General features: G+C 65.4%; 51 protein-coding genes (2 of these 51 running past the window's edge). 20 read left to right on the forward strand and 31 right to left on the reverse strand.

Translation table 11 applies throughout. The features are described 5' to 3' along the window. From SPO_RS04005 to SPO_RS04025, 5 genes are all read right to left on the reverse strand, one after another. A protein-coding gene (locus tag SPO_RS04005) for a heavy metal translocating P-type ATPase (RefSeq protein WP_011046543.1) crosses the window boundary here: on the reverse strand, nt 1-1122 show its start. The gene continues 1365 nt to the left of window position 1, outside the view; 1122 of the gene's 2487 nt are visible here — the first part of the coding sequence; it begins with the start codon at nt 1120-1122; its stop codon lies beyond the left edge, outside the window. An 81-nt stretch (nt 1123-1203) separates the two neighbouring features. Further along, a complete protein-coding gene (locus SPO_RS04010) occupies nt 1204-1959 on the reverse strand; it encodes an SDR family NAD(P)-dependent oxidoreductase (protein WP_011046544.1) in 756 nt (251 codons plus the stop codon). After that, the gene (locus tag SPO_RS04015) at nt 1956-2879 is read right to left on the reverse strand and encodes an SDR family oxidoreductase (protein ID WP_011046545.1); all 924 of its coding nucleotides are present in this window, start codon (nt 2877-2879) and stop codon (nt 1956-1958) included. Before SPO_RS04015 ends, SPO_RS04010 begins: the two co-directional genes overlap by 4 nt. After that, nucleotides 2876-3778, reverse strand: a complete 903-nt coding sequence (locus SPO_RS04020; RefSeq protein ID WP_011046546.1) for a bile acid:sodium symporter family protein — start codon at nt 3776-3778, stop codon at nt 2876-2878. Before SPO_RS04020 ends, SPO_RS04015 begins: the two co-directional genes overlap by 4 nt. Then, nucleotides 3775-5091 (reverse strand): flavin-containing monooxygenase, encoded by a 1317-nt coding sequence (locus tag SPO_RS04025; protein WP_011046547.1) that lies wholly within the window; start codon nt 5089-5091, stop codon nt 3775-3777. Before SPO_RS04025 ends, SPO_RS04020 begins: the two co-directional genes overlap by 4 nt. A 67-nt stretch (nt 5092-5158) precedes the next feature. On the opposite strand from SPO_RS04025, the gene SPO_RS04030 reads away from it, so the two are divergent. Then, entirely contained in the window at nt 5159-5821 is a 663-nt protein-coding gene (locus tag SPO_RS04030) for a TetR/AcrR family transcriptional regulator (RefSeq protein ID WP_011046548.1), read from the forward strand. A gap of 68 nt (nt 5822-5889) precedes the next feature. Here SPO_RS04030 and SPO_RS04035 read toward each other — a convergent pair whose 3' ends face one another. Together SPO_RS04035 and SPO_RS04040 are read right to left on the reverse strand one after the other, a co-directional pair. Beyond that, complete coding sequence (locus SPO_RS04035) at nt 5890-7338, reverse strand: sulfatase-like hydrolase/transferase (RefSeq protein ID WP_011046549.1); 1449 nt, start codon at nt 7336-7338, stop codon at nt 5890-5892. A 17-nt stretch (nt 7339-7355) separates the two neighbouring features. Further along, on the reverse strand, nt 7356-8918 hold the full coding sequence (locus SPO_RS04040) for an AMP-binding protein (RefSeq protein WP_044027910.1): 1563 nt from the start codon (nt 8916-8918) through the stop codon (nt 7356-7358). A 326-nt stretch (nt 8919-9244) separates the two neighbouring features. Between SPO_RS04040 and rpsA the strand changes: the two genes are divergently transcribed. Continuing rightward, nucleotides 9245-10921 carry a 30S ribosomal protein S1 gene (rpsA, locus tag SPO_RS04045; protein ID WP_011046551.1) on the forward strand — a complete coding sequence of 559 codons (1677 nt, stop codon included), beginning with the start codon at nt 9245-9247 and terminating at the stop codon, nt 10919-10921. A gap of 337 nt (nt 10922-11258) precedes the next feature. Here the strand turns inward: rpsA and SPO_RS04050 are convergent, their stop codons facing one another. Next, on the reverse strand, nt 11259-11726 hold the full coding sequence (locus tag SPO_RS04050) for an NUDIX hydrolase (protein ID WP_011046552.1): 468 nt from the start codon (nt 11724-11726) through the stop codon (nt 11259-11261). Between the two features lie 397 nt (nt 11727-12123). Here SPO_RS04050 and ihfB point away from each other — a divergent pair, with 397 nt between their 5' ends. The 4 genes from ihfB (at nt 12124) to trpB (ending at nt 15078) form a co-directional block, all read left to right on the forward strand. Then, a complete protein-coding gene (gene ihfB / locus SPO_RS04055; protein WP_011046553.1) occupies nt 12124-12408 on the forward strand; it encodes an integration host factor subunit beta in 285 nt (94 codons plus the stop codon). A gap of 6 nt (nt 12409-12414) precedes the next feature. Continuing rightward, nucleotides 12415-12768 (forward strand): lipopolysaccharide assembly protein LapA domain-containing protein, encoded by a 354-nt coding sequence (locus SPO_RS04060; protein WP_044029007.1) that lies wholly within the window; start codon nt 12415-12417, stop codon nt 12766-12768. A gap of 8 nt (nt 12769-12776) precedes the next feature. Then, on the forward strand, nt 12777-13427 hold the full coding sequence (locus SPO_RS04065) for a phosphoribosylanthranilate isomerase (RefSeq protein ID WP_011046555.1): 651 nt from the start codon (nt 12777-12779) through the stop codon (nt 13425-13427). A gap of 400 nt (nt 13428-13827) precedes the next feature. After that, nucleotides 13828-15078 carry a tryptophan synthase subunit beta gene (gene trpB / locus SPO_RS04075; protein ID WP_011046557.1) on the forward strand — a complete coding sequence of 417 codons (1251 nt, stop codon included), beginning with the start codon at nt 13828-13830 and terminating at the stop codon, nt 15076-15078. A gap of 12 nt (nt 15079-15090) precedes the next feature. Here trpB and SPO_RS04080 read toward each other — a convergent pair whose 3' ends face one another. From SPO_RS04080 to SPO_RS04100, 5 genes are all read right to left on the reverse strand, one after another. Next, complete coding sequence (locus tag SPO_RS04080) at nt 15091-15468, reverse strand: DUF2237 family protein (protein ID WP_011046558.1); 378 nt, start codon at nt 15466-15468, stop codon at nt 15091-15093. 9 nt (nt 15469-15477) lie between these two features. Then, entirely contained in the window at nt 15478-16641 is a 1164-nt protein-coding gene (locus SPO_RS04085; protein WP_011046559.1) for a serine hydrolase domain-containing protein, read from the reverse strand. 78 nt (nt 16642-16719) lie between these two features. Further along, the gene (pth, locus tag SPO_RS04090) at nt 16720-17439 is read right to left on the reverse strand and encodes an aminoacyl-tRNA hydrolase (RefSeq protein WP_011046560.1); all 720 of its coding nucleotides are present in this window, start codon (nt 17437-17439) and stop codon (nt 16720-16722) included. Nucleotides 17440-17580: 141 nt separating this feature from the next. After that, entirely contained in the window at nt 17581-18204 is a 624-nt protein-coding gene (locus tag SPO_RS04095; protein WP_011046561.1) for a 50S ribosomal protein L25/general stress protein Ctc, read from the reverse strand. A 125-nt stretch (nt 18205-18329) separates the two neighbouring features. Further along, entirely contained in the window at nt 18330-19493 is a 1164-nt protein-coding gene (locus tag SPO_RS04100; protein ID WP_011046562.1) for an alpha-hydroxy acid oxidase, read from the reverse strand. Between the two features lie 108 nt (nt 19494-19601). Between SPO_RS04100 and SPO_RS04105 the strand changes: the two genes are divergently transcribed. Next, a complete protein-coding gene (locus tag SPO_RS04105; protein WP_011046563.1) occupies nt 19602-20045 on the forward strand; it encodes a MaoC family dehydratase in 444 nt (147 codons plus the stop codon). Nucleotides 20046-20048: 3 nt separating this feature from the next. Here the strand turns inward: SPO_RS04105 and trpA are convergent, their stop codons facing one another. Together trpA and SPO_RS04115 are read right to left on the reverse strand one after the other, a co-directional pair. Further along, complete coding sequence (trpA, locus tag SPO_RS04110) at nt 20049-20840, reverse strand: tryptophan synthase subunit alpha (protein WP_011046564.1); 792 nt, start codon at nt 20838-20840, stop codon at nt 20049-20051. A gap of 78 nt (nt 20841-20918) precedes the next feature. Continuing rightward, nucleotides 20919-21407 carry an acyloxyacyl hydrolase gene (locus tag SPO_RS04115; RefSeq protein ID WP_011046565.1) on the reverse strand — a complete coding sequence of 163 codons (489 nt, stop codon included), beginning with the start codon at nt 21405-21407 and terminating at the stop codon, nt 20919-20921. A 183-nt stretch (nt 21408-21590) separates the two neighbouring features. Here SPO_RS04115 and ychF point away from each other — a divergent pair, with 183 nt between their 5' ends. Beyond that, the gene (gene ychF / locus SPO_RS04120) at nt 21591-22688 is read left to right on the forward strand and encodes a redox-regulated ATPase YchF (RefSeq protein ID WP_011046566.1); all 1098 of its coding nucleotides are present in this window, start codon (nt 21591-21593) and stop codon (nt 22686-22688) included. Here the strand turns inward: ychF and SPO_RS04125 are convergent. Then, nucleotides 22685-23251 (reverse strand): MAPEG family protein, encoded by a 567-nt coding sequence (locus SPO_RS04125; RefSeq protein ID WP_158454156.1) that lies wholly within the window; start codon nt 23249-23251, stop codon nt 22685-22687. The genes ychF and SPO_RS04125 overlap by 4 nt on opposite strands. 213 nt (nt 23252-23464) lie before the next feature. Between SPO_RS04125 and SPO_RS04130 the strand changes: the two genes are divergently transcribed. Together SPO_RS04130 and SPO_RS04135 are read left to right on the forward strand one after the other, a co-directional pair. Then, nucleotides 23465-24580: an amidohydrolase family protein gene (locus SPO_RS04130; RefSeq protein WP_051420418.1), complete on the forward strand. Its 1116-nt coding sequence runs from the start codon at nt 23465-23467 to the stop codon at nt 24578-24580. A 44-nt stretch (nt 24581-24624) separates the two neighbouring features. Next, complete coding sequence (locus SPO_RS04135; RefSeq protein WP_011046569.1) at nt 24625-25737, forward strand: CaiB/BaiF CoA transferase family protein; 1113 nt, start codon at nt 24625-24627, stop codon at nt 25735-25737. On the opposite strand, the gene SPO_RS04140 is transcribed toward SPO_RS04135, so the two are convergent. From SPO_RS04140 to SPO_RS04190, 11 genes are all read right to left on the reverse strand, one after another. Beyond that, on the reverse strand, nt 25732-26169 hold the full coding sequence (locus tag SPO_RS04140; protein ID WP_011046570.1) for a MarR family winged helix-turn-helix transcriptional regulator: 438 nt from the start codon (nt 26167-26169) through the stop codon (nt 25732-25734). The genes SPO_RS04135 and SPO_RS04140 overlap by 6 nt on opposite strands. A gap of 62 nt (nt 26170-26231) precedes the next feature. Further along, the gene (locus SPO_RS04145; protein WP_044027912.1) at nt 26232-26933 is read right to left on the reverse strand and encodes an ABC transporter ATP-binding protein; all 702 of its coding nucleotides are present in this window, start codon (nt 26931-26933) and stop codon (nt 26232-26234) included. Continuing rightward, complete coding sequence (locus SPO_RS04150) at nt 26926-27699, reverse strand: ABC transporter ATP-binding protein (RefSeq protein ID WP_011046572.1); 774 nt, start codon at nt 27697-27699, stop codon at nt 26926-26928. The genes SPO_RS04145 and SPO_RS04150 overlap by 8 nt, the downstream gene beginning before the upstream one ends. Continuing rightward, entirely contained in the window at nt 27696-29540 is a 1845-nt protein-coding gene (locus tag SPO_RS04155) for an ABC transporter permease (protein ID WP_011046573.1), read from the reverse strand. The genes SPO_RS04150 and SPO_RS04155 overlap by 4 nt, the downstream gene beginning before the upstream one ends. Nucleotides 29541-29607: 67 nt before the next feature. Then, nucleotides 29608-30822: an ABC transporter substrate-binding protein gene (locus tag SPO_RS04160; RefSeq protein WP_044027914.1), complete on the reverse strand. Its 1215-nt coding sequence runs from the start codon at nt 30820-30822 to the stop codon at nt 29608-29610. Nucleotides 30823-30914: 92 nt separating this feature from the next. Next, on the reverse strand, nt 30915-31496 hold the full coding sequence (locus tag SPO_RS04165) for an amino acid synthesis family protein (RefSeq protein WP_011046575.1): 582 nt from the start codon (nt 31494-31496) through the stop codon (nt 30915-30917). Then, nucleotides 31493-32074 (reverse strand): amino acid synthesis family protein, encoded by a 582-nt coding sequence (locus SPO_RS04170; RefSeq protein WP_044027915.1) that lies wholly within the window; start codon nt 32072-32074, stop codon nt 31493-31495. The genes SPO_RS04165 and SPO_RS04170 overlap by 4 nt, the downstream gene beginning before the upstream one ends. After that, nucleotides 32067-32936 carry a UPF0280 family protein gene (locus tag SPO_RS04175; protein WP_011046577.1) on the reverse strand — a complete coding sequence of 290 codons (870 nt, stop codon included), beginning with the start codon at nt 32934-32936 and terminating at the stop codon, nt 32067-32069. Before SPO_RS04175 ends, SPO_RS04170 begins: the two co-directional genes overlap by 8 nt. Then, nucleotides 32933-34426, reverse strand: a complete 1494-nt coding sequence (locus tag SPO_RS04180; RefSeq protein ID WP_011046578.1) for a hypothetical protein — start codon at nt 34424-34426, stop codon at nt 32933-32935. The genes SPO_RS04175 and SPO_RS04180 overlap by 4 nt, the downstream gene beginning before the upstream one ends. Then, nucleotides 34419-37163, reverse strand: coding sequence for a molybdopterin-dependent oxidoreductase (locus SPO_RS04185; protein WP_044027917.1), 2745 nt, complete (start codon nt 37161-37163; stop codon nt 34419-34421). Before SPO_RS04185 ends, SPO_RS04180 begins: the two co-directional genes overlap by 8 nt. Then, the gene (locus tag SPO_RS04190; RefSeq protein WP_011046580.1) at nt 37163-37990 is read right to left on the reverse strand and encodes an FAD binding domain-containing protein; all 828 of its coding nucleotides are present in this window, start codon (nt 37988-37990) and stop codon (nt 37163-37165) included. Before SPO_RS04190 ends, SPO_RS04185 begins: the two co-directional genes overlap by 1 nt. 149 nt (nt 37991-38139) lie before the next feature. On the opposite strand from SPO_RS04190, the gene SPO_RS04195 reads away from it, so the two are divergent. From SPO_RS04195 to SPO_RS04235, 9 genes are all read left to right on the forward strand, one after another. Then, entirely contained in the window at nt 38140-39021 is an 882-nt protein-coding gene (locus SPO_RS04195; RefSeq protein WP_044027919.1) for a LysR family transcriptional regulator, read from the forward strand. 84 nt (nt 39022-39105) lie between these two features. Beyond that, nucleotides 39106-40809 (forward strand): NAD(P)H-dependent oxidoreductase subunit E, encoded by a 1704-nt coding sequence (locus SPO_RS04200; RefSeq protein WP_011046582.1) that lies wholly within the window; start codon nt 39106-39108, stop codon nt 40807-40809. Between the two features lies 1 nt (nt 40810). Then, the gene (gene fdhF, locus SPO_RS04205; RefSeq protein WP_011046583.1) at nt 40811-43588 is read left to right on the forward strand and encodes a formate dehydrogenase subunit alpha; all 2778 of its coding nucleotides are present in this window, start codon (nt 40811-40813) and stop codon (nt 43586-43588) included. Between the two features lie 198 nt (nt 43589-43786). Beyond that, entirely contained in the window at nt 43787-44563 is a 777-nt protein-coding gene (locus SPO_RS04210) for a cyclase family protein (RefSeq protein ID WP_044027921.1), read from the forward strand. Between the two features lie 21 nt (nt 44564-44584). After that, nucleotides 44585-45100: a thioesterase family protein gene (locus SPO_RS04215; protein WP_011046585.1), complete on the forward strand. Its 516-nt coding sequence runs from the start codon at nt 44585-44587 to the stop codon at nt 45098-45100. Between the two features lie 207 nt (nt 45101-45307). After that, nucleotides 45308-46342 (forward strand): hypothetical protein, encoded by a 1035-nt coding sequence (locus SPO_RS04220; protein WP_044027923.1) that lies wholly within the window; start codon nt 45308-45310, stop codon nt 46340-46342. 554 nt (nt 46343-46896) lie between these two features. Further along, the gene (locus SPO_RS04225; protein ID WP_011046587.1) at nt 46897-47661 is read left to right on the forward strand and encodes a sugar transferase; all 765 of its coding nucleotides are present in this window, start codon (nt 46897-46899) and stop codon (nt 47659-47661) included. An 86-nt stretch (nt 47662-47747) separates the two neighbouring features. Beyond that, a complete protein-coding gene (locus SPO_RS04230; RefSeq protein ID WP_144083954.1) occupies nt 47748-48632 on the forward strand; it encodes a CpsD/CapB family tyrosine-protein kinase in 885 nt (294 codons plus the stop codon). Nucleotides 48633-48733: 101 nt separating this feature from the next. Beyond that, on the forward strand, nt 48734-50008 hold the full coding sequence (locus SPO_RS04235; RefSeq protein ID WP_044027924.1) for a Wzz/FepE/Etk N-terminal domain-containing protein: 1275 nt from the start codon (nt 48734-48736) through the stop codon (nt 50006-50008). Between the two features lie 10 nt (nt 50009-50018). On the opposite strand, the gene SPO_RS04240 is transcribed toward SPO_RS04235, so the two are convergent. Next, a complete protein-coding gene (locus tag SPO_RS04240) occupies nt 50019-51377 on the reverse strand; it encodes an oligosaccharide flippase family protein (RefSeq protein WP_011046590.1) in 1359 nt (452 codons plus the stop codon). Between the two features lie 216 nt (nt 51378-51593). Between SPO_RS04240 and SPO_RS04245 the strand changes: the two genes are divergently transcribed. Further along, nucleotides 51594-52799 carry a glycosyltransferase gene (locus tag SPO_RS04245; protein ID WP_011046591.1) on the forward strand — a complete coding sequence of 402 codons (1206 nt, stop codon included), beginning with the start codon at nt 51594-51596 and terminating at the stop codon, nt 52797-52799. A gap of 39 nt (nt 52800-52838) precedes the next feature. Here SPO_RS04245 and SPO_RS04250 read toward each other — a convergent pair whose 3' ends face one another. The 3 genes in view from SPO_RS04250 to SPO_RS04260 are tightly spaced (each overlapping or abutting the next) and all read right to left on the reverse strand, a layout consistent with a single transcriptional unit that may run on beyond the window. Continuing rightward, on the reverse strand, nt 52839-53684 hold the full coding sequence (locus SPO_RS04250) for a glycosyltransferase (RefSeq protein WP_011046592.1): 846 nt from the start codon (nt 53682-53684) through the stop codon (nt 52839-52841). Further along, on the reverse strand, nt 53681-56218 hold the full coding sequence (locus tag SPO_RS04255) for a hypothetical protein (protein WP_011046593.1): 2538 nt from the start codon (nt 56216-56218) through the stop codon (nt 53681-53683). Before SPO_RS04255 ends, SPO_RS04250 begins: the two co-directional genes overlap by 4 nt. Continuing rightward, nucleotides 56215-57108: the 3' portion of a hypothetical protein gene (locus tag SPO_RS04260; protein WP_011046594.1), read on the reverse strand. Its footprint extends 54 nt past the window's final position; 894 of the gene's 948 nt are visible here — the last part of the coding sequence; the start codon falls outside the window, past its right edge; it ends in the stop codon at nt 56215-56217. Before SPO_RS04260 ends, SPO_RS04255 begins: the two co-directional genes overlap by 4 nt.

Genomic DNA, 57108 nt, shown 5'->3' on the forward strand with positions numbered 1-57108 from the left:
GGCGCCGGCGCCGTTCACGGTGCCACCCACCAGCGTGTCGCCGGCGGATTTGGTCACCGGCACCGGCTCGCCGGTGATCATGCTCTCGTCAACGTGGCTCTGGCCGTCCAGCACCCGCGCATCTGCTGGGATACGGTCGCCGGGCCGGATCAGCAGGGTGTCGCCGGGCTGGATATCGGCGATCTCCACCTCGACCGGCTGGCCGTTGCGCTCGATCCGGGCATGGCGGGGTTGCAGGCCGACCAGCGCCTCGATGGCGGCACCGGTGCGCCCGCGTGCCCGCGCCTCGAGCCAGCGGCCCAGCAGGATCAGCGCGACGATGACGGCGGCGGCCTCGTAGTAGACATTGGCGGTGCCGGCGGGCAGCAGCCCGGGGGCGAAGGTCGCCACCAGAGAGAAGCCATAGGCGGCCCCGGTCCCCAGTGCGACCAGCGCGTTCATGTCGGGGGCGCCGCGCAGCAGGGCCGGAAAGCCCTTGGCATAGAACACCCGGCCGGGGCCAAACAGCAACACCGTGGTCAGGGCGAACTGGATCAGATAGCTGGTCTGCTGGCCGATGGTCGCCATGATCCAGTGATGCAGGGCCGGGATCATATGCCCGCCCATCTCGATCAGGAAGACAGGCAGCGCCAGCAGGATGGCCAGCAGGGTCTGCCGCTTGAGTATCGCAGCCTCGTCCGAGGGCTCCTCGCCCCCGTCCTCGGCGCCCCCCTCGGGGCGGGCAGCATAGCCCGCGGCGGTCGAGACCGCCGCCAGCGCCGCCGGATCTGTGCTGCCGGTGACATAGCTGACCCGCGCGGTGCGGGTGGCCAGGTTGACCTGTGCCTCGACGACGCCCGGTGCGGCGTTCAGCGCCCGTTCGACCCGGCCCACGCAAGAGGCGCAGCTGAGCCCTTCGACCGTCAGTGTGGTCTCGGACACCTCCGCCGGATAGCCCGCGCCCGCCGCCGCCTGGGTCAGCGCGGCGACCGGGCTGTCATGATGGACCTGTGCTGTCTTGGTGGCAAAGTTGACCGAGGCCTCGGCAACCCCCGGAACCGCCAACAAGGCGCGTTCCACCCGGCCCACGCAGCCGGCGCAGCTCATGCCCGTGATCTTCAGCGATGTGGTTTGTGCTGACATGCGACTCGTCCTTGTCCTCTGATCACCCCTCAGATGGGGGTTCCAGTCACGGGAAGGTCAAGGGCGCACGGTGAATTTCTCTCAGCCGCGTCCGATTTTACTTTCCATCAGCCGTTGATAGAGGCCCGGCGACAGCCGGTTGATCCACCAGGCCAGCCGCGCGACACGACCCACCGGGATCATGTCGCGGCCCCGGTCAAGGCCGCGCAGGATGGTCGCCGCCGCTGCCTCGGGCGTCATATAGTCCATCCCGTCCGTGGCCGAGCCGGGCCGGGCGATGCCGTCGGGCTGCGCCTGCGCATTGCCCAGATTGGTGGCCACAAACGAGGGCGCGGCGATCTGCACCGCGACCCCATGTGCCCGCTCCTCGGACCGAAGCGACTTGAAAAACCCTTCGAGCGCGTGTTTTGACGCGGCATAGGATGTGCGGCTGTAAAGCGGCGCAAACCCCGCCACCGAGGAAATCGCCAGATGGGTGCCGCGCGCCTGCCGCACCGGGCCGAGCATTGCGCGGGCCATGTTCACAGCGGCGAAATAGTTGATCTCGAACACCCGGCGGTGACTGGCCTCGTCACTGTCGGCAAACAGGCCGATCTGGGTGATGCCCGCATTATAGACGGCAAGGTCCACCCCTTGCGGCCCGATGGCAAGGGCGCAGGCCGCGGCCAGCTGGCCGGGATCGGTGAGGTCGCATTGAATGACGCGCTGGGTCTCGCTGGGTTCGATGGCCGAGATATCGCGGTCGAGCAGGGTCACATGCCAGCCGCGCGTCTGCAACGCATCCGACAGTGCCCGGCCCAGGCCCCCCGCGCCGCCCGAGATCACTGCGCGCTTCACAAACCCGCCTCGCGCCGCCAGAGGTCAAAGACCTCGGCGCTGGCCAGCTCGGGCACATAGCCGAACACCTGTTTCAATGCGTCATTGGCCAGCACCGGGCGGTATTGCAGAAACCGCACCTGTTCGGGTCCATAGCGCGACAGGCCCAATGGACGCGCCAGCGCCAGCGCCGCCTTCAATGTCAGCGCCGGCAGGCGCAGCACCGGCTTGCCCAATGCGCGGGCAAGGTCCGATACCCCCATCGCGCCATCGCCGGCCACGTTATAGATACCCGCAGGACCCTCGCCCGCCGCCCGCGCCAGGATGCGCGCCAGGTCGCGGGTCCAGATAAAGACAAACGGGCTTTCCGATCCGCGCACCGCCAGCAGGCGGGGCTTGCGGAACAGGGCGGTGATCTGGTTCTCGGTTCCTGCGCCCAGCACCGTGCCCACCCGCAGCACCACCTGTTCCAGCTGCGGCGCGCTCTGGCGCGCCTCGGCCAAGATCTCTTCGACCTGACGTTTGTGATCGGCATAGGCAAACTCGGGATTGCCGCGCAGCGGATCGCTTTCGCGCAGGGGCATCGGGTTGTCGGCGTGATAGCCATAGGCGGCGCCCGACGACGTCACCACCAGCCGCCGCACCCCATGGGCAAGGCACGCATCCAGCACCGCCCGTGTGCCGCCCACATCGACGCGATGCGCAACCGCGCGCGCCACGCCCGGTGTCACGATCGAGGCAAGGTGAATGACCACCTGTGGCCTGACCTCTCCGACAATGCGGTCAGGGTCATCGGTGGTGACATCCATCGGAAGCCAGGTCACAGCGCCTGTCGCTTTAGGTGGGACAAGATCGGTGGCAAACACGTCATGCTCGTCCAATTCCTCCAGCAGCGCCCGGCCCACCATGCCTGCCGCGCCGGTGATCAGGATCCGGCTCATCGTCTGGCCTCGGTCCGCGACATGATCATGGCCAGCCCAAGGCCCGAGATCGCATGCCAGATGCCCCAGAAGGCTGCCGCCACCGCCATGCCGCCCAGCCCGTTGAAAAAGGCAAAGATCAGCACCAGCCCAAGGCCCGAGTTCTGGATACCGGTTTCAATCGTCACCGCGCGCCGGTCGTAAGGGGACAGCCGGGTCAGAGTGGCCACAACCCAGCCGCCCCCCAGAGCCAGGGCATTGTGAAGGATCACAAGCCCGGCGACAGCTCCGGCAAAACTCAGGAAGTACCCCCAGTTCGCAGCCAGAGCGAGTATGATGAACGCGATGAAAATGCCCATCGACAAGAGTTGCAGCGGCCGCCGCAACCGGGCGGTCAGGGCAGGGCGGCGCATGTTCAGCGTCACGCCCAGGATCAGTGGCAGGATCAGCATCAGCCCGACCGTGATGGCGATCTGTACCGGGTCGATATGGGTCTCTTGCAGGATGGCGCGGGTGGGGGGATACAGGCTCCCCCAAAGCGCGATATTGGCGGGTGTCATCACGATGGCGCCCACGGTGGCAAAGGCTGTCATCGACACCGAGAGCGCCGCATTGCCGCCCGCCCGATGGGTGATGAAGTTCGAGATATTGCCGCCCGGGCAGGCCGCCACCAGAATGAGGCCCAGCGCAATCGACGGGTGTGGTGCGGTCAGCCAGACCAGTGCGAATGTCAGCACCGGCAGCACCACGAATTGCGAGAAGAGCCCCACCAGAACCGGTTTCGGCCCGCGCGACAGGCGGCGGAAATCGTCCAGCGTCAGGTCGATGGCGATAGAGAACATCACCACCGCCAGGATCGCGTTCAGCAGCATCAGCGAGGCGGGCGAGAAATTCAGCAGGATGTCGTCGATACCTGTCATGATTGCGCCCTCTTGAGACGGTCTATCCAGCCGGTCACCGCGCCGCGATAGGTGGCCTTGTCCACGTAATAGGCCATGCGCGCCAGCTTGAGGTAGTTCATGCCGCCGGTTGCCCGTTCAAAGCCTGCCGATTTCGCGGCCTTCAGCTCTGCTGCCGCCGCACCGCCCCTGCGCAGGCCGGTGATATAGCGCGCCACCATCTCGGCCTGTTCATGGCGACCCTGCCAGCCCAGTCCGCTGGCCTCGATCATGCCCAGAACGAACAGGTCGTCGCGCTCGGGATGCAGCGCGTTCAGGTAGAGATGCGGCGCGTCGCCCTGCCAGTTCAGCAGGTCGCGGTCGATGAACGGGTAGAACAGCTTGTAACCCGTGGCGGCGAGGATCATGTCATACTCCTCGCTCGAACCATCGGCAAAGATCACCCGGCGTCCGTCAAAACGGTCGATATCGGGGCGGATGCGCAGATCGCCATGGCCCGCGTGATAGAGGACCAGAGAATTGACCACCGGGTGGCTTTCATACAGCTGGTAGTCGGGCTTGGGGAAACCGTATTTCTGCGGATCGCCCACGAACCATTTCAGGATCATGCCATCGACCCGCCGTTTCAGCCACATGGGCAGCTTGATCATGCCACCCAGCGTGTCCGCCGGTTTGCCAAAGACGTATTTCGGCACAAAGTAGTATCCGCGCCGCATCGACAGGTCGCAGAGCGCTCCGTGATGGATCGCATCCACCGCGATGTCGCAGCCGGAATTGCCCGCTCCCACGATCAGCACCCGCTTGCCGTCGAATTGCGAAGGGTGCCGATAGGCCGAGGAATGGATCAACTCGCCGTCGAAACGGCCCTGAAAGGTGGGCATGTTGGGTTCGGACAGGGTGCCATTGGCGATCATCACCCCGGCATAGGTTTCCGTGTGCTCCCCCTCTGCGTCGCGCCATATGACACGCCATCCCGCACCCGGCTCACCTAGTGGTTCACACCGCAGCACCTCGGCCCCGAACCGGTAATGATCGCGCAGTCCATAGCGGGCGGCGAAGGCGTGGAAATAGCGTTTCAACTCGCGATGCGAGGGGTATTCGGCCACCGCCTCCTCCATCGGGAAATCGGTGAACTCGGTCATCCGTTTGGAGGAGATCAGATGCGCGCTTTCATACATGGTCGAGCGGGGGCCATCGATATCCCACAGCCCGCCCACATCCGAATGCAGCTCGAACCCGTCAAAGGCGATGCCCTGTTCCAGCATCACCTTGGCCATGGCCAGCCCCATCGGACCTGCCCCGATCAGGGCAAATCTGTCGCACGTTTCCGTCATCGCTGTCCTCCCGTTGCTTTTAGATTGAACGACTGTTCAATCTAAGGCAAGATAATTTGCAAAAGGGATGTTTGTTTTGGAAAAACAACGGCAACGGGCGCCCTCGGCGCGGTCCTTGCAGACCCGGGCGCGCATTCTGGATGCGGCGGAGCAGCTCTTTGCCGCGCGCGGATTCGAGGGCGCCTCGATTCGCGACATCGCCAGGGCGGCGGGAGTGCAGGGCGGGCTGGTGGCCCATCATGGCGGCAGCAAGGAAGAGCTGTTTCACCTTGTCGTCTCGCGCCGCGCGGGAGAGCTGTCGCGCATCCGGATCGAAGCGCTGGAGACGGCGCGCGGGCGCGGCCCGCTCGATCTGGCGTGCATCCTCGATTGCTTCATCCGGCCCTATGTGACGCTGGCACAGGAGGGCGGGCCGCAATGGGTGGCCTATGGGCGGCTGCTGGCGCATGTCTCGGCCGATCCGCGCTGGAGCGCGCTGGCGGCAGAGTGTTTCGACCCCACCGCGCAGCGCTTCATCGCGGAGATCGCCGCCCTCTACCCGGATGCGGCGCCGGGGCAGGCGGCGATGGGGCAGATCTATGCGGTCTCGGCGATGCTGGCCCATGTCTACTCCGCCTGGCGTCTGGACACGCTCAGCCCCGGCGCGGAGGAGGCGGGCGCGGATCAGCTGATCGCCTTTGCCACGGCTGGAATTCACGCGGTCATGTCCGGGCGCGCGCCGGAAAAATGACATTTTTCCGGGCCGTTTTCCGGCGCGGAAAACGGCCGCCTGCCGTCAGCGCGCGCGTCGTTGCGATGTCAGAGCGCGCCGCCCTCTTGCGGGACCGGTGTGTGGTTGAAACTATAGCCGGTGCGGCAGGCCTCTTCCCCGCCCAGCTCTGCGATCCGCCTTTGCTGATCGGCAAAGGCGCGGGCATTCACCGTCTCGGGATTGCAGATGGCACGCAGGCGGTGCTCGCCTTCGGCCAGCAGGGCGCGCATGTCGGGGTCTTCGGCAGCGCGCGGGGCTAGATCGGTCAGTTCCTGCGGGTCGCGCTCCAGATCGAAGAGTTGCGGTGCCTCCCCGACGTAGTGGACATATTTCCAGCGGCCCCAGCGCAGCATGAACGTGCCGGTGCGCGAACCGCCGTCATGATATTCGCTGAACCCGGCCCGGTCGGGATCATCGGGCGCAGTGGCGATACTGCGCAGTGACAGGCCGGGCAGGTCCTCGCGCGCCGCCAAGCCACAGAGCTCGCGCGCGGTGGCGGCAATGTCGGTGAGGCTGGTGCAGGTCGACACGCGATGCCCGGCGGGGATGCCCGGCCCGGCGGCAATCATAGGCACGCCGGCGCTGGCCTCGTACATCACCTGCTTGGTCCAGAAACCCTGATCGCCCATCATGTCTCCATGGTCGGAAACATAGAGGACCACGGTGTTGTCGGCCTTTCCGCCGGCCTCAAGCGCGGCCAGTACCCGGCCCACGCAATCATCCATGAAGGAGGTCAGCCCGTAGTAGGCGGCCTTGGCCTCGCGCATCTTCTGCGCGTCGAAATAGGCGTCATAGTTGAAGAAACCGCCGATATTGCGCAATTCGGCATGATCCGGCAGGCCCTGGCCATAGCCCACCGGCAGGTCCATCTGGTCTGGATCATAGAGCGCAAACCATTCCTCGGGGCAGGTCAGCGGGTAATGCGGGCTGACCAGTGATACGAAGGCGGCCCAGGGACGCTCTTGGCGGGCCGGGTCGGCCAGCCAGGCCTCGGCCGCTGCGGTGATGGCGCGGTCATAATCGGTATAGCTGCTGGCACCCACCCCGACATCCGCGGCCAGTTCGGCGGCGGCCTCATAGGCGGGCGGGTTCTTGCGCAACAGGCCCACGGTCCAACCGATGCCACCCACCACATGCATCGGCAGGATCTCCTGCGAGAACCCGTTGTCATCCTCGGTTGCGCGGAAATGCAGCTTGCCGATGGAGACGACCTCGCGCCCGGCATCGCGCAGATCATGCATCCAGCTGCGCGGCTGACCGGCATAGGGGGTGGCGCTGTCCCAATGGCCGGTCCTGTGGATCCAGTCGCCGGTGGCAAGCGCTGCCCGGGTCGGCACGCACATGGGCGAGGGGGTATAGGCGGCCTCGAACATCGTGCCGCGCGCGGCCAGCGCATCGAGGTTGGGTGTCTTGACGATGGGATGCCCGGCGCATCCCATCGCGTCCTTGCGATGTTCGTCCGAGACGATCACCAGCAGATTGGGGTGGTTTGTCATGCCCGGCCTTGCTGTTTCTATGCCTGTGCGCCCTGCGCGTCGCGCAGGAGGCGCCGCAAGATCTTGCCCGAGGCCGATTTCGGAATCTGTTCGATCACCTGCATCTGGCGCACCTGCTTGTAATGCGCCAGCCGGGTGTCGAGATAGGCCTGCACCTCGGCCAGGCTTGGTGCCGCCTGTCCAGCCGCTGCGACGACAAAGGCCAGCGGCACCTCGCCCGCCGCCTCGTCGGGGGCGCCGATCACCGCCGCATCCGCGATGGCGGGATGGGTCAGCAGCGCCGCCTCGACCTCGGCCGGGGCGACCTGGAACCCCTTGTACTTGATCAGTTCCTTGAGCCGGTCGGTGATATAGAGGAATCCATCCTCGTCGAAATGGGCGATATCCCCGGTGCGCAGCCAGCCACCCTCGACGATGGTGGCACGGGTGGCGGCCTCGTTGTTGAGATAGCCCTTCATCACCTGTGGTCCGCGCACCCACAGTTCACCATCCTCGCCCAGGGGCAGGTCGGTGCCGGTCTCGGGGTCGATAATGCGGCATTCGGTGTTCGATATCGCCACGCCCGAGGCGCCGGGCTTGCCCTCTCCATGCGGCGAGACATGGCTGACCGGGCTCAGCTCGGTCATGCCATAGCCCTGGTTGACCCGGGCGTTGATGCGCTCTCCCAGTCCCTCGGCCACGTCGCGGCCCAGCGGGGCGGCGGCGCAGAACACCTGTTCGACGCAGGACAGGTCGTAATTGGCCACCACCGGATGCTTGGCCAGCGCGAGGGCGACCGGGGGCACGATCCACAGCCGGGGCGTGCGGTAACGGATCACGCAATCCAGATATTGCTCCAGGTCGAAACGCGGCAGCGTCACCAGGCCACCCCCTGCTGTCAGGTAGATATTCATCAATACCTGCAAGCCGTAGATATGGAAGAACGGCAGAAAGGCGGTGGTCATCTCGCCCGGGTTCAGATCGGCCGGCAGCAGCGTCTGGTCGATATTCACCACGAGGTTGCGATGGGTCAGCATCACCCCCTTGGGCATACCGGTGGTGCCCGAGGAATAGGGCAGCACCACCACATGCTCGGCGACATCGACCGGGGCCTGATGCTCCAGCGGCGGTCCCATGAGGTCGCTGAGCGCAAGCGTCCCCTCGGGCGCGTCCCCGACCACCACGATCCGATCAACGCCGGTGCCCTCGATTGCGGCGCGGGCAGTGTCCAGAAAGGCCGGAATGGTCACCAGAACCTGCGCCCCGGCATCGTTGAGCTGATGATGCACCTCGGGTGCGGTATAGGTGGGGTTGATCGTGGTGATGGTGCCACCGGCCCAGGCGATGCCGTGAAAGGCGATGCAATACTCCGGCAGGTTCGGCATCATCAGCCCCACGCAGGTGCCCGCACCCATGTCATGCGCGCTGAGACCGCCCGCCAGCGACTTGACCGCACGGATGAACTGCGCCCCGCTGTAACTGCGCCCGCTGGGCCCGTCGATCAGGATGGTCATGTCGGGGTCGATCCCTTCGAAGACCCGCTGGGTCACGGATTTGTCGCTGAGCGCGACATCTTCGAATCTGCTTTTGAGAATGCTCATCTGAATTCTTCCCCCTGGGTTCCCGGCGCGGGCCGGCCGGTTCATGCTAGCGGCAGGGCCGATTTTTCCAAAGGAATAAGCGCGATCCCCCGGCAAACGACCTTGCGCTTTGGCGCTGAACCTCCTATAGAGCGCACGTCGATAAGGCGATTTGGGCCATAAAAGAATGAGACGAGCAGGGTCGGGAGCATCCGGCCCTCTTTGTTTTGTGGTGACAAGACCGGATCGCCTGACCAATCCGTGCCGCCCCGGCGGACATCAAACAAGACCGGCGGAGACAACCGCTCGGCCAGCAAAAACCGAACTGAAAAGGAAATCAACGCCGCATGGCTAACGCATCCATGGAGGAATTCGAAGCCCTCCTTAACGAAAGCTTCGAAATGGACACCCCCGAAGAGGGATCGGTTGTCAAAGGCAAGGTCATCGCGATCGAAGCGGGCCAGGCCATCATCGATGTCGGCTACAAGATGGAAGGCCGCGTCGAGCTGAAAGAATTCGCAAATCCCGGCGAAGCGCCTGAGATCTCGATCGGCGACGAGGTAGAAGTCTACCTGCGTGCCGCCGAGAACGCCCGTGGCGAAGCTGTCATCTCGCGCGAGATGGCCCGCCGTGAAGAGGCCTGGGACCGTCTGGAAAAAGCCTATGCCGACGACCAGCGCGTCGAAGGCGCGATCTTTGGCCGCGTCAAGGGTGGCTTTACCGTCGATCTGGGCGGTGCCGTGGCCTTCCTGCCCGGCTCGCAAGTCGACGTGCGCCCCGTGCGCGATGCCGGCCCGCTGATGGGTCTGAAGCAGCCCTTCCAGATCCTGAAAATGGACCGTCGCCGTGGCAACATCGTCGTGTCGCGCCGCGCCATCCTGGAAGAAAGCCGCGCCGAACAGCGCGCCGAAGTCATCGGCAACCTGACCGAAGGTCAGACCGTCGACGGCGTGGTCAAGAACATCACCGAATACGGTGCGTTCGTTGACCTGGGCGGTGTGGACGGCCTGCTGCACGTCACCGACATGGCATGGCGTCGCGTCAACCACCCCAACGAGATCCTGAACATCGGCGAGACCGTCAAGGTCCAGGTGATCAAGATCAACAAGGACACCCACCGTATCAGCCTGGGCATGAAGCAGCTCCAGGAAGATCCGTGGGATCTGGTCGGCGCCAAGTATCCGCTGGAATCGGTGCATACCGGCCGCGTGACCAACATCACCGACTACGGCGCATTCGTCGAGCTGGAGCCGGGCGTCGAAGGCCTGGTGCACGTCTCGGAAATGTCCTGGACCAAGAAGAACGTCCACCCCGGCAAGATCGTTTCGACCAGCCAGGAAGTGGAAGTCATGGTTCTGGAAATCGACGGCGCCAAGCGTCGCGTTTCGCTGGGCCTGAAGCAGACCATGCGCAACCCGTGGGAAGTCTTTGCCGAGACCCATCCCGAGGGCACCGTGGTCGAGGGCGAGGTCAAGAACATCACCGAATTCGGTCTGTTCATCGGCCTGCCGGGCGACATCGACGGCATGGTTCACCTGTCGGACCTGTCCTGGGACGAGCGCGGCGAAGACGCGATCCAGAACTATCGCAAGGGTGACATGGTCAAGGCCGTCGTCTCCGAAGTCGATATCGACAAGGAACGCATCTCGCTGTCGATCAAATCGGTGGGTGGCGACAAGTTCGCCGAGGCCGTTGGCGGCGTGAAGCGCGGCTCGATCATCACCGTGAACGTCACCGCGATCGAGGATGGCGGCATCGAGGTGGAATACGAAGGCATGAAATCCTTCATCCGCCGCTCCGACCTGTCGCGTGACCGTGCCGATCAGCGCCCCGAGCGTTTCTCGGTCGGTGACAAGGTCGATGTGCGCGTCACCAACGTGGACAGCAAGACCCGCCGTCTGGGCCTGTCGATCAAGGCACGCGAGATCGCCGAAGAGAAAGAGGCCGTGGAACAGTACGGCTCGTCCGACTCGGGTGCATCGCTGGGCGATATCCTGGGCGCGGCTCTGAAGGGCGACAACTAAGTCCTGACCGACGTCTGAGTAAAAAGAAGGCCCCGCAGGAGCGATCCTGCGGGGCCTTTGTGTGCTGCCGGGGCGGTTTGGCGCCAGCTATCCGGAGATCGACCAGCAAAGCGCCCGCGCCAGGTGCTCGATCGCCAATGTCCCCTGCGCCGAGGGTCCAGACCCGGCGACCCGGCTGCGCTTGAGGCGCGGCCCCTGTTGGTTGCGCTTTGCATCGGGGCCTCGATATCCGAAAGGAGGTCGGCAATCTCCATGTTGACGGTCACTTCCGGGCTGAATTCGCAACCCGCCCTTAGTTGCAAGCATACAGAGTGGCGATGCGAATTCGGTCACGGCGTTACCCGGCCGGGTCGATCCGAAGCTGTTCGGCAGGCGCGCGCTTCACGAATTCTTCTTCAACCCAGCGCAAGACCCGACGCTGACCGCCAAAGGTGACCATCTCGGCGGCCTCCTCGAAACTGACCCAGCGATGGGCGCTGTGTTCGTGATTGAGGCGCACGGTCTGATCCGGATCGACAAAGGCCACGAATACGGGGGCGATTGTGATCGCATCCCGATGGGCCTCGTAGAACTGCTCGCAGATATCAGCGGAGTATAACTGCATGGGCGTCAGCCCGGTTTCCTCCTCAAGCTCGCGCAGCGCCGCCCGCCAGGCGGTCTCTCCCTCTTCGATCTTGCCCGCGATTTGACACCATGTGCCGGCAAGCGTTTGGGTCCGCTTCAGCAGCAGAACCTGCCACCCCGTCGGGGTGGACCGGATCGCCACAAGAGAGGCGAGAAAGGCACGGATCGCAAGATCTGGCACTGGTCATCCATCCAAGTTCAGGGTCCCGCCCCTCCGGTTGGATGGCAGCGATCCAGCGGAGTGTCCCGCGTGCTTGCTGTGCGGTCAAGCATGCCTTGCCCGTTTGGCCTGACGGTTGGGGAGGCGGAGCTCGCCAGGCTCTGCCACGGATTTTGAGCGGCCCGAATCAAGCCCAGCGCGGATGCAGCAATTGAGCGTTGAGGCGCGGTGGCGCAGCCCGCGGCCCGGGATTTGGGGGCAGGTGCTGCCTCAGTTTATCCCTTTGTTACCGGATTATGCCGCCCAAATGGCGAAATATGGCTGCCAAGCAATCGGTAACCTGTTTCCGCAGAAGGGTTTTCTGCCTATAGTTCTGGACATAAGAAAGACGACCTTTGGCGTTGGGAGGGCCAGGCGCATGATCCGTTCGGAACTGATCCAGAAGATTGCCGACGAAAACCCGCATCTCTACCAGCGGGATGTCGAGCGGATCGTGAACACCGTTTTTGAGGAAGTCACCGACGCCATGGCGCGCGGCGACCGGGTCGAGCTGCGCGGTTTCGGCGCGTTCTCGGTCAAGAAGCGGGACGCGCGCATTGGTCGCAATCCCAGGACCGGCGATACGGTCCATGTAGAGGAAAAGCACGTGCCGTTCTTCAAGACCGGCAAGCTGCTGAGGGATCGCCTGAACGGAAAAGCCTGACCCATGATGCGCTATATTCGCTACGCCTTTCTTGCAACGCTCGGGATTTTGTTGGTCTCGGTGTCGCTGGCCAATCGCCAGATGGTGACGCTGAGCCTGCTGCCCGAGGATCTGGCCCATCTGCTGGGGGTCAACTTCTCGTTGACGCTGCCGCTGTTCCTGGTGGTGCTGGGCGGGATCGCGGCGGGCGTGGTGATCGGTTTCGTCTGGGAATGGCTGCGCGAGCACAAGCATCGCCGCACCGCCGACGTCAAGCACCGCGAGGTGCGCAAGCTTGAGCGCGAGGTCAAATCGCTCAAGAAAAAGCAGAACGAGGGCAAGGACGAGGTTCTGGCGATCCTCGACGATGCCGCCGCCTGATCTCGAACATGGCTGACGACATTCGCGTCAAGATCTGCGGGCTGAGCGATCCCGAACACCTGCGCGTGGCCGCCGAGGCGGGCGCCCGTTATATGGGTTTCGTGTTCTTTGCCAAATCGCCCAGGCATCTGACGGTCGAGCGTGCTGCTGAACTGGCGGTCTCGGTCCCGGTCGGTGTGGCCAAGGTGGCGCTGGTGGTGAACGCAAATGATGCGGAGCTGGAGGCGATCACCACCGCCGTGCCGCTCGACATGCTGCAGCTTCACGGCAAGGAAAGCCCTGAGCGGGTGGCCGAGATCAAGGCGCGCTTTGGTCTGCCGGTGATGAAGGCGGTTGGTGTGGCCGAAGCGGCGGATCTGGCACAGATCGATCTCTATTCCGAGGTGGCCGACCAGTTGCTGATCGACGCCAAGCCACCGCAGGGGGCAGAGCTGCCCGGGGGCAACGGGCTGGCTTTTGACTGGCGGCTGCTGGCGGGCCGGAAATACTGGCGCAAACCCTGGATGCTGGCGGGCGGGCTGACGCCGGAAAATGTGGGCGAGGCGATCCGCCTGACCGGAGCGCGGCAGGTCGATGTCTCCTCGGGCGTCGAAACGACGCCGGGGGTGAAGGATGCCGGGCTGATCCGCGAGTTTCTGGCTGCTGCACGGGCGGATTAACCGCTTCTTTACCGAGTTTCCGGCAGGATCGGCGCATGAGCTTGCCCTGCCACCTCAGACACCGGACCAGTGGTTCGATCATCTGTTCACCGCCAAATCCGCCCGTGCGGGGGGTGTGGTGCGCCGCAAAGTGCGGGATATGGAGCGGATGGTCGGGCGCGAGGCGTTTCTGGCCGAAATCCGACGCCGCGGGTTCACGGCTGTGGAAAATGCCGGTCAGGTGATAGTCTTCTGCAACGCCGAACCGGTCCGCCTGGTCACGGCGCGGCCCCAAACTTTCAAAGAAAGTTTGTAGTCAAATCCTGTTCAGGATTTGAAGTCAGACTTTCGCGAAAGTCTGACCGCTTTACCTTTCAGCGTTGTGCCGCTAGTGCTGAACCGCGATACAAGGGAGCACGCCATGGCCAACGACCTTTTCAATTCCTTCATGTCCGGGCCTGACGAACAGGGCCGGTTCGGGATTTTCGGAGGACGCTTCGTCAGTGAAACGCTGATGCCGCTGATCCTGTCGTTGGAAGAGGAATATGAGAAGGCCAAGACCGACCCGAGTTTCTGGGCGGAGATGGACGATCTTTGGACCAATTATGTGGGCCGACCCTCGCCGCTCTATTTCGCCGAGCGGCTGACCGAGCATCTGGGCGGCGCCAAGGTCTATATGAAGCGCGACGAATTGAACCATACCGGCGCACACAAGATCAACAACGTGCTGGGCCAGATCATCCTGGCGCGCCGCATGGGCAAGACCCGGATCATCGCCGAAACCGGTGCTGGACAGCATGGTGTGGCGACCGCGACGGTCTGCGCCAAGTTCGGCCTGAAATGCGTGGTCTATATGGGGGCCCATGACGTGCGCCGCCAGGCGCCCAACGTGTTCCGCATGCGTTTGTTGGGGGCCGAAGTGATCCCGGTCACCTCGGGCCGGGGCACGCTCAAGGACGCGATGAACGACGCGCTGCGCGACTGGGTGACCAATGTGCGCGACACGTTCTACTGCATCGGCACGGTTGCTGGCCCGCACCCCTATCCGGCGATGGTGCGCGATTTCCAGTCGATCATCGGCAAGGAAGCCAAGGAACAGATGATGAAGGCCGAAGGCCGTCTGCCCGACACCATCATCGCCGCCATCGGCGGTGGCTCTAACGCGATGGGCCTGTTCTACCCCTTCCTCGACGATACAAGCGTCAACATCATCGGGGTCGAGGCCGGCGGCAAGGGCGTCAACGAGAAGATGGAACATTGCGCCTCGCTGACCGGCGGGCGTCCGGGCGTTCTGCATGGTAACCGGACCTATCTGCTGCAGGACGACGATGGCCAGATCCTCGAAGGCTATTCGATCTCGGCGGGCCTCGACTATCCGGGCATCGGGCCGGAACATTCCTGGCTGCATGAGGTCGGGCGCGCCAAATACGTGTCGATCACCGATATGGAGGCGCTGGAAGCGTTCAAGCTCTGCTGTGCCACCGAGGGGATCATCCCAGCGCTCGAACCCAGCCACGCGCTGGCCCATGTGATGAAACTCGCACCAGAGCTGCCCAAGGATCACATCATCATCATGAACATGTGCGGCCGGGGCGACAAGGACATCTTTACGGTGGCCAAGTTCCTGGGATTTGACATGTCCGATACCGAGGGGCGCGACGCCGAGGATTGATCCGGGCGCGGATCAGTCGCGCCCGATGGCGTGGCGTTGCAAAACCTCCAGCGGGACCACCTCGAGCGCGCGCCGGTGGGTCGCCTCCAGATGCACCTGCGGGCCGCAGCCTTCGTCGGCGGCCTGCATGAAGCGCGCGGCGCACAGGCACCAGCGGTCGCCGGGCTTCAGCCCGGCAAAGCCGAACTCGCGCCGGGGCGTGCTGAGGTCATTGCCGACATATTTGGAATAGGCCAGAAACTCGGCCGTCATCACCGCGCAGACGGTATGGCTGCCCTGATCCTGCACACAGGTGTTGCAATGCCCGTCCCGGAAGAATCCGGTGACGGGATCGGTCGAACAGGGCGCCAGCGCCCCGCCAAGGACATTGAGACTCGGGTCGGGGGTCATGGTCCGATCCTACAGGCTTTGCGCGATCTTGCGGAACATTTCTATGTTGGCCTCGTTCACGCCCTCGCCGCGAAAACCCCGATCGGCGCCGGTGGTGACGATCATCACCCCGCGCGGCTGATCGAAATAGATGTACTGGCCATAGACGCCGCGCGCCAGAAACTCGCCCGGACCGGCACCAACCGGGATCCACCATTGATAGCCATAGCCGATCTTGCCCGCCGCCGTCGGGGCGCTGGCGGCGGTCGAGGCGGCAATCCAGCCCGCCGGCACCACCTGCTTGCCACCATAGCTGCCGTCTTGCAGGATCATCTGGCCGAACCGGGCATAATCGCGGGTGGTGAAATTGAGCCCGCCCAGCACAAAGGCGACCCCGGCGCCATCGGTGATGTAATAGCCGTCACGCTCCAGCCCCAGCGGCGCGAGGATCTTTTCCGTCAGCAGGTCGGTGACACTGCGCCCGGTGGCGCCCCGGATCACCATGCCGATCACATGGGTGTCGATCGAGACATATTGCCAGGTCTCGCCGGGGGCGGCGAAACTGTCGGTAAAGCTGGCGGCGAAATCGTCCAGCGTGCCGCCCAGCGCCACCACCCGGCCCATCCGGTTGATGTCGGAATTCTTGTCGAAATAGTCCTCGTCAAAGGTGACGCCGCTGGCCATGTTCAGCACGTTGCGGATGCTGGCGGGCTCATAGGCGCTGCCCTTGAGCTGAGGCACATACTTCACGACCGGATCGTCGATCGAGGCGATGGCGCCTTCCTCCAGCAAGACACCGAGCAGGGCGGAGAGATAGCTTTTGGCCACCGACCACGAGATGCGGCGATCGTCGGGGGAGGTGCCGAGGTAATATTCCTCGAACCGTATCTGGCCGTCCTTCATGACAAGAAGAGAGGTGACCGCCCGCTCTTCGATCCAGTCGGTGCCGCCGGTGGGCAGCTCATAGGCGGCGCCATGGGGCAGGTCCGAAGTGGGGCCGTTGCCCCGGGCAACCGGGGCGGTCAGAAAGGCCGCATCCATATGCGAGAAGTTGGCGACGATCTTTTCGGCGTTGAACAGAGAGTTCACCGCGAGCAGCCGGTTGATCTCTTCCCATTTCCAGACGCCGATAACGCCGGCGGCCAGGATCAGGGCCAGCAGGGCCCGGCCCAGCCATTTTCCGAATACGCGCATGTCACTTCTCCGATGGGATCATGCCCGCAGGGTGGCAAGGCGGCGGGCGCGGCGCAACCGCAACGTGACGGCAGCGGGTTACTTGAAGCGGTCGACCAGTTTCTGCAGCGGGCTGCGGGCGTCGGGCAGGGGGGCGGTTGCCGGGGCGGGCGATGCTGCCGGGGCAGGCGGCTCCTCCGCCCTGGCGGGCGTCTTCGCCGGGGGCCGCCCGGTCCCGGTCGAGGGGCGCGGTGGTGCGGTGCGCAGGGCGACCGAGTTCATGAACCTTGCCCCGTCGCCGGCGGCCAGATGTGGCGCGCCTTCCGAGACGCCGCGCAGCACATCCTCCAGCCAGTCCTCGTCGGCGCGGGCGAAATCGTGCAGCACATAGCCCGCCACCGCTTCCTTGCGGCCGGGATGGCCGATGCCCAGCCGCACCCGGTCATAGGCGGCACCGATATGGTCGTGGATCGAGCGCAGCCCGTTATGGCCCGCATGGCCGCCGCCCGCCTTGACCTTGACCTTGCCGGGGGCAAGGTCAAGCTCGTCATGCAGCACAGTGATATCGGTGCTGTCGAGCTTGTAGAACCGCATCGCCTCGCCTACCGACTGACCCGAGCGGTTCATGAAGGTCTCGGGCTTGAGCAGCAGTACCTTTTCGCGGCCCAGCCGGCCTTCGGCGATCTGGCCCTGGAACTTGACCCGCCAGGGACCAAAGCCGTGATCTTCGGCGATCCGGTCCAGCGCCATGAAGCCGATGTTGTGCCGGTTGCGGGCGTATTTCGCGCCCGGATTTCCCAGTCCGACGAACAGTCGCATGTCGGGCCTCTTGCTTTTGCCTGTGCCACCCCTTCTTGCCGCCTGTGGCGGCAAAAGGCCAGACGGCGCCCGGGGTGCGGCGAACAAAAAAGGCGGGGCCAAGCGTGGCCCCGCCTTCAGATGTGTCGACGGTTTCGAAGATTACTCTTCGGATTCGCCTTCTTCATCCTCTTCCTCGGCAGCGGAGGCGGCCAGACCCGACGGAGCCGAGATGTTGGCGATCACGAAGTCGCGCTCGACGGTCGGCTTGGCGCCTGCGGGCAGGGTGACGCTGGAAATGGTCACAACGTCGCCGATGTTCAGGCCCGTCAGATCAACGGTGATGCTTTCGGGGATGTCGCCTGCGGTGACTTCCAGTTCCACCTCGGGGCGCACAACGGTCAGCACACCGCCTTTTTTCAGGCCCGGTGCCGCCGCGTGGTTCACGAAGTCCACGTGGATGAACAGCTTGATCCGGCTGGTACGACGCAGGCGCATCAGGTCCAGGTGGGTCGGCAGGTCCTTGACCACGTCACGCTGCACGTCGCGGCAGATCACGCGGACATCCTCGTGGCCTTCGACCTTGAGGTTGAAGAGCGTCGATTTGAACCGGCCCGCCTTCAGCATCTTGAGCAGACGGTTGAACGGGATCTGGATCGGCAGAGGCTCGTTGTCGCCACCAAACACAATGCCAGGAACCATGCCGTCGCGGCGTGCCTGACGAGCGGCGCCCTTGCCTGTCCCCGTCCGTTCCAGAGCTACGAGATCAGGAATCTCTCCAGCCATGATAATATCTCCAAGGTTAGGGCGGGGCTCCTCCAAGGCTGTAGCCCCGCGTGAAGCCGCGCTCTTACAGGGAATCGGCTGGAAAGAAAAGGGGGGATGGGCAATCAGGCCCATCCCTCAAATCATCAGGCCCAGCGGCCGCCGAAATCCTCGGGCACCAGCAGGTTGTGGCGACCCAGGTCGGCCACGTTCCGTTCGCCGCACAGCGCCATGGTGGTATCCAGTTCCTTGCGGATCACCTCAAGCGCGGTGGTCACACCCTTTTGCCCCATGGCGCCCAGCCCATAGACAAAGGCGCGCCCGATCATGGTGCCCTTGGCCCCCAGCGCCAGCGCCTTGAGCACGTCCTGTCCCGAGCGGATGCCGCTGTCCAGATGCACCTCGATATCGCCGCCCACCGCATCCATGATCTCGGGCAGAACCCGGATCGAGCTGAGCGCGCCATCCAGCTGGCGGCCGCCATGGTTGGACACGACAATGGCATCGGCGCCCAGCTTGGCCGCCATTTTCGCGTCTTCGGCATCCAGGATCCCTTTCAGGATCACCTTGCCGTCCCACTGCTCCATCAGTTTGGCGACCTTGCCCCAGTCAAGCGTCGGGTCGAATTGCTCAGCGGTCCAGGCGCCCAGGTTGGCGGTGTCGGATACACCGTGCACATGGCCCACGATATTGCCGAAATTGCGCCGTTTGGCGCCCAGCATCTCGATCCCCCAGGCCCATTTGGTCATCAGGTTGGCGATGGTCCTGGGCGTCAGTTTCGGCGGGGCGGACAACCCGTTCTTCAGGTCCTTGTGGCGCTGACCCAGGATTTGCAGGTCAAGCGTGATCACCAGTGCCGAGCAGTTGGCGGCCTTGGCCCGCTGGATCAGGCGGCTGGTATAGTCGGTGTCGCGCATGGTGTAGAGCTGAAACCAGAACGGGCGGCCCGTGGCCTCGGCCACCTCCTCTATCGAGTTGATCGACATGGTCGACAGCGTAAAGGGCACGCCGAATTCATTGGCGGCGCGGGCGGCCTTGATCTCGCCATCGGCATGCTGCATGCCGGTCAGCCCCACCGGCGCCAGCGCCACCGGCATCGCCACGTCCTGCCCCACCATCTGGCTGGCGGTCGAGCGGCCCGACATGTCCACCGCCACCCGCTGGCGCAAGCGGATCAGGTCGAAGTCAGAGGAGTTCTCGCGAAAGGTCTGCTCGGTCCAGCTGCCGCTCTCGGCATAATCGTAGAACATGCGCGGCACGCGGCGTTCATAAATGCGCTTGAGATCTTCGATATTGGTGATGACGGCCATATCCTGTCCCTCGAAATTGGTTAGTTTTCCTTACCAATACTTTCTTCGCTTGGCAACTCGCTCTGTCCGCGACACTGTGCACCCGGCACTGCAGCAAGGGCAAATGGCATGACGATGTATTGGGAGGATTTTCCCGCCGGGTTCCGTTATGAATCCGATCCCTGGGAAATGACTGGCGAAGAAATCATGGATTTCGCGCGCAAATGGGACCCGCAACCGTTCCACATCGACCCCGAGGCCGCCAAGGATGGCCCGTTCGGGGGGATCATTGCCAGTGGCTGGCACACGCTCGTCACCGCGTTCGAGCGTTGGTATGCCTCGGGCCTGTGGGCCGAGGCCTCGATGGGCTCGCCGGGGATGACGGATGTGAAATGGATGGTTCCGGTGCGCCCGGGCGACCGTTTGCGGGTGGTGGCGACTGTGATCGACAGCACCGCGTCGCGTTCGCGGCCCGATCGGGGCCGGATCACGGTGCTGAGCGAGATCTACAATCAGGACGGCCAGAAGGTCGCCGAATACTCGGGCATCAACATCCTTCGGCGTCGGCCCTGAGGGTCAGGCGCTGTGGGCGCCGTCCGACAGCGTTTTGACAAAGGCCAGAACCTCGGCCACCGGCTTGCCCGCGCCGATCTGGCCGACGATGGCCGAGCCGACAACCGCGCCGTCGGCTACGCTGGCAATGGCGCGCGATTTCTCGGGCGTGTTGATGCCGAAGCCCACGATCACCGGCAGGTCGGTCGCGGCCTTGATCCGGGCCACTTCCGGGCCGACATCCGTTGCCTCGGCCTCGGCCGACCCGGTGATCCCGGTGATTGACACGTAATAGACAAAGCCCGAAGTGTTCTGCAGCACGCGCGGCAGGCGCTTGTCGTCGGTTGTCGGTGTCGCCAGCCGGATGAAGTTCAGCCCGGCCGCCTGCGCGGGCAGGCAAAGCTCGCTGTCTTCCTCGGGCGGCAGATCGACCACGATCAGCCCGTCGATCCCGGCCGCCTTGGCATCGGCCAGGAACCGGTCGACGCCGCGGCTGTAGATCGGGTTGTAATAGCCCATCATCACGATGGGGGTGGTGTTGTCCGTCTTGCGGAACTCGGTCGCCAGATCCAGCGTCCGCTGCAAGGTCATGCCGCCATCCAGCGCGCGCTGTCCGGCCAGCTGGATGGTGGGCCCGTCCGCCATCGGGTCGGTAAAGGGAAGACCCAGTTCGATGATATCCACCCCAGCGCCGGGCAGGCCCTTGACCAGCTCCAGCGAGGTATCGAAATCCGGGTCCCCCGCCATCACATAAGAGACAAAGGCTTTCTTGCCTTGGGCTTTCAACTCGGCGAATTTGGCGTCGATACGGGTCATCGGGCGTCCTTGCGTTCTGCTATCGGCCCGATGTGCAGAAAACCGCGCGGAAAATCAATCCCACACCCGACGCGCGGCTCAGAAAGAGCGGTGAAACCGCAGCAGGACCGAGTTGACGCCAGGGTTGAAGTCGGAAATCGAGGCATTCGATTTGTGCGTGATCGCCAGCGACAGCGCGTTGCCATTGTCAAAGCGATAGCCGACACCAAAAAGGCTGCGCACCTCGAACCGGCTGCCGAGCGTGTTGCTGTCTTCGCCTTCGATGTACAGACCGGGCAGGACGCTGGCCTCGATGAACCAGTTGCGGTCCAACGCGTATTCGCCCGCCACACCTGCGCCCAGGTGGAAATCGCCATTGTTATGAACCGTGGCTGCCCCGGCCAGCCGCGCGCTGAGCCGGCCCCGCTCCCAGAAGGGGGTATGCTGGTATTCCAATGACAACACCCCCTGATCGCGCGAGCCGTTGTGCTGAAAATCGGCGTATCCCACCCCCAGGATCAGGGATTGCGCCTGCGCTGTTCCGGTCAGCCCCAGGGCCAGGATCGCGGTGAGGAGGAACTGTTTCATGTCGGTGCCACTTCTTGTCTTGCCGTTCGGTCGACCATGTGTGTACCGATCGGTACGCCTTCAAGCGGACTCACTGGGGCATTTCGGTTTTGTGAAGCTTTGAAACAAAGGCGCGCGCCCGTGGCTTGCGCATTTGCCCGGACCCGCCTAGAAGGCCCCGTCGGATGGCATCAGGAGACGGTCATGGGTTTCAAAATGGGTATCGTGGGTCTGCCGAACGTGGGCAAATCGACCCTGTTCAACGCATTGACCCGCACCGCGGCGGCGCAGGCGGCAAACTTCCCCTTCTGCACCATCGAGCCCAATGTGGGTGAGGTGGGCGTGCCCGATGCCCGGCTGGACAAGCTGGCCGCGATTGCCAAGTCGAAACAGATCATCCCGACCCGCATGACCTTTGTGGACATCGCCGGTCTGGTCAAAGGCGCCTCCAAGGGCGAGGGGCTGGGCAACCAGTTCCTGGCCAATATCCGCGAGGTTGACGCCATCGCCCATGTGCTGCGCTGTTTCGAGGATGGCGACGTGACCCATGTCGAAGGCCGTGTCGATCCGGTGGCCGATGCCGAGACCATCGAAACCGAGCTGATGCTGGCCGATCTGGAAAGCATCGAGAAGCGCCGCGCCAATCTGGTGCGCAAGCTCAAGGGCAATGACAAGGACGCCCAGCAGCAGGACCGTCTGCTCGCCGTGGCGCAGGCCGCGCTCGAGGATGGCAAGCCAGCCCGCGTGGTCGAGGTCAGTGACGAAGACGCCAAGGCGTGGAAGATGCTGCAACTGTTGACCACCAAGCCGGTGCTATACGTTTGCAACGTGGGCGAGGCCGAGGCGGCCGAAGGCAATGCCCATTCCGCCCGCGTCGCCGAAATGGCCGCTGCGCAGGGCAACAGCCACGTGATCATCTCGGCCCAGATCGAGGAAGAGATCAGCCAGCTTGAAGATGACGAGGCCGCCATGTTCCTCGAAGAGATGGGGCTGGAAGAGGCCGGGCTCGACCGTCTGATCAAGGCGGGCTACGCGCTGTTGCATCTGGAAACCTATTTCACCGTCGGCCCGAAAGAGGCACGCGCCTGGACCATCCGACAGGGTACCGCCGCGCCGCAGGCGGCGGGCGTGATCCATGGCGACTTCGAAAAGGGCTTCATCCGCGCCGAAACCATCGCCTATGACGACTATATCGCCTGCAATGGCGAGCAGGGCGCCAAGGAAGCGGGCAAGATGCGGGCCGAGGGCAAAAGCTACGTCGTCAAGGACGGCGACGTGCTGCATTTCCTGTTCAACACCTAAACAAGCAAGCCCAGCAGCGGCAGGCTGACCAGCCCGTAAAGCGCGATCAGGCCAAGGCTCATGCTCAGGCCGCGCAGCCCGTCATGGCCGGTCAGATAGCCCAGTCCATGGCCCAGCCGCGCCAGCGCAAAGGCCAGGATCCACAGCTGCGCCGCACCGATATCGGGGCTGGCAAAGCTGACCGCCAGGGCGGCAAAGGTAAAGACAGCCAGATTCTCGGTGGTGTTGCGATGGGCGTTCTGGCGCCGCTCCAGCTCTTGCCAGCCAATCTCGGCCACCGCGCTTTTGGCATGCGCGCTGGCCTGCCATTCCTCGGGCGTGGTGCGGATGCCATGGGCCAGCCGGGTCAGTTCGGTCGAGGTCATCAGCCAGCTGTGATTGATCACCAGCAGCACCGCCGCCCCGATCAGCGCCCACAGGATCCCGGACGCGGGCAGGGCGGCAACCGGCGGGGATGGGTCGAACAGCACCAGATTGACCAGCACCGCCACCGCTGTCAGCGCCACCGGATAGGCCAGGATGATGCGGGCAAAGACACGCCTGCGCGCGGGGTCGGGGGACATGGCGGTCTCGCTCTGGGAACCTGTCGGACCCATGGTCTAGCGCAAAGCGCGGAGCCTGTCGAAGACTTCGCGCACGGCGCCTGCGGGCGCCCGTGCATCTGTTTGTGCGAATCCAGAACCATGTTAGCGTGCGAATGAGTTTTGGAGCGAGGAGAGTGAGCGGTGTCGGGCAAACTGGTGATCACGAATATCGGTCTGTTGCTGTCGGGCAAGATGGAAGAGCCGATCTATGACGGCGACTGCGTCATCGCCATCGACGGGCGGATCTCGGATTGGGGATACGAGGGTGATCTGGACACCGAAGGCGCCGACACGCTGATCGACGCCAATGGGGTAACGCTGGCGCCCGGTTTGATCGACAGCCATGTGCATCCGGTGGTGGGTGATTACACCCCGCGCCAGCAGCAGCTGCATTGGATCGACAGCACCCTGCATGGCGGCGTGACCACGCTGATCTCGGCGGGCGAGGTGCATATGCCGGGCCGTCCCAAGGATATCGTCGGCCTCAAGGCGATGGCGATCGCAGCGCAGCGCTGGTACGAGAATTTCCGCCCCTCGGGTGTCAAGGTGATGGCTGGCGCCCCGGTGATCGAACACGGCATGGTCGAACAGGATTTCAAGGAACTGGCCGATGCCGGGGTCAAGCTGCTGGGCGAGGTCGGTCTGGGCACCGTCAAGGACGGCAAGACCGCCCGCCAGATGGTCGATTGGGCGCGCAAATACGGCATCCAGTCCACCATCCATACCGGCGGCCCCTCGATCCCCGGTTCGGGCCTGATTGACGCCGACATGGTGCTGGAGACCGGGACCGATGTGATCGGCCATATCAACGGCGGTCATTCGGCGCTGCCCGATGACCAGATCATGTGCCTGTGCGAAAGCTGCACTGCCGGGCTTGAGATCGTGCATAACGGCAACGAGCGCGCGGCGCTCTTGACGCTGAACACCGCGCGCGAACTCAAGCAGATGGACCGGATCATCCTGGGCACCGATGGGCCTGCGGGTTCGGGTGTGCAGCCGCTGGGCATCCTGCGCATGGTGGCGATGCTGTCGGCGCTGGGCAATGTCCCGGCCGAGATCGCGTTCTGCTTTGCCAATGGCAACACCGCCCGCCAGCGCGAGCTGGATACCGGCCTGCTGGAGCGCGGCTATGCCGCCGATTTCGTGCTGATGGATCAGGCGCAGCACGCGCCGGGCAAGACCATTCTGGAATCGGTGCAGCTGGGCAATCTGCCCGGCGTCGGCATGACCGTGATCGACGGGGTGGTGTGCAGCGAGCGCAGCCGCAACACCCCGCCCGCAACCCGCTTGCCCCGGATCGTCAGCTAGGGCAGAACCTGCCCTGACGTCACCGGCAGGGAAAGGGCAGGCAGATGAGCGCACCGTTGCAAGGGCTGAAAGTGGTCGAACTGGCCCGCATTCTGGCAGGGCCCTGGATCGGCCAGACCCTGGCCGATCTGGGCGCCGAGGTGCTCAAGGTCGAAAGCCCCGAGGGCGACGACACCCGCAAATGGGGCCCGCCCTTTATCGAGCGCGAGGGCGACCGCTCGGCTGCCTATTTCCACGGCGCCAACCGGGGCAAGACCTCGATCGCGCTGGATTTCGGCGATGCGGGCGACCGGGCCAAACTGCTGGACCTGATCCGCGAGGCGGATGTGCTGATCGAGAATTTCAAGGTCGGCGGGCTGAAGAAATTCGGCCTCGATTATGACAGCGTCAAAGAGGTCAACCCGCGCCTTGTCTATTGCTCGGTCACCGGCTTTGGACAGGACGGCCCCTATGCCCATCGCGCCGGATACGATTTCCTGATCCAGGGGATGAGCGGCATCATGGACCTGACCGGCGATCCGGCGGGCGAGCCGCAAAAGATCGGCGTGGCCTTTGCCGATATCTTTACCGGGCTTTACGGCGTCATCGGCATTCAGGCGGCGCTGGCGGAACGCGCGCGGTCGGGTATGGGCCAGCATGTGGATCTCAGCCTGCTCGATTGCATGACCGGGGTGCTGGCCAACCAGGCGATGAACTTCCTTGCCTCGGGGCAATGCCCGACACGTCTGGGCAATGCCCATCCCAATATCGTGCCCTATCAGGTGTTTCCGGTGGCCGATGGCCATATCATCATCGCCTGCGGCAATGACCGGCAATATGGCACGCTCTGCACCATTCTTGGTGTGGCCGAGCTGATCAATGACCCACGCTTTGCCACCAATCCCGACCGGGTCGCGCACCGGGCCGAGATGACCGAGTTACTGACGACGGCCTGCCTGAAATGGACCAAGGCGGATCTGCTGGCCGCGCTGGAGCAGGGCGGCGTGCCGGGCGGGCCGATCAACTCGGTGGCCGAGGCGCTGGCCGACCCGCAGATCGCCCATCGCGGCATGCGGATCGAGCCCGAGGGCGTGCCGGGCCTGCGCACGCCGATCCGGTTTTCTCGCTCGGAGCTGGTGCTGGACAAGGCCTCGCCGAAACGGCCGGTCAGATCATGACAGCTTGGCCAGCAGCCTGAGAAAGCTGCGCTGTTCGGTGGGGGACAGGGGGGCGAGCGTGTCGGCGGTGATGCGCGCGCCCGCGTCCTTCATCCGGGCCACCAGGGCCGCGCCCTGCGGCGAGAGCGAGATCAGCATCCGCCGCTTGTCACCCGGATCGGGCTCGGCCAGCGTCAGCCCCTTCTGCCGCAGCCGATCGACCACGCCCTTGATCGTGGCCACGTCCATCGCGGCCAGTCGGCCCAGCTGGTTTTGCGAGCATTTGCCATGTTCGGACAGCCGCACCAGCGCGGCGAACTGGGTCGCGGTCAGCCCCTCGATGGTCTGCGACTGAAAGATCGCGGCATGACGCTGGCTGGCCAGCCGCAGCAGATAGCCCACCTGATCGTCCAGCCGATAGGGCTCTGCCCCGTGTTGCGCCGTGTCGTCCATCACCCTGTGCACCGGAATTTGCAATGACCCGCCTTACCGCAAGGGCAGGCAGGTCACAACCGTCAGACCGCCAGATACTGTGCCGAGACCTCGGGGCGGGCGTCGAGATCGGCAAAATCCCCCTCGTAGCGCATCGTGCCCTTTTCGATGATATAGGCCCGGTCCGACACCTCGCGCGCGAAATGCAGGTTCTGTTCGGACAGCAGCACCGACAGCCCCTCGCGTTTGAGTTCCGAGATGACATTGGCCATCTGCTCGACGATCACCGGGGCGATGCCTTCGCTGGGTTCGTCCAGCAGCACCAGCGCGGGGTTGCCCATCAGGGTGCGGGCGATGCTCAGCATCTGCTGTTCACCCCCCGACAGCTGCTTGCCCAGGTTCTGGCGGCGCTCGGCGAGGTTGGGGAACAGCTGGAACAGGTGGTCGGCCGACCAGTGCGGCGCGCCCTCGCGGGCCGGGCGGCGGCCCACCTCCAGGTTCTCCTCGACCGTCAGCTCGCCAAAGATGCGTCGGTCTTCGGGGACATAGCCGATCCCGGCGCGACAGATCAGATGCGACGCCCGGCCCAGGATGTTCGTGCCGTCAAGGCGGATGCTGCCGCCGGTCTGGCGTACCAGACCCATCACCGATTTCATGGTGGTGGACTTGCCCGCGCCGTTGCGGCCCAACAGCGCCACCACCTCGTTGCGGCCCAGTGTCAGCGACACGCCGTTCAGGATCTGCGCCCGCCCATAGCGGGCGGTCAACCCGTCGATCTCAAGCATGGGCGCCCTCCTTGTCGAACAGGCGGCCACCGCCCAGATAGACCTCTTGCACCAGCGGGTTGGCGCGGATCTCGGCGCCGGTGCCCTCGGCGATCAGCTGGCCGCGGTTGAGCACCAGGATCCGGTGGGCATGGGCAAACACCACGTCCATGTCATGTTCGGTGAACACGACCGAGACATGCCCGCGCGCCACGATATCCGCCGTCAGCGCCATCAGCGCCACCCGTTCGGACGGGGCCATGCCGGCCGTGGGCTCGTCCATGAGGAGCAGCGCCGGCTCATGCGCCAGCGCAATCGCCAGTTCCAGCCGCTTCAGGTCGCCATAGGCCAGTTCCGAACAGGGCCGGTCCGCCTGTTCGCGCATCGACACCAGATCGAGCAGCGCCATCGCCTCGTCCAGAAACAGCCGGGTCGCCCGCGAGAACAGGTCATAGACCCGGCGGTGATGCGAGATCAGCGCCATCTGCACATTCTCCAGCACCGTCATCGACAGGAAGGTCGCGGTGATCTGAAAGGTGCGCCCGACCCCCAGCCGCCAGATCCGGCGCGGCGGCGTGCCGATCAGTTCGCGCCCGTTCAGTTTGACCGAGCCCGCGCTGGGCGGCAAATAACCGTTGAGCATGTTGAAACAGGTGGTCTTGCCCGCGCCATTGGGGCCGATCAGGGCGAGGAACTCGCCCTGTTTCAGGTCAAAGCTGACATCGTCGACGGCCTGCAAACCGCCAAAGGCCTTGGAGAGGCCGCGGACCTCAAGAACCGGGCTCATGCCGCATCCCTCCGCACCAGCTGGATCAGCCGCCGGACCCCGCCCGCGATCCCGTCAGGCGCCAGCAGGACCACGGTCAGGATGATGCCGCCGAAGATGAAGCGCCAGTAATCCAGCCGGCTGACCCAATCCTCGATCAGCACCATCGCCATGGCGCCATAGACTGGCCCTGCCAGCGCATGGATGCCGCCCAAGAGGACCATGATCAGCCCGTCGATACTGTGACCGATGCTGAGCGCGTCGGGAAAGACCGAGCCCTTGGAGAACACGAAGACCGCGCCCGCCAGACCGGCCAGCGTTCCGGCGAGCGTAAAGCCCATCCATTGATGGAACCTTGTGTCGATGCCGATCGCCTCGGCCCGGATGCGGCTGTCGCGCACCCCGCGCAGGGTATAGCCAAAGGGCGAATGCGCTACCCGTCTGAGCAGCCAGATCCCGCCCAGGCAGAGGACCAGCGCCAGATAGAAATAGACCTGGTCGGATTTCGCCCATGCGGCGGGCCAGACCCCCAGAATGCCGTCATCGCCGCCGGTGACATCCTGCCACTGAAAGGTGACGCCCCACAGAATCTGCGCCGCAGCCATGGTCAGCATGGCCAGATAGACGCCCGACAGGCGCACGCAGAACCAGCCAAAGAACAGTGCCGCCAGCGCCGCCGCAACGGGACCCAGCGCCATGGAGGGCAGCATGCCCCAGCCCAGCATCTTGGTCGCCATCGCGGCGGCATAGGCGCCGACCCCGAAATAGGCGGCGTGCCCGAAACTGACCATGCCGCCCACACCCATCATGAAATGCAGCGACACCGCAAACAGGGTCGCCACCATCACATCGACCAGCAGGATGGTGGTGAAATCCGACACCACCGCCGGGCTGAAGGCGAGCATCGCCACCAATGCCAGCAGCACCATGGTCGATCTCTGGTCCAAGAGGCGCAGCGGCTGCTCCGGCTCTTCCGCGCCGCCATGCTCGCTGCCGGGGCGGCCAAACAGACCATAGGGCCGCACGATCAGCACCGCTGCCATCACGACGAAGGGCAGCACGATGGAAATCTGCGGAAAGATCAGGATGGCGAATGCATTGAGGACCGAGATCAGAACGGCGGCGACAAAGGCCCCCGTGACGCTGCCCATGCCGCCGATCACCACCACCACAAACGCCTCGCCGATGATCGACAGATCCATTTGCAGCGACACCGCCTCGCGCGGGATTTGCAATGCGCCACCCAGCCCGGCCAGCGCCGAACCCAGCACGAAGGCCGCCGAGAACAGCCAGGCCTGATTGACGCCCAGGGCGCCCACCATCTCGCGGTCCTGGGTGGCGGCGCGCACCAGCACGCCCCATCGGGTGCGGTGAAACACCAGCCAGATCGCGGCCAGCACGGCGGGGCCGATGGCGATCAGGGCAAGGTCGTATTCGGGGATCGGTTCGCCCATCAGGCGCACGGCGCGATCAAGGCCTGGGGCGCGCGGGCCCAGCAGATCTTCGGCCCCCCAGATCGCCAGCGTCAGGTCCTGCACGATCAACACAACGCCAAACGTGGCGACCAGCTGGAACAGTTCCGGCGCCCGGTAAATGCGGCGCAGGATGGTCAGTTCCACCACCAAGCCGATACCGCCCACCAGCACCGCCGCCGCCAGCACGCTGAACCAGTAACCCGGGATGCCACCCTGTAACGTGGTCACCAGCGTATAGGCCAGATAGGCCCCCAGCATGTAGAACGAGCCATGGGCAAAGTTCACGATCCGGGTCACGCCGAAGATGATCGACAAGCCCGACGCGATCAGGAACAGCGAGGACGCGTTCGCCAGTCCCGTCAGCAATTGTGCGAGATAAAAGCCCATCAGGCCGGTCTTCCTCTGGTCAGGTCAGGGTCCCGAGGGGCGCGCGGCCCCTCGGGTCGCTTTTGGCTCACTCCGCCGGGCGCAGCTTGGCGGCTTCTTCCTCGGACGGCAGATAGGCCGCACCATCGGCATAGAACCAATCCACCATCTTGGGCTGGCCATCGACCAGCGCGGTCTTGCCCACATAGGCGCCCATGGTCGACTGGTGGTCGGCGGCGCGGAACATGAACGGGCCGGTCGGGCTGCTGCTCACTTCCAGACCTTCCATCGCGGCCAGCATGGCCTCGGTCTCGGTGGATCCCGCCTTGGTGATCGCGGCGGCAATCGACAGGACCGAGTTGTAACCCACGATCGAGCCGGTCTTGGGCGCCTCGCCGAACTTGGCGATATAGGCCTCGGCAAAGGCCTTGTGCTCGGGCGTGTCGATGTCGGTCGAGGGGTAGCCGGTCACGATCCAGCCATTCGGGGTCTCGCCCTGAAGTGGCTCCAGGTATTCCGGCTCACCGGTCAGCAGCGACACCACGGGCCGGTCGTCGAACAGGTAGCGCAGCGACCCTTCGCGCACGAACTTGGCCAGATCGCCGCCAAAGGTGACGTTATAGATCGCGTCGGGTTTGGCCGCCTCGATCGCGCGCACGGTGGGGCCAGCGTCGATCTTGAAGACCGGCGGCCACTGCTCCTCGACAAACTGCACGTCGGGGCGCAGGCGTGTCAGTTCCGCCTTGAAGGCCGCGACCGCGTCCTGACCATAGGCATAGTTGGGCGCCACGGTCGCCCATTTCACCGCGTCCAGCTTGGCCGCCTGTTCGGCCAGCATGGCGGCCTGCATATGAGTCGACGGCCGCAGGCGATAGGTGTATTTGTTGCCCTTGGACCAGACCAGCGCATCGGACAGCGGTTCCGAGGCCAGGAAGAACACCTGTTTCTGGTTGGCGAAATCCGCGACCGCAAGTCCGATGTTGGACAGGAAGGTGCCAAAGATCATCACAGCGCCTTCCTTGGCGATCAGTTCCTCGGCGATGCGGATGGCGGTGGCCGGGTCGCCGGTGTCGTCGCGGCTGACCACGACAAGGTCCTTGCCCAGCACGCCGCCAGCGGCGTTGATCTGTTCGATGGCCAACTCCCAGCCCTTCTTGTAGGGCTCGGTAAAGGCGGGCAGGCGGGTATAGCTGTTCACCTCGCCCAGCACGATGGTATCGGCGGCCCGGGCGATCTGAGGCGTCAGTGCCGCCAGCGGCAATGCGGCCAGAGCGCCCAGAACGGTACGTCTGATCAGTGTCATGTCATTTCCCTCCGGTTGATCTGTTGGTCTCAAACGGGCCGGTTGCTCCGGCCTCTGTCTGGGCGGCCCGCCCGTGGGGCAGGCCGCGAGGCTCATCTCAGGCCGTCCTTGCCTTCGGCCGCGTCATGGGTCAGCCCCCCGACACGCGGCAGCGGGCGGCCGCTGTCGGTGACGGCAACCGCCACCATGATCTCGTTGGCGCGCGGCGCATCATTCAGCCGCACCTCGATCCCGTCGAAATGGCTGCGGACATAGGCCGCGTCCTTGTGGCCCAACGGCACGTCCAGCACCTGTCCCGGGCTGCCCATCTTCTTGGACGAGGGCACCAGTGCGGCGCCTTTTTCCACCGCCTTGCGCAGGGGCGCGCCCAGTTTCGGATGCAGGATGGCGGCGGCATGTTCCAGCTCGCCATTCTCGCCCACCATCGCGGATTTGCCATAGCTTTCGGCCTGCTCGGGCCGGATCCCCAACGCCTGAACACAGCGTTCGCCCAACAGCGCGCCCAGTTCGGCACCGGTGTCCATCAACTCGGTCAGGTCCTCGACATAGCGGCCCGCAAACGGGTTCTCGATCACCGCCACGGCCACCGCCTTGCGGGTGGGCGGGGATATCTCGCGGCCCGCTTCGATCCGGGTTTCCTCAATGAATACAGCGATCTTGCGGATCTTGGTCATCTCAGCCCGTCCTCTCCCTTGATCTGCCAGGCCTCCAGACCGCCCGAGCGGGAATGCACCCGCGGGCCGGTGCTCATCACCAGCACCAGCGCCATCTCGTCGGCGCGGGGCGCATCGTTACAGCCGACCTCCATACTGTCGAAATGGCTGCGCACGTAAGAGGCGTTGATATGGGTGATCGGCACGTCCAGCCGGGCGCCGACACCGCCCACCTTTTTCGACGAGGGGACGATGGCATTGGCGCTGCCCAGAAGCTGCCGCATCGCGTAACCCCCCGGCGCATGCCAGAGCGCCCCATGTTCCAGCTCGCCCGCCTCGCCGATCAGGGCGCCCTTGCCATAGCCCTCGATCCGCTCGGGCCCGCCGAGCATGTCCAGAAGCTGTTGCGCCATACTCAGGCCAAGCGGCTTGAGATCCTCCATGAACCCCTGGATCTCGGGTTCGTACCGCCCGGCAAAGGGGTTCTTGAGGATGCTCATGACCGAGGCCCGGCGCAGCGGGGTTGCGGCCACCGGGCCGCCCTCGTGCCAGATCTCTTCCAGTGCCGAAACGGTTTTTCTGAGGATCAGGTCAGGCAAGGGCAAGCCTCCTTTCAGGGGCGATCACGGGAATGGCGCCGGCTTGGCAGCTCTGTCCGCGCAAGGACAGATGGGCGGAGCGGATGTGTCCGTTGGCGATCATTTCGACGGCCAGTTTCCGCCCGTTTTCAAGGGCATGCAAGACCTCGTTGCGGTCAAGGGGGCCGCAATGGGTGACAACGGGGCGCTGTCCCAGATCGCTGTCGTCCTTCACCGTGTTGGCAGGTGCGCGGCGGATCGCGGGATGGCCGGGCAGGTCGGTCGCGTTGGCGATCAGCGTGGCCGCCGCATCGGCACCGGCCGCGCTGGGCGCCAGCACCGTGACACTCTCGGCGATGCCGAGGCTGAGGCTGCGGCCACCGAGGCCTGAGGTGGCGATGCCGCCGATCCTATCTCCCGTACCGAGGGAGATGCGGCCAAGGTCGCGCCCGTCGGGCGTGGCCATGGCGAGGGTGAAACGGGTATCGCCCGTCAGGTGCAGGGCGATGTCACCGCCGTTGTTGACATAGGCGCGGGTCAGCGGCGTGGAGGAGAGCATCGCGGCCAGCACCTCGTCGGCCACGGCACCGGCAACGGCGGCCATGCGGGTGAGGCGCAAAGCCATCAGCGGGCGGCAGGCAGTGTCCATGCGCCGGGCCACCGGGCCAAGGGGCAGGGGCGCGTCGGGCGCAAGTTCGGTTTTCAGGAGCGGCAGTTCACCGACCAGCTCGGCCAGTACCGTTTCGAACCGCGCTGTCGCGGTGACAAACGCCGCCTCGCGCGCGCCCGGTCCGCCCTCGGCCCCGATGATCAGGTCAATGGGGCCGTGCTGCAAATGCAGCCGCTTGCCATCGGGCAGAAGGGCGGCGACGGCTCTGGTCATTCGTCCTCTCCCCGCGACCAGCGGTAATTCTCGCGCGCGTTTGGGTCGGGCTGGCTGTCGCGCTTGCCCAGCTTGCGGTCGCGCTCCGAGATCACCTGTGCCACCGGTTTGATCTCGCTGACATGGCCGCCCAGCGTGCCGTAATCGCTGACCCGCATGGTAAATTCCATCGGCGCCACCAGCGCGGGCGTGGGCACATAACCGAAGGAGTTCGAGGGCATCTCGGTCACGTCCACCATCACGGTGATGCCGCCGCCGGGCCAGACATAGGCCGCTGCCCCGCCGCAGGAGACATGGGTGAGCGAGGATTTCACCGATTTGGTCAGCCGCACCGGGTTCTCGGTGACGCCTGCGCGCAAGCTACCGCCCGCACCGCCCATGAACAGGACCGAACAGACCGAGGGTTCGCAGTTTTCCGCGATCAGCTCCGCCGAGGCGCGCAGTTTCTCGGGGATCGGAACCGGTTGCGGCACCAGATCGGCATCCAGCTCGTAATAGGCGAATTGCTCGCCCGTGGTCGAGACCATCATCAGCCGCAGGCCGGGCCAGGCCACATCGGGCTTGAAGGCGTTGAGAATGACCAGCGGGTCCTCGACATTCGTGCCGCCCCAGCCGGTGCCGGGATCGGCCACCTGGAAATAGCGGCCCGGGGTCGAGCGGCGGCCCTTGATGCGGATGCCGGTGGGTGGCACATCCAGCATCTTGCCCGCCTGATGCTCGCTGAGCACGCCGGTGATATGGTCGTCGACCACCACCACGTCATCGGCATGGCCCAGCCATTGTTTTGCGAACATGCCGATGGCGGCAGAACCGCAGCCGACGCGCATCAGCTTTTCCTCGACCCCGTTGATGATGGGGGCGCGACCGGCCTGCACGATCAGCGTGGTTTCATGGCCCGGCTCGCCGATCACCATCTCGACCGCTTCGCAATTGCACAGGCGCAGGAGCGCGTCACAGGTGACGCGGCCCTCTTTCTTGGAGCCGCCGGTCAGGTGTTCGACGCCGCCCAGCGACAGCATCTTGGAGCCGTATTCGCTGGTCATCACATGGCCGATGGGTTCGCCATCGACCCGCACCACGTCGCGTTCGTGGCCGATATGGCGGTCGGTGTCGATCTTCACCTTGACGCCGCAGTAGGAGAAGATGCCTTCGGTCACCACGGTGACCATGTCGACGCCTTCGACCTGTTGGCTGACGATAAAGGGGGCGGGCTTGTAATCGGGATAGGTGGTGCCTGCACCCACGGCGGTGACAAAGGCGCGGTTCTGCTGGACGATGTTGCCATCCCAGTCGTCGCCTGTCTGCGCATCCTTGAGGAAAGGCACGACGCGGGTGCTGCCGCTTTCGATCACGGTGAGCGCGTCGAGGCGGACAAGTTCGCCGCCATGGTTGGCATAGCGGTCGCAGGCGCCGGATTTGCCATCGGCGATGTAGCAGAGCACCGGGCAAGCGTCGCAGCGGATTTTCTCGGGGCGGATACGCTCAGTCATGTCCGGCCTCCTTCAGCGCGGCGCGCAGGCGGGCGGGGGTGACCGGGGTCTGGCGGATGGCAACGCCGGTGGCGTGGCGTATCGCGTTGAGGAGCGCAGGCGCGGTGGGGATCAGGGCGTGTTCGCCCAGGCCCTTGGCGCCATAGGGGCCGTGCTCGTCCGGGTCCTCGATGATCAGCGTCTCGATGGGCGGCACGTCGCCGATGGTGGGGATCAGGTAGTCATGCAGGTTATCGGTGCGGCCGGGGATGTATTCCTCCATCAGTGCCATGCCGAGACCCTGGGCGATGCCGCCCTCGACCTGGCCCTCGACCAGAGCGGGGTTGACCGCATGGCCCACGTCATGGGCGGCGGTGAAGCGGAGCGGGCGGATTGTGCCCAGCCGCGTGTCGATCTCGACCACCGCCAGATGGGCGGCATAGCCGAACTGGGCGTAAGGCACGCCCTGGCCGTTCTTGTCCAGCGGCTTGGTGGGCGGGTCATAGGTCTCGGTAGCGCCCAGCACATAGCCGTCGGCGTCAGCGGGTAGGTCGGTGAGGTCGATCACATGGGCGCGGTCCGTGTCGGTGACATGGATCCGGCCCTGGTCGAGCGTCAGGGTCGCCTCGGGCCCCGCATTGACGCGGGTCAGGATCGCGGCGCGCAGCGCCGCCCCTGCCAGCCTTGCCGCATTGCCGGTGACAAAGGTCTGGCGCGAGGCCGAGGTCTTGCCCGCGTCGGGCGTCAGGTCGGTATCGGGGCCGATCAGTTCAATCCGGTGGGTCGGGATGCCAAGCGCGGTGGCAAATAGCTGGGTGATGACGGTATTGGCGCCCTGGCCGATATCCATCGCGCCCTGATGCAGCACGAGTGTGCCGTCGGCGCGGATACCGCATTTGATGGTCGAGGGGTTGGGCAGCGAAGTGTTGCCGCAGCCATACCAGCCCGCGGCGATGCCGACACCGTGTTTCAGGACGGTGTTCCCGGCGTTGAACGCCTCGGCCGCGGCGCGTTCGCGGGTCCAGTCGGGTTTCAGGGCCTGCAAACAGGCCCGGATGCCGACGCCCTGGGTAAAGACCTGGCCGCAGACGGTCGGCTGGCCGGTTGCCAGCGCGTTGATCAGGCGAAACTCCAGCGGATCCAGCCCCAGTTTCTCGGCCAGCTCGTCGAACAGGGTTTCCTGCGCAATGGCGGCCTGCGGCACGCCAAAGCCGCGGAACGCGCCCGAGGGCGGGCAATGGGTGTGGACGCCCTGCGCCTCGGCCCGGTAATCGCGGATAAAATAGGGGCCGGAGCCGTGCACCGGTACCCGGTTGGCCACGGTCGGCCCCCAGCTGGCATAGGCGCCGGTGTTGAAGCGGCCTTGCAGGGAGAACCCTTTGAGCCGCCCGTCGGTGCTGGCGCCGATGCGCAGGTGCAGCTCGGAGGGGTGGCGCTTGGTGCTCATCTGCATCGACTGCACCCGGCTATAGGCCAGCCGCACCGGCTGACCCGTCTTCAGCGCGGCAATCGCCAGATAGGGCTGCACCGACATATCAAGCTTGGCGCCGAAACCGCCGCCGACGCCGGTGGGGATGATGCGGATGCGATCAGGGCCAAGGCCCAGCACCATCTGCAAGCCGTCGCGGTCCAGCACCGGGGCCTGGGTGCAGGCATGCACCACCACCTTGTCGCCGTCGAGATAGGCATAGCCCGCCTCGGGCTCGATATAGGCGTGTTCGACAAAGGGGGTGGCATAGCGCGCCTCGACCACCACGCCGCTTGCGGCCAGCGCCGCCTCGGCATCGCCGCAGGCGACAAAACCGGTGACCATGACATTGCCCGCGCGGTCGGGGTGCAGCTGGGGCGCGCCGGGGGCGGTTGCGTCCGCGATGTTTTCCACCGCGTCGAGCCGGGTCCATGTCACCGGGAAGAGGGCGAGGTCGAGCGTCGCGGCCACCTCGGGCGGGGCGACGATGGCGGCGACGGGTTCGCCGCGAAACCGGGTTTCCGTTTCGGCAAACACGGGCTGATCCTCGAACCCCGGCATCACGCCGAACCGGTTGCGGCCCGGTAGGTCAGCGGCAGTCAATACCGAGACCACGCCCGCGTGAGCGCTGCGCCAGCTCTCAATATCGCCCAGTGTGAAACCCGCGCGGGGGTAGGGCGCGCCGACCAGCAGGATTTCCAGCGTTCCGGCGGGGGCGACATCGTCGCCATAAGCCTCGGTCCCCGCCACCTTGCCCGCGCCGTCGAGCCGGGGGATGGCCGTGCCGGAATGCCCGTCCCCCGCAGGGGCGGCGAGCAGAGGCGCGCCCGCCCGCATCACCGCCTGGATGATCTTGCGATAACCGGTGCAGCGGCACAGCACGCCGCCAAGCGCATCCAGCACCTGCGTCTCGGTCGGCTCCGGGGTTTCGCGCAGCAGAGCGGTCGTGGCCACCATCATGCCCGGCGTGCAGATGCCGCATTGCGCCGCGCCATGGGCGAGGAAACTGTCGGAAAGGCGCTCTGCCACCGGATCGTTCGACAGCCCCCTGAGGGTGTCCACCCGGCGGCCTGCCACCTGATGCGCGGGCGTCAGGCAGGCGCAGACCGGGGCGCCGTCGACCAGCACGGTACAGGCGCCGCAATCGCCCGCGTCGCAGCCCACCTTGACCTCGCGCGCGCCGCAACGCTCGCGCAGCATCCGCGACAGGCGCTCACCCGGTTGCGGGCTGGCGCTTGTGAGCGCGCCGTTCAGGGTGAAATCCGTTGTCGTGGACAAGGGACGGTCCATCACTGTCCTCCTGCGGCGCGGATGGCGCGGATGATCTGCTCGGCCACCGCGTCCAGCCGGTATCCGGCGCTGCCGCGAATATCGTCGATGGGCGAGAGCGGCGCGAGGTGGCCTTGCCCGACCGTTACGTCCTGCGGGCGCTGGCCGATCAGATCGGCCTCGAGCCTGCTCAGCCGCTGCGCCACCGGTGAACAGGCGCCCACCGCAACGCAGGCATGGTCGATCCGTCCCCTTGCATCGCAGCCGACCACCACCGCCACCATGGCGATGGAAATCACCAGATAGCGCCGCGCGCCCAGCTTGGTGAAGGCGCCACGCGCATGGGTGGGTGGATTGGGCAGCAGAAGGGCACTGACCAGCTCTCCCGGTTGCAGGGCGGTGCGGCGGACACCGGTCAGGAACTCTGCCAGCGGCAGCACGCGCTGGCCGGTGGACGAGGTCAACTCGACCCGCGCCTCCAGCGTCAGCAGCGGTGGCACCCCGTCGGCGGCGGGCGAGGCATTGCACAGGTTACCCGCTACCGTGCCTGCATTCTGGATCTGGATACTGCCGACCTCGCGCGCGGCGGCGCGCAGGCCGTCAAAGGCGGGCGGCAGGTCGGCCCGCGCGATCTGGGTCCATGTGGTGGTGGCCCCGATGCGCCAACCCTCTGCCCCTCGGCTGATACCCTGAAGGGCCGTGATCCGTGTCAGGTCAAGGATATCCCGGTCAAACGGCGCCGTTCCCTGCGCCGGATAGACATCGGTGCCACCCGCGACAACGCGCACATCCCCCTTCGCAAGACGGTCAAGCGCGTCCTTCAACAAGGCAGGGGCGTGATAGGCCATGAGCGTGGTCTCGTCCGTCCGGTGAATTTCATTTGTACGCTAACGGTATTTCCCGGTTTCGATTCGTGTCAACTGGTTGTTGGAAACCGGGCTGTCGTTACGGGCAGTCTGCTCTATTGTGGCGCACGGAGCGGACCGGGAACAGAGACTTGATCGAACTGCGCGACCTGCAATTGCTCAGCGCCCTGGCGCGGCATCGTCACTTTGCCAAGGCGGCCGAGGAATGCGGTATCTCGCAACCGGCCTTTTCGATGCGGATCCGCAATCTCGAAGAGCGGTTGGGCGTCACCATCGTGCGCCGGGCCAACCGGTTTCAGGGCCTGACCGACGAGGGCGAGATGATCGTGCGCCGCGCCCGCCGCATCCTGGGCGATGCCAAGGCTCTGGAACAGGAGGTGGCGGCGATCCGGGGCGAGATCTCGGGCGCGCTGATCCTGGGGGTGATCCCGACCGCGCTGGCCTTTACCGGGCGGCTGGTCCGGCGGCTGCACCAGGCCCATCCGCGCATCGTGGCGCGGATCGATTCGATGTCGGCCACCGCGATCCAGCAGGGTCTGGACGAGGGTACCATCGATGCGGGCATCACCTATGGCGACAGTATCGGCACCGACCTGCGCCATGTGCAGCCGCTTTACGAGGAAACCTATGTGCTGCTGGTGCCCGCCCATCTGACTGAGGCGACCGGACCGATCCCCTGGGCGCGGGTGGCCGACTTCCCGCTGTGCCTGCTGGAACCGCAGATGCAGAACCGGCGTATCCTTGACCGGATATTCGCCGAACAGGGGCTGCATCCGCGCATCGTCGCCGAGACCAGCGGCTTTACCGCCGCGATGGTGATGGCGCGCGAGGGGTTGGCGGCGACAGTTGTGCCGCGCGTTCTGATCCGGGCGCTGGGCGATCTGCGGGGTACCAGGGTGTTGCCGCTGGTCGATCCCGAAGTGTCCAAGCCCATCGCACTGGCTACGCTGGAGCGGGATCCGGAACTGCCCACCGTAACGGCGCTGCGGCAGGTGGTCGCCTCATTGCGCTGATAAGGTGTCGTTATCGTGCAATAGAAAAATCCGATTTGACGATACGTTCTTCTGATGAGAGACGGGCTCTGAACGGAGGGCGACATGGCACCATTGGACAGCAAATCTGCGGGCGGCGAACCGGGCGTATGGAAGAGTGGACGTGGTCGTGGGCGTCGATTGCCGAAGGGTCGTGTTTACAGCGATGAGGCGTTGGCGGCTGTTCGGGGTGTGTTGGGGGATCGTCCTCGGCGGCGGGATTTGCTGATCGAGTTCCTGCATCTGATCCAGGACGTTTACGGGCATCTTTCGGCGGATCATCTTGCGGCCTTGGCGTTCGAGATGAAGCTGGGGCAGGCGGAGGTTTACGAGACCGCAACCTTTTACGCGCATTTTGACGTGGTGAAGGAGGGCGAGACACCGCCGCCGGCGCTGACGATCCGGGTCTGCGATTCGCTGAGCTGCGCGCTGGCCGGGGCCGAGCAGCTGCGCGCGGCGCTGGAAGAGGGGCTCGATCCGGGCCAGGTGCGGGTGTTGCGGGCGCCCTGCATGGGGCGCTGCGACACGGCGCCGGTGCTGGAGCTGGGCCATAACCATATCGATCACGCCACGCCGGAAAAGGTGCGGGCGGCGATTGCGGCGGGCGACACCCATGCGCATCTGCCCGATTACGAGGGGTTCGATGCCTATGCGGCGGCGGGCGGTTACGCGGTGCTCAAGGGGCTGCGCGCGGGCGGCGACTGGGAAGCGGTGCAGGACAGCGTGCTGGCGGCGGGCCTGCGCGGCCTGGGCGGCGCGGGTTTCCCCTCGGGGCGCAAATGGGGCTTTGTGCGGGCCAATCCGGGTCCGCGTTACCTGGCGGTGAATGGCGACGAGGGCGAGCCGGGCACCTTCAAGGACCGCTATTACCTGGAGCGGGTGCCGCATCTGTTCCTCGAGGGCATGCTGATCGCGGCCTGGGCGGTCGAGGCCGAGACCTGCTATATCTACATGCGCGACGAATACCCCGCCGTGCTGGAGATCCTGCGGCGCGAGATCGCGGCGCTGGAGGCGGCCGGGATCGTGGCCAAAGGCTATATCGACCTGCGCCGGGGCGCGGGCGCCTATATCTGCGGCGAAGAAAGCGCGATGATCGAGAGCATCGAGGGCAAGCGTGGCCTGCCCCGGCACCGGCCGCCCTTTGTGGCGCAGGTGGGGCTGTTCGGCCGTCCGACGCTGGTCCATAATATCGAGACATTGCATTGGGTTGCGCGGGTCTGCCGCGAGGGGCCGGAGGTTCTGAATTCGATCGAGAAGAACGGCCGCAAGGGCCTGCGCAGCTATTCGGTCTCGGGCCGGGTGGCCAGGCCGGGGGTGCATCTGCTGCCGGCGGGCTCGACCATCCGCGACGTGATCGCGGCGGCGGGCGGCATGGCGGCGGGCCATGTGTTCAAGGCCTATCAGCCGGGCGGCCCGTCCTCGGGCCTGCTGCCGGCGAGCATGGACGACATTCCGCTCGACTTCGACACATTGCAACCCCATGGCAGCTTCATCGGCTCGGCGGCGGTGGTGGTGCTGAGCCAGCAGGACAGCGCGCGCGACGCGGCGCTGAACATGCTGCGCTTCTTCGAGGACGAGAGCTGTGGCCAGTGCACCCCCTGCCGGGCGGGCTGCGAAAAGGCGGTCAAGCTGATGCAGGCCGAACACTGGGACCAGCCGCTGCTGGAAGAGCTGTGCCAGGTGATGGCGGATGCCTCGATCTGCGGTCTGGGCCAGGCGGCGCCGAACCCGATCCGGCTGACCATGAAACACTTCGCGGAGGAGATCTGAGATGGCCGACGGCGCACATGTCGAGATGGTGAGCTTTACCCTCAACGGCGAAGAGGTCACCGTGCCCGAGGGGCTGACCATCTGGGAGGCCGCCCATGGCCGCGGCCTGGTGATCCCGCATCTCTGCCACAAGCCCGACCCGGGCTATCGCCCGGACGGCAATTGCCGCGCCTGCATGGTCGAGGTCGCGGGCGAGCGCACGCTGGTGGCCTCCTGCATCCGGCCGGTGGCCGAGGGCATGGTGGTCACCACCGACAGCGCCCGCGCCGAGGGTGCCCGCAAGATGGTGGTCGAGCTGTTGCTGGCCGACCAGCCCGAGGTGGCGCATGACGCCTCGAGCCATTTCCACGCCATGGCCGGTCTGAACGGGGTCAGCGAGAGCCGCTTTCCGGCCAAGACGCCCGACAGCGTGCCGCTTCTGGATGCCAGCCACGTGGCGATGCGGGTCAATCTGGATGCCTGCATCAACTGCAATCTCTGCGTGCGCGCCTGCCGCGAGGTGCAGGTCAATGACGTGATCGGCATGGCCGGGCGCGGCGCCGGGGCGCAGGTGGTGTTCGACCAGAACGACCCGATGGGCGCCTCGACCTGCGTGGCCTGCGGCGAATGCGTGCAGGCCTGCCCGACCGGCGCGCTGATGCCGGCGACCGTGCTCGATGCGGAGCAGGCCGGCGACAGCAAGGATTACGACCGCGAGGTGACCTCGGTCTGCCCGTTCTGCGGGGTGGGCTGCCAGCTGAGCTTCAAGGTCAAGGACAACAAGATCAAATATGTGACCGGCGTCGACGGTCCGGCCAATGAAAGCCGGCTCTGCGTCAAGGGGCGGTTCGGCTTTGACTATATCGACCACCCGCACCGGCTGACCAAACCGCTGATCCGCCGCGCGGACGCGCCCAAGGGGCTGAACGTGGATCCGGGCAATCCGCTCAGCCATTTCCGCGAGGCCAGCTGGGAAGAGGCGCTGGATTTTGCCGCTCGCGGTCTGGCCGATCTGCGCGCGCAAAAGGGCAGCTATGTCGCCGGGTTCGGCAGCGCCAAATGCTCGAACGAAGAGGCCTATCTGTTCCAGAAGCTGATCCGCCAGGGCTTTGGCCACAACAATGTCGACCATTGCACCCGGCTCTGCCATGCCTCCTCGGTCTCGGCGCTGCTGGAGAATGTCGGCTCGGGCGCGGTGACGGCGACCTTCAACGAGATCGAGAATGCGGATGTGGCCATCGTGATCGGCTGCAACCCGATCGAGAACCATCCCGTGGCGGCGACCTATTTCAAGCAGTTCACCAAGCGCGGCGGCAAGCTGATCGTCTGCGACCCGCGCGGCGTCGGCATGGGCCGCTTTGCCACCCACCGGCTGCAGTTCAAGCCGGGCGCGGATGTGTCGATGCTGAACGCGATGATGCACGTGATCGTCGAAGAGGGGCTGTATGACCAGGCCTATATCGACCAGTTCACCGAGAACTGGGAGGAGATGAAGGCGCATCTGGCCGATTATAGCCCTGAGAAGATGGAGCCCATCTGCGGCATCGCGGCCGGTGAGCTGCGCGACGCGGCGCGCACATTTGCGGCGGGCAAGGCGGGCATGATCTTCTGGGGCATGGGCGTCAGCCAGCATATCCACGGCACCGACAACTCGCGCTGCCTGATCTCTCTGGCGCTGATGACCGGCAATGTGGGCAAGCCCGGCGCGGGCCTGCACCCCCTGCGGGGTCAGAACAACGTGCAGGGCGCGTCGGACGCGGGCCTGATCCCGATGTTCCTGCCCGATTACCAGTCGGTCACCGATGACGGCGTGCGCTCGGCCTTTACCTCTGTGTGGAACTCGGGCGACTTCTCGAACCAGAAGGGGCTGACCGTGGTCGAGATCATGCATGCGATCCATGATGGCGACATCAGGGGCATGTATATCCTGGGTGAAAACCCGGCCATGTCGGACCCCGATGTCGACCATGCCCGCGCCGCGCTGGCGATGCTCGAGCATCTGGTGGTGCAGGATATCTTCCTGACCGAGACCGCGAACTATGCCGATGTGATCCTGCCCGCCAGCGCCTGGGCGGAAAAGACCGGCACCGTGACCAACACCAACCGCCAGGTCCAGATGGGCCGCCCCGCCGTGGCGCCCCCGGGGCAGGCAAAGGAAGACTGGTGGATCGAGGTGGAACTGGCCAGGCGCCTCGGCCTCGACTGGAATTACAGCCACCCCAGCGAAGTGTTTGCCGAGATGAAGCGCAACATGAAATCGCTCGACAACATCACCTGGGCGCGGCTCGAAGGCGAGGCGGTCACCTATCCCTCGCTCAGCCCCGAGGATCCGGGCCAGGCCATCGTCTTTGGCGACGGCTTCCCGCGTGCGAACAAGCGGGCCCGCTTCACCCCGGCGAAGATCGTCGAGCCCGACGAGCGCCCCGATGCGGACTATCCCTTCGTGCTGATCACCGGGCGGCAGCTGGAACATTGGCATACCGGCTCGATGACCCGGCGCGCCAGCGTGCTCGACGCGGTCGAACCCGAGGCCAACTGCTCGATGCACCCCGCCACCCTGCGCGCCATGGGCATCGAGCCCGGCGACATGATCCGCCTCACCACACGGCGCGGCAGCGTCCAGGTCATGGTCCGCGCCGACCGCGCCATCGCCCAGGACAACGTCTTCCTCCCCTTCGCCTATGTCGAAGCCGCCGCAAACATCCTCACAAACGCTGCCCTCGACCCTTACGGAAAAATCCCAGAGTTCAAATACGCAGCCGTAAAGGTCGAAAAAGCTGAAGCGCTGGCGGCGGAGTAGGTCTTTTGCGAGGCTCCGCCTCGCGCTCCGGAGTATTTTGAACCAGAAAGAAGCAGCATGGCGCATATATGCTTCTTTCTGGTCGGAAATACTCCGGGGGTGAGGCCCGCAAGGGCCGAGGGGGCAGCGCCCCCTTTGCGGCTTGCCGGGCGTAGCGGGGCCGCCTAACCTGCGCCGTACATGCCCAGAGGAGCGCTCATGTCCCGTCGCTTTGTCGATCTCTCCGTGCCACTGGAAACCGGTATCGTTTCCGACCCGCCGATCATGTTGCCCGAGATCGAGTATCTCACCCATGATCAGACCGCCGAACAGGTGATGTCCTTCTTTCCGGGGCTGAAACGCGAGGACCTGCCGGGTGGTGAGGGCTGGGCGGTGGAGCGGCTGAGTGTGGCGACCCATAACGGCACCCATCTGGACGCGCCTTATCACCACCATTCGACGATGAACAACGGCGCGCGGGCGATCACCATTGACGAGGTGCCGCTTGACTGGTGTTTCAACCCCGGCGTCAAGCTGGATTTTCGCCATTTCCCGGATGGTTACGTGGTCAGTGCCGAAGATGTCGAGGCCGAGCTGGCGCGCATCGGGCATGAGGTGCAGCCGCTCGATATCGTGGTGGTCAACACCTCGGCGGGCGCGCGATACGGGCAGCCGGACTACCTGGTCAAGGGCTGCGGCATGGGGCGCGAGGCGACGCTCTATCTCACCGAACGCGGCGTGCGGGTCACCGGCACCGATGCCTGGTCCTGGGATGCGCCGTTTGCGCTGACTGCGCGCGCCTATGCCGACAGTGGCGATGCGGCGATCATCTGGGAGGGGCACCGCGCCTCGATGGAAATCGGCTATTGCCACATGGAAAAGCTGGCCAATCTGGACCAGTTGCCGCCGACGGGCTTCACCATTTCCTGTTTCCCCTTCAAGATCAAAGGCGCCAGCGCCGGGTTCACCCGTGCGGTGGCGATCTTTGAGGACTGAGCAGGCAAAAGAGAGAGAGCCATGTCGGAGCAAGAACCGCACAGCGGCCATGACGGCCCCTATCCCGCCCCGGTCGAGGTGCGTGGTTTTGCCGTCAGACCCGAGTGGATCGATTACAACGGGCACATGAACGTGGGCTATTACGGTGTGGCCTTCGATCAGGCGCTGGATGTGATGCTGGAAGAGCATCTGGGCCTTGGCAAGACCTATGCCGAGACCGCCGGGGCCGGTCCCTATATCCTGCAGTCACATGTTCAGTTCCGGCGCGAATTGCTGGAGGGGGAGGCGTTTCATCTGTATTTCCGCCTGCTCGATCACGATGCCAAGCGGCTGATCTATTTCGGACAGATGTTTGCGGATCGTGACGGCGCGCTTTGTGCCACTCAGGAAGCCCTGATCATGAATGTCAGCCAGCAGACCGGGCGCGGCGCGCCCTTCCCTGCCTGGGCGCAGGCGCGGCTGGCACGGATGCGGGCGGATCATGCGGCGCTTCCGGGCCATCCGGCGATCGGCGCGACTCTGGCGCTGCGCCGGTGACTGGCGCGATCCTGCGCGGGGCGTAAGGCGGCGCGCGCTCCCTTCCCGTGAACAATACTGGGCAGGTCCGGGAATTGACCCGCGGACTGCCCGCAATCAGGCGCCAAATTGTGCCGATGCTGCGGCCGAATCGCACTTCATGCTATCGACAGGGGGACTCGAGGCAGGCGGCTGTCTCTCTTGGGCAGGCGAGAAGGAGCGAAAGCGATGGAGGCGACCGGCAAGTCGGAGCGGCTGAACCGTATCGTCGATACGGCACGGGTCCATTTCGGCCGCCCGGTCTGCAAGGTGACGGCGCCGGGGGGCGAGAACCGCTCCAGCTTTCGGCTGCATTTCGACGATATGGATGTCATCGCCACCCTGCGCCCCAATGTCCGCCGCACCCATCTGGAAGCTTTCGTGCTCGAACGGTTGCGCGCCCATTGCGACGACCTGCCCGAATGCCTGGGCGTGGTGGGCGAGGTCCTGTTCCAGTCGGATGTGGGCGGGCGGCGCCTGAATCAGGAGATCATGCGGCACACCGAAACGGGCCGTCTGGATCTGGCCGCGCAGGCGGCTGCCGCGATCTTTCGCATCCACAGCGCGGCCCGGCGCGCCGACCTGCACCAGATGTTACCGCATCTGGGGGGCAGCGAGACCTGGATTTCCAATCTGGTCGCGGCAGTGGACAGCCTGCAACCCTATTCGATGGGGATCGACGCGCGGTTCGACCGCGCCGCCGCCGCCGAACGTCTGGCCTGTCCGGGCGGGCAATTCGTGAAATGGGATTGCCGGTCGGGCAATGCGGCGCTGGACCGGGCGGGCCGGCTCAGATGGTTCGATTTCGAATACTGCGGCCTGCGCCACGGGGCCGAGGATTTCGCCTGGCTCATCGGGGACGAGGCCTGGCCGATCGCACCGGACCAGATGGTCGATGTGATGATCGACGCCTTTGACCCCGGATGCGGCCACCGGATCGACACGTATCTGGACTATCTCTCGGTCTATCTGACCTTTCATTGCGTACAGCGCTTCAAGCTGATCGTGAAAGAGGCCCGCACGCGCGGCTGGTTGTCCAAGGCGCGGGTGCGCAAATACGACGATGCCGGGGTCCATCCCGAATTCGCGATGCAGATCTGTTCGGTGGGGGCCTATTTTGCGGCCCAATCGCCGGTCACCGCGCCGCTGGCGCGCAACTTCGAGGGCGCGGTCGACAGTTTCCGCGAGATCCTCAGGGAAGGCCGCTCGCTCAAGAGTGCATGAGCATGCCCGGCGCATGAGCCCCGGGTCCGCGAGCGATCGGGACACGCGTCTGGTCACGGTGTACCGCCGCAGGCTGCGATATCGGGCAAGCAGCTGAAAGCAAACTCGCCACGGCAGCTTGCCGCCACGTTTTCGACACATTTCCGACTGGATTTGATAAGATCGACCCGTGTCGGGATACAGCCCGATTCCCCACAAGGGTAGATGCTGAAATCGAAACAATCCGCACCTATGCGACCGATTGGTTCGCCGCTGAATCGGAAGTTTGCGAAATTCTAGGCAGTTGCAGACGGAAACAATCTGTTGACGCAGAATTTCTTAAAATTATCCAGACAGATGTTAGGTTCGAACGTGGCAGAACTATGGCGGAAGTTTGCCACGTTGATACCCGGAGACGCGGCGCGTAGGGCGCGGCAAACCGGGGTAGGGACTCCGCCGCAATAACCGGGGCCGGCTGCTCGGCCTCGTCTGTAAGTGAAGAGTTGTCTGCGAGGTCGCGGCGCAGGGGTTCAGCGCCGGGCATTCGCTCCAGGTATCCCACGTAGGGGGGGAACATGAAGGACTATATCCACACCGCTTCGTTGGCGGTTCCGATGCCGGTGGCGTCTGGCCAGGGCAATCGGGCCAGGAGCGCGCTGGAAGCGGCGCTGCTGCCTGCAAACACGAACGCACCGCTGGAGAAACGGGGGGGAGCCTTTTCTCCGGCAAATGGCGTCTACGCAACTGTTGGCAAGCGGTGTCTGGATGTAGCCTTCATCCTCCTTTCTCTTCCGGTTGCGCTTGTCATCATCGGCCTGTGCGCGCTGGCGCTGCGGCTGGAAGGTGGCAGCGCGTTCTACCGGCAGCCGCGGCTGGGCCGCGACGGCAAGCGGTTCCAGATCCTCAAGCTGCGCACCATGGTGATGGATGCCGATGCCCGGCTGGAACGGATGCTGGCGGCGGATCCGGCAATGCGCGCCGAATGGGACGCGACACAGAAGCTGAAGCATGATCCGCGCATCACCCGTGTCGGAAACTTCCTGCGGCGCACCTCGCTGGACGAGCTGCCACAACTGTGGAACGTGCTGACCGGCGATATGAGCCTGGTCGGCCCGCGCCCGATGATGCCCGAGCAACTGCCGCTTTACGGACCTGCCGAGAGCTACTTTGCCCTGCGCCCCGGGATCACCGGTCTGTGGCAGGTCTCGGAACGCAACAATTCGCGCTTCGATTACCGGGCAAAGTCCGATGCGGACTATGCATCGACGCTGTCGCTGAGGGGCGATCTGTCTCTGCTGCTGCGGACCACCTCGGTGGTGGTGCGTCGCACCGGGTGCTGAGTTTAGGTGTAATTTCATAGTTTGGGACCCAGAATATGGCGTATCATGACAGAGACCTGGCTCCGGAAACTGAAACGGTTGCATTGATGAACGACCAGACCACCGGCATCGGCAAGCGCGCTGCTGCGGAACGCCCGTTCCGCCGCAAGGCCGCGCTCAGGGCCGAGGCGGCCGCGCCGCGGGTCGAAAAGGTCATGTCGCCGAGCAAACCGATGCCGCTGCCCGAACCCGAGGTTGTCGCTTCGCTGCCCGCCACTCTTCCCGAGCCGTGGGAGCGTCTGCGCGCCACGCCGCTGGGGCTGGGGCGCCGTCAAGTGGGGCAGATGCCGCTGGTCAATCTCCACCGCTCCGATCCTGCGGCCAAGGCGTTCGACGTGCTGCGCACCCGCCTGTTGCAGACGCTGAAGGCGCGCGGCTGGCGCCGGATCGGCATTGTCGCGCCCACCCGTGGCTGTGGCGCCTCCTTTACCGCCGTCAATCTGGCGCTCAGCATCGCGCGGGTACCCGACAGCCGGACCGTGCTGCTGGACATGAACATGCGCGATCCGGGTCTGGCAGGGGCGCTTGGCCTCGGCGCGCCGGGCGACATGCGCGCCCTGTTGCGGGGCGATGTCTCTTATCTCGATCATCTGACCCGGTGCAGCGGCACGCTGGCGGTGGGGCTTGGTGCGGGCGTTGCGGGCGATGCCTCGGAACTGCTGCAGGCGCCGGCCAGCGCCGAGGTGCTGGACCTGATCCAGGATGAGCTGAACCCGGATGTGGTGATCTGCGACCTGCCCGCGATCCTGGCCCATGACGATCTGGCGGCTTTCCTGCCCCGGCTCGACGGGGTGCTGCTGGTTGCCGATGGCACCCAGACCACCGCCGACCAGATCCGCCGCTGTCAGCAGGTGATCGGTGACACAACACCGCTTTTGGGTGTCATCCTGAACCGCGGGCGCGGCACCGGCGCGGAAAACTACGCGCTCTGACCTTCGTTTTTGCCCGGAACTGCCTTATTTTCGTCTGCATGCCATGGTCTGTTGCCCTTGCATACAGGCATGGTTTCGTATCAGCGAGTTGAGTGACAGGCATGGGGCCGATCTATTCCTTGGAAGACATCCTTGACATGATCCGCAGGCGCGCGCGGGTCATGCTGGCTGTTGTCGTGATCGGGACGATGCTGTCGCTGGTTTTTGCCCTGATGCAAAAGCACGAATACGAGGCCTATGAGGTCATCCAGATCGCGCGCCCGGTGGTTTCCGACGAATTGGCGCGCAGCACAGTCGAGGGATCCTCGGCCCGGCGACTGCAACTGATCCAGCAGGTCCTGACCACCCGTGGCACCATGCTGGAAATCATCGACAAATATGGCATCTATGCCGATATCCCCGCGCTTAGGCCGCAGGCCAAGGTGGATATGCTGCGCACCGCCGTGCGGATCGAGGGCGTGGCCGCCGCGCGCGAAGGGTTCTCTGACGATGGCACCATCTCGGTTCTGACCATCACTGCCCGGATGCCGACCGCGGTTCTGGCCCAGCAGGTGGCGCATGAATTCGGTCAGCGCACCGTCGAGTTGAGCAAACGTACCAGGATCGAGAATGCCCGCGCCACCCTGGCCTTTTTCGATGCGCAGGCGGCGGCGCTGGAAACCGATATCGAGGCGCTGGAAGGCGAGATCGAGGAGTTCCGCAGCCACAACCAGCTGGCGCTGCCCGGTGTGCTGGATGCGCGGCGCGACGAGATTGCCACCATCAATGGCGGCCTGCTCGACATCGCGCGTGACCGGATCGAGATCGAGCGCGCCATCCAGCTGGCCGAGCAGAGCGAGCGCCCGGCCACCGCCGAACGGCTGAAGAAGGATTACCGCGAACAGCTGGCCACGCTGGATGCGCAGCGGGCCCTGCTGGACAGCCGCAAGCGCGAGCTGGAACTCCAGATCGAGACCAGCCCCGAGGTCGAGCGGATGCTGGGCACTTATGATCGCCGGCTGGAGCAGTTGCAGGACGAATTGAACCAGGTCTCGACCCGTCGCAACGAGGCCGAGATGGGCTTTCTCATCGAGGCCGAGCGCCAGGCCGAACGGCTGACCGTCATCGAAGAGGCCGCGATCCCCGATTATCCGGTCACCGAAAGCCGCAAGAAAAAGGCCATCCTGGGTGCGGCCGCCAGTTTTGTTGCCGCCTTTGCACTGGCCGTCCTGCTGGAAATGCGACACCCGGTGCTGCGCAGCGCCGGACAGCTGGAACGCGAACTGGGCTTCCGCCCGGTGGTCACGGTGCCCTATCTGGATGGCGACCGGCGCGCGCCCTCGCTCTGGTCGCGCCTGATGTCGCGGTTCCGCCGCCGCCGCACCCCGGCGGAATAGACCCCAGGGCTCAGAGCGGTACCAGCGGCGCGATCTCGGCCCAGTGAAACCGGATTACAGCGACCGCGGCAATCCCGCCCAGCACGATTGCGATGATGTCGTGGCGCAGGTCGCGCGCGCCGTATTTGCCGGTCAGCCACAGCACGGCGGGATAGGTGGCAAGGGTTGCCGCCGCCAGCGACAGGATCGCCCCCAGCATCCCAAAGGCCCAAAGCCCCAGCAGGATCGCACCCACCTGCATCAGCGCCCGCACCAGCATCAGTGCGAAATAGGACAGGCTGTCGCCCCGCGCCAGCGCGACGATGTCATAGGTCACCACGATCAGCTGCGGGATGAAGGCCAGCGAGATCAGCGTCACCATCGGCCCGGCCAGTTGGTAGCGCGGGTCATAAAGCAGGTCGACCAGCTGCGGCCCGGCCAGCGCCACCGCCACCAGCGGCATCCCGACCCCCAGCGTCACGCCTGCCCGCAATCGCGCCAGCCGGCGCCAGTTGGCCGGGTCGGCATCGGGGGGGTGATCGCGATAGACCGGCAGCATGATGCGCCCGACCACGGCCAGCCCCAGCATGATCGGGAAACTGCCCAGAAAATAGCCGATGTTGTAGATGCCCAGCATCTCCATCGTCAGGTAGCGGCCCAGGATCGCCCGATCGCCCTGGCTGATCACAAAGGTCAGCGCCGTGGACAGGAAGATCCATTTGCCGAACCGCATCAACTCGGACCGGGCCGCTGGCTCCCAGCGGAACCGGTTGGCGGCGCCCGGTAACAGGAAATGGGTCAGGATCAGCTTGGCCAGTGCTGTGATCACGCCCCCCAGCGCCAGCGCCATGACCGAGCGTGTTGCAATCGCCAGCGCCGCCATTGCGCCGATCCCGATCAGCTGGCTGATCAGGTCCAGCACGGTGAGACGCCCGACGATCAGGTGCCTGTGCGCGGTTTCGATCCGGGTCGGGAAAAAGCCCGAGATCAGCAGCGCCACCGCCGCCACCGGCAGATAGGTGGTCAGATCGGGCTCGTCATAAATCCGCGACACGGGCACCGCCAGCAGGCAGGCGACCGTGAACAGCCCAATGCCGCGCCCCACCTGGATCGTCCAGGCGGTGTTCAGGAAATCGGGGTCGTCGCCACGCGGGTTCTGCGCGATGGCCGGGCCGATGCCCACGTCGGAAAACAGGTTCAGCCCGACCACCACCACCGTGACCAGCGTCATCAGGCCAAAGGCCTCGGGGTAAAGCAGCCGGGTCATCAGCAGGTTCGCCGCCAGCCTCAGCGCCTGGCTGCCGCCATAGCCCACCATCAGCCACGAGGCGCTGCGCAGGACGCGGGCCATCAGGCCGGAACCGTGAAAGGCGGAGAGAAGGCGGGGCATGTGGGATCTCTGCTGGCGGCCTGTCTGGGCCGGTTTTCCGCCACGCTAGGGACCGGCGCCGGTCGGGTCAATCAGAGCGCGCCTTGCCGCGCCATGCTTGTGGCCTTGGGTCCACAGGCGGCGGCTTGCCGGGGGCCCGATGCGGGCCCGCGCTAGGCAGCAGAGCGACTGCAGGCTAGGACTGGGGCGACCTTCCTTAGCCGGATATCCGCCCTCGTGATCATTGCCTATGTCCTGAACACCTATCCGCAACCCTCGCACAGTTTCATCCGCCGCGAGATCCAGGCGCTCGAGCGGCAGGGGCATCAGGTGGTGCGGCTGGCGATGCGCCGGGCCGAGGCGCCGTTGGTCGATGTGCGTGACCGGGCCGAGGCGGAGCAGACGAGTTATGTGCTCGACCGGAGGGTGTTGGGGCTGGGCGGCGCCCTGTTGCGCCGGTTCCTGCGCGCGCCGGGGCGTGGCCTTGCCGCGTTGCGATTGGCGCTGCGCTGTGGGCGCGCCTCGTCCAGCGGGATGGCGCGCCATCTGATCTATCTGGCCGAGGCGGCCGAGGTCGCGAACCGTTGCGAAACGGACGGGGTCGGTCATATCCACGCCCATTTCGGCACCAATTCCGCCACCGTTGCCATGCTGGCCCATGCGCTGGGCGGGCCGGGATACTCGTTTACCGTGCATGGGCCCGAAGAATTCGACGCACCGGGTGCGCTCAGCCTGGGGGAGAAGCTGGATCGCGCGCGCTTTGCCGTGGGGGTCAGCCAGTTCGGACGCAGCCAGCTCTGCCGCTGGGCGGCCTTTGACAGCTGGGACCACCTGCATGTGGTGCATTGCGGGATCGAACCCGAGGCCTTTGCCGATCCGGAACCGGCGCCCGAGGGGCCGCTGCGCCTGGTCTCGATCGGCCGGTTTGTCGAGCAGAAGGGGCAGATGGTGCTGGTGCATGCCATGGTGCGGTTGGTGCGGCGACATCCGCAGGTGCATCTGGACCTGGTCGGCGATGGCGAGATGCGTCCGGCGCTGGAGCGGGCGATAGCCAAGGCCGGGTTGCAGGGCAATATCACGCTGACCGGCTGGCTGGATCAGGACGGCGTGCGCGCGGCGCTGGATCGGGCGCATGCGCTGGTGATGCCCAGTTTTGCCGAAGGGTTGCCCATGGTGGTGATGGAGGCGATGGCGGCTGCACGACCGGTGGTGGCGACCTATGTGGCGGGCACGCCCGAACTGGTGTTGCCGGGCGAGACCGGCTGGCTGGTGCCGGCCGGAGACGATGCCGCGCTGGCCGAGGCCTTGGCAGGGTTGGCCGAGACCCCGGTGGCCCGGTTGCAGGCGATGGGAGAGACCGGACGTGCGCGGGTGCTGACCCGCCACGCCATCGACGATCAGGCCGGCAAACTGGCTGATTTGATCGCGAGTTTCGAGGGGTAGGCCCAGAAAATTCGTCGAATTTTCTGGGCCCCCGCCGCTCTACCGGCCTCGGTCCCAGTGGGACCGAGGCCGGTAGAGCGGCGTCCGCACCGCAATCGCAACAGTCGCATAGACCGCAAAGCCGAGCGGATCGCGCAGCAGATGCCCGAGAAGGCCCCCCAGACCCAGTCCGGGCGTGTCGTCATTTTTCATCAGATGCGGGTAGAGCCGGGCCACCTCGGCCACGCCGGCATCCTGCCGCCGCCGTACGCGCACCAGATTGGCAAACCCCTCGACCATGGGCCAGTCATACCCGGCCTCGACCCGCAGACGCTCTTGCGGTGTGAAGCTGAGCCGCACAAACGTGTCATCCGAGATGATGTCGGGCCAATCCCCCCAGCGCGCGCGCCCGGCGGTGTTCACCGCGAACAGACCAAAGCCCGGCACGCCGGTGGTGACAAAGGGCAGGCCCTGCCAGAAGCGCGCGTAAAGGCGGGTGATCGGGCTCTTTGCCCGGGCCACGCGGGGCGCGCCACTCGCATAGCGGGGCGCCTCGGTTTCGAGTGCGGCGACCAACCGCGCCAGCAGCGCCGGGTCCAGTTGCACATCCGCATCCAGATAGGCCCGCAATTCGCCTCGCGCAGCCGCATCCCCGGCGGTCAGCGCGCCCAGCTTGCCGCCCTCGGCCAGTTCCAGCACCTGCCAGTCCCAGCCGCGCGCCGCCGCCTGATCAGCAAAGGCGCGGGCGCGCGCGGCGGTGTCGTCGCTGCACCCATTGGCCACCACCAGCACCTCTCCGCGCCAGCCCCGAGGCAGCGGGTCCGAGGCCAAAACCGAACGGGCGCAGGCGCCGATCCACTCCGCCTCGTCATGGGCGGGCAGGATGACGCTCAGCCAGCGGCTCACTTCAGGAACTCCACCAGCGCGTCCCAGCGCGGGTTGTCGTCGTCGAGATGGCGCAGATGGCCCCAGCTGCCCCATTTGTTGGGCCGGTAGACATCTGCATAAGCGGTGAACAGCCCGCCCCCCAACGCGTGCCAGCCCCGGATCAGATCGGTATAAAGCTCTCCCATCTCGGGCGTATAGTTGAAATGCATGAGGAAGGCGGCCAGTTCGGCATCATCCACCAGCGGACCGCTGCCCACCACATGGCTGCCGCCCTCGTATATGATCAGGTCCAGCCCATAGCGGCGCGCGACCTCGGCCTGATAGGGCAGACGTTCGCCCAGATTGCCCAGCAGCGTGTCCTCGACCTTGCCGCTGGCGGCACCGTCGCGCACCTCGGCCCAGGCCAGCGCACTGGCCAGGTCATAGCGGTGCTTTGCGACATAGTCGTCGCGCGCCGCACCGCTCAGCCCCTGTGCATCGGCCTGCGCCTCGGCGGCGGCGTGGCTGTCGACCAGCCATTGCCGGACCAGCGGCAGCCGATCCTCCCATCCCAGCGTGCCGCCGAAATAGCCGGTCACCGCATAGGCGTCGAAATGGGTGGCGGGTGTGGCGCGGCCCGGTTCTTCGGCGGTCCAGATGGGGGCGTCGAGGATCATCTCCTCCAGTCCCAGCCAGCCGGTCTGGGTCGAGATCACCCGGATCAGCCGCGCCTCGGCCTGATCGCCGAACACCTGCGCCCAGATATCGGCCATCTCGACCGCGCGGGTGGCGTAATAGCTGACCCAGTGGTCCTTCTTGTTCCAGCGGGCGCGGGCCTGATCCTCGGCCCATTGCGCCTGGGTGAATTGCCAGTTCCAGACCTCGTTGGACAGTTCGACATAGGCGCGCTGTTCGACCCACAGATCGTCGCGCACCATTTCGGCAAAGCGGCGGATATAGTCGTCATCGGCCAGATGGGGCATGTTGAACCAGCCGTCGGCGCCGGTGCGGTTCAACAGTTCGATCATCACCTCGAGCGGCACGCCCTTCATCGCCCAGGTGAACTCCTCGGGCCGGGGGCGGTCGGCCCAGGCCGATTGCTGCGAGTCGTTGGTCTGCATCCAGTCCATGAAGCGCAGCGCGCGAAAGCCCATCAGCCGGTCCAGCCAGAGCGGATTGAACAGACCACCCGCCTGATAAGCGGCCAGATGTTCCTCTTTCACAACCGAGATATCGCGTACGTAATCGCCGCCACGATGGGTGCGCTGGATGCGGATATCGACCGATCCGGGACCGGGGGTGAAATCGAAACTGACGCTGTTCTTGCCATAGCGCACATTCCCGGCGCGGCCTGAAACCTCGACCACGCCCTGGCCGGCAAAGCGCAGCACATAGCGCCCCGCGGTCGAGACCGCCTCCTCGGGCAGGTCGGTCAGGATCAGCGTTCCGACCGAACCCAGCTCGGGCGGGATCGCCATCACCCAGCCTTGCGGGTCGAGATAGCCGGCCTCTTGCAGCTGCGCATGATCGACACCACCCCATTGCCGGGGCAGGTGGCCGATCCAGGGGCGGGCGGTCTTGAACACGTCGAGAAAGGGTTGCTGCACCGACCAGTCATTGACCCCGGCCAGCCCGATCGCCACCGGCACCGTCCCCTCGGGCACGGGGGGCGCGACAAAGCCCTGTCGCGGCTCGGCGGGTTCGCCCGCCTGTTCGGCGGCGGCGGGTTCGCTTGTGGGCTCGTCCGGGGGTGCCACCGGCTGCGGCGCGGGCGGCTCGGGCGCCTCGAACCCCTGCACCACGGTCCAGGCCACCTCCTGCAACCGCTGCGCCAGCGCCCGTTCCGGGGTGTCATAGGCCTTGCCCCAGCGATCCTGAAGCCGCCGGGGCAGGCCCACCGGGCTTTCCCCGGTCACGGCGGCATATTGCACCATGGTCAGGAAGTAGAAGCCCAGATCGTTGGGATGGATATCGTCCGAGAAAAGTTGCGCGATGCGGTCGATCCCCGGCACGGTCCCGGCTGCGATGGCATCGGTCAGGGCCAACATCGCCTGTCCGGCGGGCAACAGCTGCATCGGTGATGCGCCCTCGGGGCGGGTGGCATTGACGCCGTCGACGATGGATTGCCACCGGGGCAGATCCGCCTCGATCCGCTCGCGCCAGGGCACGTCGTCGCCCTCGTCATAGGGGATATCGACGCCACTTCCCGAGCGCAGGTCATGCCATGTCTCTTGCAGGAACACCCGGGTGTCGGGATTCGCGGACAGCGCCAGATCGTAATAGCGCCGGGCCGAGCCGATACTGTCGTTGTACTGCATCTGGTTGGCCAGCGGTATGCCCTCGGTCAGGATCACCACGTTGAACCCACCGCCCGGCAGGACCGAGCGCGCGTTCACGCCTTCGGCCTTGGCGCCATTGTCCCATTGATAAGACAGCGGCGCGCCATTGATGATTTGCGCCGCGACCCGCACGTCGCGCCCCTGCAGCACCTGCGACAGCATCTGCGGGTTGGTGGGGCCGAACAACGAATGGCCAATGAAAAGGATGCCGATCAGGCTGCTGATCCAGCTCATTGCGGGACTCCGGTCTTGGGATAGCTCGTGACGGTTTGCCAGACGGTGTCCTGCATCAGCCGCGCGGCCTCGGGCGAGGGGGCAAGGGCGGGGCTGCCATCGGCCCGGTTCAACTGATGGGGCAGACCGACGGGGGATGTCTGATAGAGCACCGCGTAATGGGTGAGCGCGATCAGATAGTTGCCCAGATCACCCATGTGGATCGGGTCAAGCTGGCCCTGATCGTCCCTTGCAAACAGCGCCTCGGGCCCGTCGATGCCCGGCACGCCGCCGCGCGCCTCGAGCGCGCGCACGAAACGGGACAGCACCTGACCCACCGGGATCACATGGGCCGGGTTGTCGGGGTTGCGGGCCAGGTCGCGCAGCAGGATCTCGTTTTCCCACAGCGTCACCAGATCGCGGTCGAGCCGGTTGAGCCAGCCATCGGGATCGTCCAGCCAGTGCCAGGTCTCGTACAGGAACACCCGCGTATCGGGGCGCGCCTGCCGGGCGAGGCCTGCCCATTTGCTGAAATAGCGGTCGCTGTCGAAATACTTGATCGCATCGGTCAGCTCGACCATTTCGGTCAGGACCACGGCGTCATAGGAGCCCGAGCGCAGGGCGCTGTCGGCGGCGCGATACCGGGGATGGTCGTTCATCTGGTCAAAGCCGTTGATCCCCTCGTCCGGCTCCCAATGGGCCTTGAGCGTGGTGCCCCATCCCAGTTGGCTGGCATAGTCATGCCCGGGCGGGGCCAGCTGTTGCAGCATCGCCGGCATGTCCTGTCCCACCAGGCTGTGGCCCAGGTGAAACACACGCATCGGGCCGGCGGGCGGCGGCAGCGGCCGGGCATAGGCGGCATCAATGGCGCCACTGTCGGGCAAGCGCGGACGCAGCCAGCCCCACCAGAG

This window comes from Ruegeria pomeroyi DSS-3, from assembly GCF_000011965.2.
Lineage (GTDB): Bacteria > Pseudomonadota > Alphaproteobacteria > Rhodobacterales > Rhodobacteraceae > Ruegeria_B > Ruegeria_B pomeroyi.

Excerpts from the sequence above, each read along its gene's own strand:
- trpA (WP_011046564.1), bottom strand. The coding sequence starts at position 20,840 with ATGACCCGTATCGACGCCAAATTCGCCGAGTTGAAAGCCCAAGGCAAG.
- SPO_RS04175 (WP_011046577.1), bottom strand. The coding sequence starts at position 32,936 with ATGACCAGAGCCGTCGCCGCCCTTCTGCCCGATGGCAAGCGGCTGCAT.
- SPO_RS04140 (WP_011046570.1), bottom strand. The coding sequence starts at position 26,169 with ATGGACGACACGGCGCAACACGGGGCAGAGCCCTATCGGCTGGACGAT.
- SPO_RS04255 (WP_011046593.1), bottom strand. The coding sequence starts at position 56,218 with ATGAGCTGGATCAGCAGCCTGATCGGCATCCTTTTCATTGGCCATTCG.
- SPO_RS04135 (WP_011046569.1), top strand. The coding sequence starts at position 24,625 with ATGAGCGCACCGTTGCAAGGGCTGAAAGTGGTCGAACTGGCCCGCATT.
- SPO_RS04040 (WP_044027910.1), bottom strand. The coding sequence starts at position 8,918 with ATGAGCATTCTCAAAAGCAGATTCGAAGATGTCGCGCTCAGCGACAAA.
- SPO_RS04160 (WP_044027914.1), bottom strand. The coding sequence starts at position 30,822 with ATGACACTGATCAGACGTACCGTTCTGGGCGCTCTGGCCGCATTGCCG.
- SPO_RS04095 (WP_011046561.1), bottom strand. The coding sequence starts at position 18,204 with ATGGCTGGAGAGATTCCTGATCTCGTAGCTCTGGAACGGACGGGGACA.
- SPO_RS04085 (WP_011046559.1), bottom strand. The coding sequence starts at position 16,641 with ATGCGCGTATTCGGAAAATGGCTGGGCCGGGCCCTGCTGGCCCTGATC.
- SPO_RS04145 (WP_044027912.1), bottom strand. The coding sequence starts at position 26,933 with ATGCTTGAGATCGACGGGTTGACCGCCCGCTATGGGCGGGCGCAGATC.
- SPO_RS04130 (WP_051420418.1), top strand. The coding sequence starts at position 23,465 with ATGGAAGAGCCGATCTATGACGGCGACTGCGTCATCGCCATCGACGGG.
- SPO_RS04060 (WP_044029007.1), top strand. The coding sequence starts at position 12,415 with ATGCGCTATATTCGCTACGCCTTTCTTGCAACGCTCGGGATTTTGTTG.
- SPO_RS04215 (WP_011046585.1), top strand. The coding sequence starts at position 44,585 with ATGTCGGAGCAAGAACCGCACAGCGGCCATGACGGCCCCTATCCCGCC.
- rpsA (WP_011046551.1), top strand. The coding sequence starts at position 9,245 with ATGGCTAACGCATCCATGGAGGAATTCGAAGCCCTCCTTAACGAAAGC.
- SPO_RS04190 (WP_011046580.1), bottom strand. The coding sequence starts at position 37,990 with ATGGCCTATCACGCCCCTGCCTTGTTGAAGGACGCGCTTGACCGTCTT.
- SPO_RS04155 (WP_011046573.1), bottom strand. The coding sequence starts at position 29,540 with ATGGGCTTTTATCTCGCACAATTGCTGACGGGACTGGCGAACGCGTCC.
- SPO_RS04150 (WP_011046572.1), bottom strand. The coding sequence starts at position 27,699 with ATGAGCCCGGTTCTTGAGGTCCGCGGCCTCTCCAAGGCCTTTGGCGGT.
- SPO_RS04125 (WP_158454156.1), bottom strand. The coding sequence starts at position 23,251 with ATGTCCCCCGACCCCGCGCGCAGGCGTGTCTTTGCCCGCATCATCCTG.
- ihfB (WP_011046553.1), top strand. The coding sequence starts at position 12,124 with ATGATCCGTTCGGAACTGATCCAGAAGATTGCCGACGAAAACCCGCAT.
- SPO_RS04100 (WP_011046562.1), bottom strand. The coding sequence starts at position 19,493 with ATGGCCGTCATCACCAATATCGAAGATCTCAAGCGCATTTATGAACGC.
- SPO_RS04200 (WP_011046582.1), top strand. The coding sequence starts at position 39,106 with ATGGCACCATTGGACAGCAAATCTGCGGGCGGCGAACCGGGCGTATGG.
- SPO_RS04165 (WP_011046575.1), bottom strand. The coding sequence starts at position 31,496 with ATGACCAAGATCCGCAAGATCGCTGTATTCATTGAGGAAACCCGGATC.
- SPO_RS04115 (WP_011046565.1), bottom strand. The coding sequence starts at position 21,407 with ATGAAACAGTTCCTCCTCACCGCGATCCTGGCCCTGGGGCTGACCGGA.
- ychF (WP_011046566.1), top strand. The coding sequence starts at position 21,591 with ATGGGTTTCAAAATGGGTATCGTGGGTCTGCCGAACGTGGGCAAATCG.
- SPO_RS04025 (WP_011046547.1), bottom strand. The coding sequence starts at position 5,091 with ATGACGGAAACGTGCGACAGATTTGCCCTGATCGGGGCAGGTCCGATG.
- SPO_RS04035 (WP_011046549.1), bottom strand. The coding sequence starts at position 7,338 with ATGACAAACCACCCCAATCTGCTGGTGATCGTCTCGGACGAACATCGC.
- SPO_RS04065 (WP_011046555.1), top strand. The coding sequence starts at position 12,777 with ATGGCTGACGACATTCGCGTCAAGATCTGCGGGCTGAGCGATCCCGAA.
- SPO_RS04210 (WP_044027921.1), top strand. The coding sequence starts at position 43,787 with ATGTCCCGTCGCTTTGTCGATCTCTCCGTGCCACTGGAAACCGGTATC.
- SPO_RS04180 (WP_011046578.1), bottom strand. The coding sequence starts at position 34,426 with ATGACTGAGCGTATCCGCCCCGAGAAAATCCGCTGCGACGCTTGCCCG.
- fdhF (WP_011046583.1), top strand. The coding sequence starts at position 40,811 with ATGGCCGACGGCGCACATGTCGAGATGGTGAGCTTTACCCTCAACGGC.
- pth (WP_011046560.1), bottom strand. The coding sequence starts at position 17,439 with ATGCGACTGTTCGTCGGACTGGGAAATCCGGGCGCGAAATACGCCCGC.
- SPO_RS04225 (WP_011046587.1), top strand. The coding sequence starts at position 46,897 with ATGAAGGACTATATCCACACCGCTTCGTTGGCGGTTCCGATGCCGGTG.
- SPO_RS04020 (WP_011046546.1), bottom strand. The coding sequence starts at position 3,778 with ATGACAGGTATCGACGACATCCTGCTGAATTTCTCGCCCGCCTCGCTG.
- SPO_RS04185 (WP_044027917.1), bottom strand. The coding sequence starts at position 37,163 with ATGGACCGTCCCTTGTCCACGACAACGGATTTCACCCTGAACGGCGCG.
- SPO_RS04220 (WP_044027923.1), top strand. The coding sequence starts at position 45,308 with ATGGAGGCGACCGGCAAGTCGGAGCGGCTGAACCGTATCGTCGATACG.
- SPO_RS04030 (WP_011046548.1), top strand. The coding sequence starts at position 5,159 with ATGTTTGTTTTGGAAAAACAACGGCAACGGGCGCCCTCGGCGCGGTCC.
- SPO_RS04240 (WP_011046590.1), bottom strand. The coding sequence starts at position 51,377 with ATGCCCCGCCTTCTCTCCGCCTTTCACGGTTCCGGCCTGATGGCCCGC.
- SPO_RS04015 (WP_011046545.1), bottom strand. The coding sequence starts at position 2,879 with ATGAGCCGGATCCTGATCACCGGCGCGGCAGGCATGGTGGGCCGGGCG.
- SPO_RS04080 (WP_011046558.1), bottom strand. The coding sequence starts at position 15,468 with ATGACCCCCGACCCGAGTCTCAATGTCCTTGGCGGGGCGCTGGCGCCC.
- SPO_RS04105 (WP_011046563.1), top strand. The coding sequence starts at position 19,602 with ATGACGATGTATTGGGAGGATTTTCCCGCCGGGTTCCGTTATGAATCC.
- SPO_RS04235 (WP_044027924.1), top strand. The coding sequence starts at position 48,734 with ATGGGGCCGATCTATTCCTTGGAAGACATCCTTGACATGATCCGCAGG.
- trpB (WP_011046557.1), top strand. The coding sequence starts at position 13,828 with ATGGCCAACGACCTTTTCAATTCCTTCATGTCCGGGCCTGACGAACAG.
- SPO_RS04230 (WP_144083954.1), top strand. The coding sequence starts at position 47,748 with ATGAACGACCAGACCACCGGCATCGGCAAGCGCGCTGCTGCGGAACGC.